Source organism: uncultured Aquimarina sp., assembly GCF_947500065.1.
Taxonomy (GTDB): Bacteria; Bacteroidota; Bacteroidia; order Flavobacteriales; family Flavobacteriaceae; genus Aquimarina.
In genome coordinates this window covers 57,672-115,342 of the sequence record NZ_CANMQT010000010.1, presented here as the reverse complement: position 1 = coordinate 115,342, position 57,671 = coordinate 57,672, and the positions used below count along the sequence as shown (strand labels likewise).

Here is a 57,671-nt window from a genome sequence, read left to right as displayed (position 1 = left end):
CAGGTTTCATTTTTGAAATGATCTTCTACGATTTCTTTTAAAGACGAGGAGACTAGTATATTACTTTCTTGAAAATTGCTCGAATATGTGAAATAAGTTTTCGTCTTATCCTTTACAGTATTTAATAAATTAGATTGACTAGTAAGAATCGTATTAGAGTTTAAAAAGGCGTATTCAGTAATTCCTGATCTTACTACAATATCTCCTAAACTACCAAGGTTTTCAGAATGTTTAATTCTTTTAGGATGATATCTACGCAGTGCCATAACAATAGAACCAGGTTTTACGGGTTTTCGCATTTCTTTCTCTACTTGAGGTAATAAGTCAGTAGCAAGAGAACTAAAATTAATGATATCTCTTGATAATGCATCTTCTAAAAAGGGCTGATGCCGTAGTATATTATGAACACAATCCGTTATAGTTTTCATTTTGTTAGATATTTAACATTTTGTGTAAATATATACTTTTTTTATGAAAATATTTATTCTTTATTCACTATTGTCTAATTATGCATTGTTAAAAAGAAAATGCAATGAAGATTTTAAAGTTTGGAGGAACGTCTGTCGGGTCGGTAGAAAATTTACATAAAGTAAAAGATATCCTTATTAGTGATAATGGCCAAAAGATTGTGGTATGTTCTGCAATGTCGGGAGTGACGGATCAATTAGTAAAACTGGTTGCATATATAAAGCTAAAGGATGCGGAAGCAATTACTAGAAATTTACATAAATTAGAAAGCAAACATTTAGACGTTATTGATGTATTAATTGATGATATAGCGCTAAGAAATGATCTTAAAGATGGCGTATCATCTATGATCACGGAGATGCTGGAATTGTCGAATCAAGAGTATTCCGAAGCTTTAAACGCTACGGTACTCACTTTTGGGGAAACACTACTAACGTATATTTTTTCCGGTTTTTTGAATGCTACAAACGTTTCGAACAAGCTTCTTAGTGCAAAAGATTTCATGTATGTAGATAATACAGATAACCCTAATATTGCTAAGGTTTCTAAAAAACTCACTAAAATTATAAATACTAATCCTGCCAATATATATATTACTCAAGGATTTGTTTGTAAGGATCATTTAAATCAAATTAGTACACTTAAAAGAGGAGGAAGTGATTATACTGCTACTATAATTGGAGCAGCATTAAACGCACACGAGATTCAGATATGGACAGATATTAACGGATTGCATAATAACGATCCCAGATATGTTGAGGGAACAAATCCTATATCACATCTTACATATAATGAAGCTGCGGAGTTAGCTTATTTTGGAGCAAAAATATTACATCCTCAAACAGTTTCGCCAGTTGTAAACAAAGATATTCCTGTATTATTAAAAAACACCTTTGATCCAGAAGCTCCAGGTACAGTAATCTCTAATAAGACTTATAGAAAAGGTTTGAAAGCGATTTCGGCAAAAGATGGTATAACTGCTATCAAAATTAAATCAAATAGGATGTTGATGGCTCACGGATATCTGAGAAGAATTTTTGAGGTATTCGATAACTATCATACATCCATAGATATGATTACTACTTCTGAGATCGCCATTTCTTTGACAATTGATGACACAACGTATATTGATGAAATTGTAAAAGAGATAGAAGGATATGCAGAAGTAACAGTAGAGCAAAATCATACTATTATATGTGTTGTAGGAGAATCCGTAATTAATGATAAAAACTCCCATAAGCTTTTTGAAATTTTAAATTATATCCCGGTCAGAATGATTTCTTACGGAGGAAGTAATAATAATATTTCTATTCTTGTAGAAACAAAAGACAAAATACCAACCCTTAGGTTTTTAAATGAGAAATTGTTCCTTACTCATCAGGAACCAGTTCTTTAAATTGTTTGTTATGTAATGATGAGTCTTTAGTGGAGAGGAAATTAGCACAATTCTAACTGATTCTCAAAGACAGTAACAACTCCACTTTTTATTAAAATTATTGTTTTACTAAATCCCAACAATTAACCAGGTTGGGATTTTTTTTTGAAGTAATATAGGGTATGAAGATAATTAACTGTTTTATATATATAAATTAGAAACACAAACAACGTCATGCTCAAGAGAATTATAGAAAAATATCGTCTGGAAATTGTTTTATTTGTTTTTTATTCGGTAGTAGCCATTACATTTGTTAAATTCTTTTTACTCCCATAAAGGGTGTTAATTTTTGTTTCATAGGTTTTTGTTTTAAAATTGCGCGAACATTTTTTACACCCACTACTAACATATTTTTAATTAAAAATTTCTTTCCATTGAATCGGGTTCTTTCTAATCCATATTGCATATTCAACAATATCAACCTATTCTGTTTTCTTACTCATTTATACTATTAAAACGATAAATAGTAGACCTAATGATACGTGTAGTATAGTTAAGTTTTAAAATTTATTTAAAAAAAACAAACTATTTAGAGGTAACATATATTAATAAGCAAACATATACTAATGACAATAGCATTGCGTATACGAGAAATAATGCTATCGCTTTAATCAAAATAGAGAATATGCTTATTAAAGTCTTCGGAAGTGCCGTTTTTGGTGTTGAGGCTACAACAATCACAGTAGAAGTAAATATAGATAAAGGAATAGGATACCATTTAGTCGGATTACCGGATAATGCAATCAAAGAGAGTAGTTTTCGAATTGCAGCTGCATTGCAGAATAATGGTTATAAACTTCCAGGTAAGAAAATCACTATTAATATGGCTCCTGCAGATCTTAGAAAAGAAGGGTCTGCTTATGACCTAACATTAGCATTGGGTATTCTGGCTGCCAGTTCACAGATAAAAGGAGAAAATATTTCGGATTATCTAATTATGGGAGAACTTTCTCTCGATGGAAGTCTTCAACCAATAAGAGGAGCTTTGCCAATTGCTATCAAAGCAAGAGAAGAAGGGTTTAAAGGTTTTATATTACCCAATCAAAATGCTAAAGAAGCGGCAATCGTGGATAACCTTCAAGTTTATGGTGTAGAAAATATAAAAGAGGTGATTGATTTTTTTGATGGAAAAGGCTCATTGGAACAAACGATTGTCGATACGCGTGAAGAGTTTTTTAAAGAGCTAGACAATCCCGAGTTTGATTTTGCAGATGTAAAAGGACAGGAAAGTATAAAAAGATGTATGGAGATTGCTGCTGCTGGTGGACATAATATCATTTTAGTAGGACCTCCAGGAAGTGGTAAAACGATGCTTAGTAAACGGTTACCCAGTATTTTACCTCCGATGTCTCTGCAAGAAGCTCTGGAAACTACCAAAATTCATAGTGTGGTTGGTAGAATCAAAGATAATGTAGGGCTTATGGCGCAACGCCCATTTCGCAGTCCTCATCATACGATATCCAATGTAGCATTAGTGGGTGGAGGTAGTTATCCACAACCAGGTGAAATCTCATTATCTCATAACGGAGTTTTGTTTCTGGACGAACTCCCAGAATTTAAGCGAGAAGTACTAGAGGTAATGCGTCAACCATTAGAGGATCGAGAAGTAACTATATCCAGAGCAAAATTTACGGTGACTTATCCATCTAGTTTTATGTTAGTAGCAAGCATGAATCCTAGTCCCGGTGGATATTTTAATGACCCTGATGCGCCAGTAACTTCTTCTCCCGCAGAAATGCAGCGATATCTGAGTAAGATTTCGGGACCATTATTGGATCGAATCGACATTCACATAGAAGTAACTCCAGTACCTTTTGATAAATTAAGTGAAGAAAGAACAGGAGAAACTAGTGTGGAAATAAGAAAGCGCGTAATTAAAGCAAGAGATATCCAGACTAAACGTTTTCTGGAACTAAAAAACATTCATTATAATGCTCAGATGGGTGTAAAACAATTACGTGTGTATTGCGAATTAGACAGTACCTCTAAAGACTTACTAAAAACAGCTATGGAACGTTTAAATCTTTCCGCCAGAGCGTATGACAGAATTCTAAAGGTTTCACGAACCATTGCAGATCTTGAAGGCGTTACTGCTATTCATGGAGATCATATTTCGGAGGCTATTCAATATCGTAGTTTAGATAGAGATGGTTGGTTGGGGTAGCTTTTTAACAATAGTTTTTCTTAATTTTCTTATAAAATAGAGGTAAATTGTTTTTCCCCGACTCACCTTTACTATAGTAATTTTAAATAATCCTATTTTAACTGAAAATTCCCTCAATTATATGAAGTTTTTCTGTAACAAAATGAAATAATAATTGTCTTAATAAGAAAGGGTAATTGCTAAAATCTATGAATAACCGCTAATATCAATGTTTAATCAATATATACGTTTTGTCATGTTTTTTTATAAACCAATTCAAACTCGATATTTTATTAAGTTATTTTTTTTTATACTTTTTTTTAAATCGATGGCACAGAAAAAAGATTCGTCTTTTCTGCAAGAAAATATCATTCCTGAAAGAGTAAAATCTTTTATAATAGAATCTGATTCTATTCAGGAAATAAATAAATTGATTTCTAAAACATTATCAGAAGATAAAGATTCTGCATTAGCCATAGCTTATAGTAAGCTATTTCTCGAACGAGGACAGGTTGAAAAAGATTATAATATTCAATATCTGTCTAGCTATCAAATAGCATATATCGAGTATATCCGATCTAATTATGTAGCAACTATAAAGAATGCATTGATATCTACAGAAGTTGCAGAAAAAATGAAGGATACCAGTAGAATTATAGATAGTAATGTGCTATTAGGTAGCGCATATTATTTGATTGGAGCTTATGATAATGCACTGAAACCATATCTCAGAGGAAAAGAACTTTCTAAAGCAATTGGAAGTTTTTCTTATGAAATTATATGTCTTACGAACATCGCCAATTCTAGAATGAAACTAAAGAGATATAAAGATGCACTGGCTAGTTTTGATTTGATTATAGAAACATTACAGAATGAACAAGATGATAATTTTATACAGTATCAAGAAACTTATTTGAGTTCCTTATTGGGAAAAGGAAAATGTCTAACAGAATTGAATGATCTGAATCAAGCAATAGAAACCTATAATCTAGGCGTTGAATTATCAGAAAAAAATAATTTGTTAGAATATAAAAGCTATTTCTATATCAATTATGGTGATATATATTATAAAAAACAAGAATATCATAAGGCATTAGGCTTTCTTAAAGAAGGCAAAGATATTCTTAATAACATAACTGGAGGACAACAAACCAATCTCCATATTGCAAATTATTATATCGCTAGATGTTATTTTCAATTAGAGGAATATGAAGAAGCTATTTCCATGCTGAATGAAAATTTTGACCTTATCGGTGATCGCAAAGAAACTGATAAAATTGAAGATATGTATCAATTAGCCATAGCAATCTCAAAAGCAACAAATGATAAAGAACAGCAAATACTTTATTACGATAAATTACAGAAAACAATTCAATATAAAAGTGATAAACAACTAAAAGCTAAGGATATTTTGTACGAAGATGATTTAAAAGATTATCAACTAGAGAATGCAAAACTTGAAACCGAAAAAACAAAAACTGCCGCGAGTAAAAAGATAATTCTTATCATTTCTATTTTATTGCTGGTTATATTATTATCTGTGCTTATTGGATATAGAAGAAAAATAAAAATGAGAGAGCAAAAGTTTCTTTCTATAATAGAAGATATACAACGAAAAGAATCTATTGCTAAACCTAAAGTACCGGTTGCTAATTTGGAAATTGAAGATAAAAAAGCAAGAAAAATTTTGAATCAACTTCAGGAAATAGAAGCTACACATTTTTATTTGTCTGAAGATTGCAATTTATACTCTACAGCAAAACTTCTAGGTACTAATACCTCGTATTTGTCCAAAGCTTTAAACGAAACAAGGAAACAATCATTTAACCAGTATATCAATGAACTAAGAGTAAATTATGCATTGTTGAAACTTAGAGATGATTCTGTTTTTAGATCGTATACGATTAGAGCTGTTGCCAAAGAACTAGGGTACAAAAGTCACACTACATTTATAAAAGTATTTAAAAGTAAAACAGGAGTAAATCCAGCATATTATATTAACAAATTAGAGGTGGCGTAGAGGGTTAGCCGTTTAAATTTATAAATATGAACAATTACATTTATTAAAAAAGCTGAAATAGTAATACTTTGTTTAGGATTATAAACCTAAAATTATTGCTCAATGAAAACACATAGATCTTTTCTCTTATTGCTTATAATATTTACGAGTGTAGCATATGCTCAGGATGAATCATTTGTAACAGGAAATAAAATTAATATGGTTATTTCTGTAACAGATGTTCCTAGGGATGATGCTACTCATTCGACTCAGAAATTAGAAATGATTGTACCGGATTCGTTGAAATTAAATAAAAAAGATATAAAACTCAGAGTAGTTTTAGATTATAAATCTGTCATTGATACTGTAAGATATTTTAGGCTGTCTAAAACGGTTGTACCAGGCGCGCCTTTAGGAGCGTCATTACCGGTAATTATACCACCTATAAAAAAACCTAATGACCCATCTGAGCCATCTGATTCATTTAGTAGCTCTAATGGTTATCCTTATCTTTTTAATAACCCTCTCCATTTTCATTTAAAAAAACACAAATTATACCTTAGTTTAATAGAATATGATACTGAAGAAGATTATCTGAAAGATGAATTTGGTTTGGAAGGAGTAGTTCGCGATGAGAAAGTAATTAATATTAGTTTAATAAATCGTGAATCTAAAGAACTCATAATAGACAATCTTACAAAAAACTCTTTTCTGCTGTATCCAAATCCTTTTGATAATCAGGTAACCATTGATATAAGTAATAAAAAAACTAGTGAGCAGATAAAAGTGGATGTCTTTAGTATCAATGGTATTAAAGTAATTAGTTATAATTTAGGAAACGCACATAAAAACAATCAACAACAATATATTTTGGATACATCTCACTTAAAAAAAGGAGTATATTATTGTTATGTAACTGAAGGGAGTACATCATATTATAAAACTATTCTTAAAGAGTAGTATACATCTTTTTTTAGTTTACAGAAGCCTCCTGAAGATGTATCTTCAGGAGGCTTCTTTTTGGATCATATTTAAGAGAGTATTGTATTCCACTAAACTTAAAATGATATTAAAAGAAACACTATCCAAGTCACTTTCATTCTATAACTTTTATTAGTCAAACTGATCATATAAATATCAAATTAATACAGGTTTTAGAATATGATGAAATCTTTTTCATGTTTTTAAGTATTTGAAAATCAAACATTAACATAAATTATGTTAATAGTTGGTAATGATTGAGTACTCTGGATTCAATCATTGTACAAATTTATAAATCTGAAAATCAAGTCTTTGTTTTAGCCAAAAACTGCTCCTAATTTTGGGTAAACACTTTTACCAAATAAGTATCATACGTCATCCTAAGAAATACATAAAAAACAGACACAAAACGTGGGTGTCTCTAAATGTCACACGGATATAATTTTTAAAAATTTATAGAGATGTTAAAACACATTTTAAACCTAAAAGGGGTTCAGCAATTAAACAAAACTGAAAAGATTTTTATCAAAGGAGGAGTACAGATTGATTGTACATCAGATGCTGATTGTTCATTCAGAAACAGAGTATGCGGTAGCAATGGTTATTGCATTACTCCTCAATGTACATCAAATGCTCAGTGTGGTGCTGGCTATGTATGCACGAATTACAGTTGCATTAGCTGTTAAATCACAGTATGTGTTACAGATTTAAAGGAGTCACCTGAAAATCCTAAATAGAGTAAGGGTAATTTATAATTTATTTAATATGAAAAATTTAAAAAAATGGAACATCGAAGGAGTACAAATATTAACAAGAGAACAAACAAGAGTTATTAATGGGGGACTTGAAGAGCTAGTATGTGATTGGGTAGGAAGTGAGTATATCTGTTTTGATGTTATTGATGTAGATGGTTAACAGACTATAATAATTACAAAAATCACTTTAAAATTCAAGAATAATTTAAATCATTCAAATCATGAAAACTTTAATTTTTAAACTACGATATGTATTAGCATGCTCCATCTTAATGGGGTTATTAATCACAACATCTTGTGAGAAAGAAGAAAACCTTACTGAGTCAATAGAATCGGTTGATAATGTAGATAATCTAGAAGAAAAACGTTTTTCTACACCAGACGATCCTGATTTCAGACCACCAAATATTCCTCGACCACCGCAATTTGATGCTGTATGCGTAGTAAGGTTGGCCTATTTGTCATACTTAAGAAGATGCCCAGAAAACCAAAGTGTTGTAAATGGTTGGGTAAGTGTACTTCTTACTAGAGGGTTTGATGATTTAGCAGAAGGGTTTATCACATCACACGAAGCTAATGTAAAATGGAATTCACAATATCACAGCTTTTTATCGAGAAATCATCTTACAAGTTATCAAATTGACAAGAAGGTTTATATAGCATATAGAGGACTCTTATTGCGCGAACCGGATGTAAATGGAGGAATTGGCTGGACTCATAATCTCCGTCAGTTTGGTCTTAAATTTGTTGTCAACGGCATTGCCAACTCTCAAGAGTTTGCAAATAGATTAGCAAATATATCAACAGAATGTACGAATGCGGCTAATCAATGTCAGTTTTAGTATGATTGCATAATTTGATTGTTATTTGGACTGAATTCCTCCTTTTTGATGGAATTCAGTCTTCTTTCTTGAAAGAAGTAGTTTTAGATAAACTATAGTATCTCTTATTCCAAAAAGCATTTTTATAGTCTTCTTTTCTGGAAGCCGTTTCCCTATTTTTTATAATAAGATGTGTTTTATCTATTTCTTTACTTCTATACCCAAGCAGATGGAAGAATTGCTTTGTAAAAAACCTAGCTACTTTTAGATTCACAATTAAGGAATCTTTTTTATCAGATATCCAATGAATTCCGGGAAGTGTAGGTAAAATATGATCAAACCTTATTTTTCGTAAGATAGTGGATAGATACATAAAGAAATATGGAGTCTTTTTAATAATAAAAAAACCATCATCACCTTTATCTTGATAAAGAGGCATAAAAACTCTCCCTTTGCTTTTTGCTATAACACTTTTACCATCACTAATAGCTAAGCTTTGCCCTTTGTTGATTTTCTGAAAATTAATAAAACCAGTTTTCATACTAAACCGTTCTCCTTTTCTAATTTTATGAAGGTAGAAGATTTCGTAGGTCTTGTGAGACTTCTTTAGCGTGCTATTCAGAAATTCATAATGTTTGTCAAAATCCACATCATTTTTATGAATACACCCTGCAAATACCATCGATAGATAAGTAAAGGAAATATGATTTTTTACAGAATTTGGATCATCATGCTGACCCGCTTCAAATCCAAAAGAAACATATCCGTGTTCATTAATATAACTCAATAATGGACCATCTAAATATTCTTCAATACCCAGAATCATACGTATCGGATATTGCATAGTAAATCTTCTGTTTAGCATACTATCATTAACCGTAAGGAATGGTATTGTTTGGCTAGAAGTAGTATGCAAGTCAAAGAAATAGAAAGGCCCTTTTTCTACATCAAGGATGTTTTTTAGCGTATTATATATATCTAGTTGTTGGATACTATCTTCATTATCGGGATGAGGTTTATTAGTGTATAAATCTTTTATATTATCATTAGTCCACAGTCGATTTAGATCTTCTTTTTTGTATCGAACACCATTTTTAAGAGCCCATAAATTCCCACTGATTCCATACATGTTTCCAGACATCGGTATTTTTAGAACTTCTAAGTTTTCAAAAACCTTTTTTAAAGCAAATACACCTGCAGGTTCGTTGCCATGAATACCTCCGAAAAAAATTAATGTAGGACCAGGTTGATTGCCTTTGTGATAACCAATAAGACGTTCGATATCAATAGACTGATCTAATGCTTTACTATATATTTTGACCATTATCAAATTCGATTACATCTTTAATCGTTATAATACCCACCAAATCTTTTCCTTGAACAATAGGAAGACATCCTATTTCATTCTTTTTCATAATTTTAATTGCTTCCTGAATAGTAGTTTTTGGAAGTATGGTAATTACTTCTTTGGTCATAATGTCTGCTACAATTTGATCTAGATTTTTTTGAGACGATTTTTGATAGTTTTTAGCGTGTGTCCAAGTAAGAAGGCCGCATAATTTTCCAGAATTATCTTCAACAGGTACGTGATGGATATCTTTCCATTTCATTACACTGGTAGCAAGACTAGCGATATCATTTTGATTTACAGTAAATAAGCGGGTGGACATAATGTGTTTTACGAGATGAGGGGAAGGATTACATGCTTTTGATTTGTTTTCTATTTCTTTCCATTGATGTACAGGAGAACCATTTTGTTGATTTTGATACATTACTTTTGTTAATACTCTTAATGCATCATCTTGTTTAAGGCTTTTACGGAGTTTGCGATAATTTTTAATTTGCCATTCTGATCCAGAAGTGCCTTTAGTTCTATATTCAATAATACCCAGTAGTTTTTCTATGTCCAGTTTGTCAATCTTCATTTTCTCTAAACCAGTATACGCAATAGGTAATAATTCTTTAAGAACTAAATCTTGTACTGAGATTTGTTTTCCCATCCAATGTAAAATAGAATCTTTACCCATTCTGGCTGTTTTAATGAAATTAGCTTTTGCATCTTTAAACTCCATACAATTGGATATTTGGTCAAACTCAGAAGGCCTACCAACCATTAAACCTACCCAAAATGCGAAGTTGGCCATTTCATCTTTAACCGTTGGGCCTGAAGGGATATAACGATTTTCGATACGTATATGAGCCTTTCCATTACCCACACCATAACAAGGTCTATTCCAACGATAAATGGTTCCGTTGTGTAATGAAAGCGCTGGTAACTTTGGGATATTTCCTGTACGCAGTTCTTCTAATGAATTTTTCTCAATATTTTTTGCTAAAAGTATTTTGTGATTAGCAATATCATTTTTGTAAACATCTATGATAGACCCATAAGCCCAATGATCACCGAAAGAAACTCTTGCTGTCTGATCTTTTAAGGCATATGATGAACCGCGAGTATCCAAGCTTTGACGAAATAAGGCAATCCGTGTCTCACTCCAGAGTTCTCGTCCAAGTAAGAGGGGAGAATTGGTGCAAATCCCAAGAATAGGAGCAGAAATAGCCTGAGCCCAATTATAGCTTGATATAAAATCTTTAGGAGGAATTTGAAGGTGTAATTGGAAACTGGTGTTACAAGCTTCAAAAAGCACAGAATCATGATCTGTCGTTAGTTCATCAACTCCTCTTAAATGGAGTCTGAAATCGGCATCTCGTAATTCTCTTAGTTTTTTATTTAACTCCCAATATCTTTGACTAGGTGTCATATAATCAAAGCTTAACTGGTTTTTACTAATCGTGGGTAAAATACCAGCCAATAGCACCTTAGTATTTAATTTTTCAGCGTGTAATGATGCTTTTTTAAGTAAAGTTGATAATTGATTTTCAACCCGATCGAAACAATTATTTTTTAATTCTATAGGATCAAGGTTTATTTCTAAATTATATTTAGCGAGCTCTGTTGTGAAATGAGGGTCATTGATTGATTTTAAAATATCTTCAGCGTTAGTTGCCGGACGCCAAGCATCAGTAATTAGGCAAAATTCTTGCTCTGAACCAATACGTACAATATCGTCTTCGATTAGGTTTTGTTCGAGCATTAATTCTAACGCTTTAATATCATCGAGGAGGTTTTTAATGAAGGTAGCCCGCCTATCTCTATGATTTATTGTATCAACTGAATGTTCGCCCATTTCCTGCGTTTATAAGCATTTGTATATAAAATAGCTTCGTTTACATGCTTCGAAGTTGAATAAACCATAGCAAATAAAAAATGATTTATATCAGTAAACTCTATTCAATAACCATTATAACAATCTTAAATTTTATGATGAATTCGTAAAAAACTAGAAATTGAAAGCTCTTAATTATCAGTTATACAGTCTTTTTAACTTTTTTTTAATAATATAACAAGATAAATACTCATTTCCTTAAAGTACTTTTAGCATCTTAATCAAAAAGTTAAATCATGAAAACCCAGATATCTAGGATGCTTATTGTAGCAATGTCCTTTTTATTTGTTTCTGTAATTTCTTGTAACAAAGAGGGAACGGAAGCAGAAGTACAAACAGAAAGCGAAGAAGTTGGTAAATTATCTATCGATTTCGAAAAGTATGAATTAGAAAACGGCCTTCAGGTGGTTTTACACCAAGATAAATCCGATCCTATTGTTTCTGTAGCGATTCAGTATGGAGTTGGGTCTAACCGTGAAAAAACCGGAAGAACAGGATTTGCTCATTTATTTGAGCATATGTTGTTTCAGGAATCAGAAAATGTTCCACAAGATCAATTCTTCAAAATAATTCAAGATGTTGGAGGAACTCTTAATGGAGGAACTTGGCAGGATGGAACAATCTACTATGAAGTAGTTCCTAAAAATGCAATGGAAACAGTTATGTGGTTAGAATCTGATAGAATGGGATTCTTAATCAATACCGTTACAGAAGGTGCATTTAAGAATCAACAAGAAGTGGTTCAGAATGAAAAAAGACAGCGAGTAGATAATAATCCTTATGGACATACGAGTTGGGTTATCGACAAAAATATTTTCCCTGAAGGACACCCATATAACTGGCAGGTGATAGGTGAATTAGTTGACCTTCAAAATGCAACAGTAGAAGATGTGAAGGAGTTTTATGATAAGTATTATGGACCAAATAATGCAACCTTAGTGCTTGCAGGAGATTTCGAAACTGCAGATGCTAAAGCAATGATCGAAAAGTATTTTGGTGAGATCAAGAAAAGACAAACAGTAGAAAAGCTTAAAGTTCAGAATGTAACCTTAGCAGAAACTAAAAGATTCATGCACGAGGATAACTTTGCTACGACAGCACAGCTTAATATGGTTTGGCCTACAGTAGAGCAATATACTAAGGATGCTTATGCGCTTGACTTTTTAGGAGAGCTATTAGCAGAAGGAAAGAAAGCGCCGTTATACAAAGTATTAGTAAAAGATAAAGAGTTAACATCCGATACGAATGCTTGGAATCGCTCTATGGAAATTGCAGGTAAATTTAGAGTTAATGTTACAGCTAATGAAGGAAAAAGCCTTGCTGATATCGAAGCTGGAGTTTTTGAAGCATTTAAGAAGTTCGAAGAAGAAGGAATCACTGATACGGATATCGAACGTATTAAAGCCGGTCTTGAAACACAATTCTATAATGGAATCAGTAGTGTATTAGGAAAATCGTTTCAATTAGCGCAGTATAATGTATTTGCTGGTGATCCTGGATTCATTACAGAAGATATAGAAAATATAAAAGCTGTTACTAAAGAAGATGTAATTAGAGTATACAATACATACATCAAGGATAAGCCATATGTAATTACTAGTTTTGTCCCTAAAGGTAAAACTGATTTGGCAGCTAATGATTCTGAAAAAGCAGCTGTTGTAGAAGAAGAAATTAAGGAAAATGTAGCAACTGAGGTAGCAGAAACGAAAGAAGAGATTGAGAAAACACCATCGGCTTTTGATCGATCTGTATCTCCAAAAGAAGGAGAGTCTCCTAAGTTAAATGTACCTTCTTCTTGGAATACGACACTTGCTAACGGAATGAAAGTATATGGTATTGAGCAAAATGAACTTCCATTAGTAAATTTCAGTTTAGTGATTTCTGGAGGACATTTATTGGACTCTTTTGATAAAGTTGGAGTTGCTAATCTTATGACAGATATCATGATGGAAGGTACAGCTAATAAAACTCCAGAGCAATTAGAAGAAGAAATAGAATTGCTAGGAGCTTCTATTAATATGTATACAACAAGAGAAGCGATTGTAATTAGTGGAAATACGCTAGTACGTAACCTAGATAAAACAATAGACCTTGTAGAAGAGATTCTTTTGCAACCTAGATGGGACGAAGAAGAGTTTGCAAGAATCAAAACAAAAACGATTAACGGAATCAAAAGATCTGCTGCAAATCCTAATGTAGTTGCTAGAAATGTATATAATAAAGTACTTTATGGTGATAAGCATATGTTTGCATATCCAACAAGTGGAACTGTAGCATCTGTAGAGTCTATAACGATAGATGATTTAAAACAATTTTACACGAATAATTTCTCGCCTTCGGTAAGTAAATTTCAAATTGTGGGAGATTTAAATCAGAGTAAAGCTCTTGCCTCTCTTAAAAAATTAGAAAGTCAATGGGCAAGTAAAGAAGTAACTATTCCAGAATATGAGATCGTAAATAATAGAGATAAAGCTTCTTTGTATTTTGTTGATATACCAAATGCTAAACAATCTGTTATTAATATTGGATACCTTTCCATGGCACGTACAGATAAGGATTATTTTCCTGCTACTGTAATGAACTATAAATTAGGAGGATCTTTTTCTGGAAATGTAAACCTAATTCTGAGAGAAGAAAAAGGATATACGTATGGCGCTAGATCAGGGTTTAATGGTAGTAAGATTCCAGGTACTTTTACAGCTTCCTCTAGTGTACGTACAAATACAACTTTTGAATCTGTGAAAATCTTTAAAGACGAGATTGAAAAGTATAAAGGAGGTATTTCTGAAGAAGATCTTGAGTTTACTAAAAATGCGTTGATCAAATCCAATGCACGTAGGTTTGAGACTCAAGGAGCATTGTTAGGAATGTTACAAGAAATGGGAAGATATGATCTTACACCAGATTATATTGCTAAAGAAGAGGCAATTATCCAAGGAATGACTCTTGAACAACATAAAGCATTAGCAAACAAATATCTTGATGAGTCTAAAATGGCTTATTTAGTTATTGGTGATGCAGCTACTCAATTCGAACAGTTTAAAAAAGCTGGATTTGATGAAGTATTAATGTTAGATAAAGATGCTAAAGAAGTAAAGTTATCTGATGTAAAAATGTAAACATTACATCATATTAATATTTAAAAAAGAAGGGATAAAATTTAATTTTATCCCTTCTTTTAGTTTTAAATGCTATTATGTTTGATTTTTATTTTTTGAACTAGTTTGCACACATACTTTTTAAACTCCATATTCCGTATACCATATCCATCTAGTCCAATTAATTCGACATCTCTGGTGTTCTCTATCTTTAACTGAATATAAAACAAAGAATACCCATCTCGTTTAAACCAGATTTCATTTTCCTTTCGTAAGATTTCATAAGAACTACATTCTTCAGAAAAAGGAGATTCTTTAATTAAGGAATAGTTTTCATAATTGATACATTCATAATGTTTTTCAATTTTTGCCCAATATGATTGATAGTACAACAATATAATTGCGATGCCTATTATTAGTAAAACAATTGCTACCATGATTTTGTGAAATTTTAAGGAGATTCTAATAATTCCCTATTGATTGATTTACTGAAAAGAAGTTTAAATCCGTTGATTTATGATCTAAAACTAGTTCGCTTTTTTCTATATCATTTTCAAAAGTTACAATTCTTTCTAAAGCCCCTAATTCATTATAAACTTTCCATTGACCTTGTCTTTTTCCTTTTATAAATTCACCTTCAATATTGATTTTTCCATCAGGATGAAAAGCTTTCCAAATTCCAGATTCCTTACCATTCTTATAATGTTCAATAAATAGTAAGGCTCCATTACTGTAGTAGATTTTCCACAAACCGTGGGTTTTATCATTCAGGAAATTCCCTTCTTTTTTCAGTTGACCGTTTGCATAAAAAAACTTCCAAGATCCATTCAATTTGTTATTGGCTGTCTCTCTAACTTCTTTAATTGAGCCATTGGGATAGTAAAAGACCTTCTGATTACTTTTAGGTGTTCTAGTATTTATAGACGAACTATCCTTAGTTTTATCGGTTAGAAGAGCCAATTCCTGTGAGTTAACCTTAGAAAAGAAAATGAAACTAACTAAGAATAATAATTTGAAGAGTATGTTTTTCATGATAAAAGTGTTTTGCGGTTTTGATCCATACAAAGATTTATAATAAAATACATTCTTATTACACCTCTTATAGTGAAAATGTCCTCACTGTTTTCAGGGAAGAAGGTTTATGAAAAGCCTGTTTACTGGTGTTTAGACCTGTTATCTACACCAAAGTACAATAAAACAGTAATTTTTTAGGGACATTTAACCCTTTCTCGAGAAGTTATTTTCCTGTACAGATTCCGTGTTTTAGCTATATTAATTTATATACCTAAAACATAATTTTATATCATCTTAATCAAGCATACAATTCCCTTTTTATCGATTAAGAATAACTACCCCATTTATCATTAGAGTGCCCTATTTCTTTGATTTTTAAAATATGAATCATCTTTTAACTTCAATTCTTGATGTAAAAGAAACTGATTTATAAAAACAGTTAATTCTATAATTAAAAGAATATGATATTCGAAATACTACAAATCATTACGGAAGAGGTCAACAATTTCTTCAATATAGAGATCGAAGAAAAACCAGTTTCGTTAGATAACATAGCCTTTATAGAATCAGAAACTAATGACAATACAAACACCAGTAATAATGTAGTGCTATCATTACTGCATACAGAAGAGGAAGCTACATTGAAAAATATACCCAACCACCAAATAGAAGGAACTAAAGTTGTCTATAAAAACAACAAGGTTCATCTTAATCTGTATATAATGTTCTCTGCTAATAGAACTGATTATACAGAATCCCTAAAAAGTTTGTCAAAAATCATCGAGTTCTTTCAGTCAAAAAGAATTTTTACGCAAAGCAATACCATTTTTGATAGAGAAGTAGATGGAATGGATAAGATTAAGGATTTCAGATTTACTGTAGAACTCTTTAGCCCATCTTTTGAAGAGATGAATTTTATCTGGGGAACACTCGGAGGTAAACAATATCCTTCGGTAATATATAAAGCAAGTGTTCTAGAAATTGAAAGAGATGTTACACAATCCGAAGGAAGTTTAATTACCGAAATAAATGGGAATTTAAATCATAAATAAATGGCATTTAGAACTTTATATAAAACAATGTTTACGATAGATCTGCTTCATTCTTATTTTCTGAATGATGGAGTATCACCTTATATATCCATGAATGATGATGATAAAAAAGAGCAACTTAAAAAACACAATTTTTTAGATTACATCAACGTGATTCCTTCTTATGCTACTCAAGTAAAGTTGAAAAACCATAAGTTAATTTTAAGAAAAGGGCTAGATGGTTTCAGAGTATTAGCCAGTGTGATTGAAGAGAATAATAAATTTAAGACACACAGACTTTTAGAAAATGACCTAAAACTTACCTTTTTAGTATATGTAAAAGATTACTTATTTGATAATTATACTGAACTAACAAAAACGGATAATAGACTTTACTATTTCTCTAATATCAAACCAGCCACAGAGGTGGATCCTTACTCTTATGTTCCTTTGAGTTCATCAAATGATCTAATTACGGATGATTTTTCGTTGACGGAAGAAAGTACGCGACAATTATGGTATGATACGGAACAAGATAACATCCGGACAGAAATAAAGAAGCGACTGGATTTAATTGCAGAGCTCGATGAAGATGACCTCATTACTGATGAAGGAAAGAAAATTCTGGATCAATCCATTCAAAAAGAACAAAGCAAAGGATTATTAGGAATTATTGAATTACAAATGATTGGTGACAATACTATGGATGTCATCGAGATTGATAATACGGATCTCAATGATATTAAAAGTTTTTTATTAGATCCAATTCCAGCGTATAAACTTCATTTCGAAAACAGAAAGACTATCTGGAAGTATATAAAAAAATCCGATGAGAATGAGTTAGAAACTTCTTCGGTAAAACCCTTAACCAGAAACGGTTTTATAGAAATAGATCCAGATACCGATTTTTCTGGTCCATTACCTACCGATATAGATAAATACATTTTTCCGAACCCTACGGCAAACATCATAAAACAAATTACTGACGAAAACACAAATATAACAACAACATATTCTGAAATTTTTATTTAAAAACGATTAAAATTATGGCAACTACGTACAAAACACCAGGGGTCTATATCGAGGAGATTGTAAAATTTCCTCCTTCGGTAGCCCAAGTAGAAACTGCGATTCCGGCTTTTATCGGATATACCGAAAAAGCAACCAATAAGATTAAGGGGGATTTGAAAGATATTCCAACCCGAATAACATCTATGTTGGATTATGAAACATTTTTTGGTTTCGCAAAACCAGAAACAACAATCAATGTCACTATTAACGATGAGTTAGTAAATGGAGTGAAGGAAAGTTCAATAGTGGTGGATCAACCCACTAGCAAACAACCTTTTTTAATGTACTATTCCATGCAAATGTATTTTGCAAATGGAGGAGGGCCATGTTATATAGTTTCTGTAGGACGTTATGGCGAAGATAAATATCTGGATACAGATGATTCTCAAGTAACAGGAATCAACAATGAACAAGCATTAAAAGCTGGTCTGGACGAATTGAGAAAGGTTGATGAGCCTACACTAATTCTCTTTCCAGATATAACGCGTGTATCATCTATAACTACAACCGCTTTTTATGGTTTATATAATGATGCATTAACTCAGTGTAATGAATTGCAGGACAGGTTTACTATTATAGATCCTTTAAATTATGATGGAACAAGTCCAACAGACACTAATGTTAATGATTTAAGAGATGCAATTAGCTCAGATAAGGATTATATAAAATACGGAGCAGCATACTACCCATTCTTAGAAACCATTTTGGATTATAAGATTGATGAAGATCAGATTACGATTAAACATTTTAATGAAAATGATCCGCAGGCTCAAGTAGTGATTACAGAGAATCTGACAAGTATTGATATTGCTTCGGCAGTAGAAGATATTGTAAATGAAACGGGCAGTTTTGGGACTACTTTCGAAGGTAGCTTAGTAGAAGTACTAGATTTTCTCTATGATGCTACTGATGGGTTTAATTTAGGCGCAGCAGATGATGCAGATAAAGATTATTCTGCTCCAAGACCTTTGACATTACATAGTAGGTTAAAGACATTATTAACCAATTTAGAAAGCTTAATTCAGCTTAAAAATGATACCGATCTCGAAGCAAATGCTGCAATATCTGCATTATCCGATGAGGTACCAGCACTTGATGCCGATATAGCAGCTATTGAGTCAGCACTTACGAATTTTGACAATCTTTTTGAAAATGATGATACCATTGAACCAGTCCATAAAGCGTTAAAGAAATTAACGGATAATCTTAAAAAGAATATTGACGAAGCCAATGAAACCAAAATTCAAAATCTAATTGATAGTAATACATCAAATGTACTGGATGAAATAGAAAAGTTGATTACAGTTGCAGATGTATCAGCACCAGCAGATACAGATACTACCTTATTTGATGCTGTAGTTACCAATTGGGAGGCCTTAAGAGACACTGTTATTGATAATACTCCAGATGATGGTATCGTAGAGGATATTACTCAGGATACTAATAATGGGGAGTTACATGGCAGAACCTTAGCATCTATAGAGCAATTAGATAATGCAACATACAATACAATTCTAACAGCAATTGGTAATCTTCCTATGGAATTACCTCCTAGTAGTGCAATTGCTGGAGTGTATGCTCGGGTAGATTCTGATCGAGGAGTTTGGAAAGCACCTGCCAATGTTAGCCTTAACTATGTGATAAAGCCAACAGTAAAAGTTACCAATGTACAGCAAGATGGATTGAATGTGGATACTGTAGCAGGGAAATCTATTAATGCAATCAGAACCTTTACAGGAAAAGGAACATTGGTTTGGGGAGCAAGAACTCTAGCTGGAAATGATAAAGAATGGAGATATGTTCCAGTGAGACGATTCTTTAATATGGCAGAGGAGTCCATCAAAAAAGCAACAGAGCAGTTTGTTTTTGAGCCAAATGATATGAATACTTGGGTTCGTGTAAAAGCAATGATCAATAACTTCTTAACACTGCAATGGAGAGCAGGAGCGTTGGCAGGACCAACACCGGATAAAGCTTTTTATGTAAACGTTGGGCTTGGAGAAACTATGACTGCAAATGATATCCTTGATGGAAATATGATTATCGAGATAGGTATGGCAGTAGTACGTCCAGCAGAATTTATCATACTTAAGTTCTCTCACAAAATGCAAGAAGCATAATAACTCATTTAAACTATAAATAATAACATCACTCTTTTGCTGAATAATTATTTGCTAGAAGAATACTTCTCTCCTTTTTAGGGGAGATGCCTGAAAGGCAGAAGGGTTTAAAACATAGAAATCATGGCAGAATATCCATTACCAAAGTTCCATTTTAAGGTTACAATCGGAGGTGATACCGAATTAAATTGTACCGAAGTTTCAGGTTTAGATTTTGAAACCGAAGTGATCGAATATAGAGGAGGAGCAGACAATGATTATTTTAAGAAGAAACAACCAGGAATGACCAAGTTTGCTAATATTTCCATCAAGAGAGGAACTTTTGCATCTACCAAGGGTCAATTCTACGATATGTGGAAGAAAAATGTGTTTTTCCAGGAAGGCGAAGAACAATATAGAAGTGATCTTACGATCAGTTTACTAGATGAAAAACACGAACCGATTGTTACTTGGGAAGCATCTGATGCCTGGTTGCTAAAAATTCAGTCAACAGACCTTAAGGCAGACGGTAACGAGATCGCAATAGAATCAGCGGAATTTGTAATTAACAGTCTTAAACTAGCTTCGTAATGGCTACCTATTATCCACCCGTAGGATTCCACTTTAGTGTAGAATTTACAGGATTATCAACCGGTGAAAAAGATCATCAGTTTCAATCCGTATCAGGATTGACAGTTGATATAGAAACTGAGGAAATTACCGAGGGTGGAGAAAATAGATTCAAACATAAAATCCCAGTAAGAACTAAATATCCAAACCTAGTTCTTAAAAGAGGATTGCTTGTAGATTCTAAGGTAGTAGATTGGTGTAAAAAAGCCGTTGAGAACTTTGATTTCGAACCGATTAATCTCATTGTGAAATTGTTAAATGAAAAGCATGAGCCGCTCTTATCCTGGAATATCGTTCATGCCTATCCGATAAAATGGTCAATCGCAGATTTTAACGCAGAAGAGAGTAAGGTGGTCATTGAAACCATTGAACTGGTGTATAACTATTATAATACGATAACGTAAGAATGGGAGCCATAGAGATAAAAGAATTGCACATTAAAATTAATGTAGATAACAATAAAAAGGCATCCGAGAGTACCGCAGGAAAGAAAGCTGCAGGAGCTAATAAAGATGCCATTATCGCGGAATGTGTAGAGCAAATTATGGAAATCATAGCTAAACAAACTGAAAGGTAATCATGAGTACTGGAGAATTAACAAAACTAAAAGTAGTAGCCTATAGTGATCCTCAATTTAACAACGAGGTAGCAGATGGAGAGTTTATAACTTTACTAAATCCTGAGAAGTATACTTTTAATTATAAGATTGAGCAAAATGAAGACCAAGCTTCTGGTACCAGTGATTTATCGCCTAGGTTTAACAAAAAACTTCCGGAAAATCTTGTATTAGAATTTCTTTTTGATCGCTCTGGAGTATTAGTTCATTATGGTGGTGATCCTAATAGTACAGAAGACAATAAAGTATTAAAGGATGAAGGAGAAGGGATCATTGACGATATCGAAAAGTTTAAAAAAGTAATACTTGATTATAACGGAGAAGAACATGAGCCTAATTATGTGATGATCTCTTGGGGAGCATTACTTTTCAAGGGGAAACTCACCGAAATGAGTATCGAGTTTAAACTTTTTAAACCAGACGGGACACCTATTAGAGCTGTTGCAAAGGGAACATTCCAAGGGTTTGTAGAAGACGATTTGCGAGTAGCAAGAGAAAACAATCAATCTCCAGATTTAACACATTTACGAATCGTAAAAGAAGGAGACACATTGCCATTGATGTCACATCATATATACGGAGACTCTAAATATTACCTCGAAGTAGCGAAAGTAAATCAACTTACATCATTTAGAAAACTAGAAGTAGGAAAAGAAATTTTCTTTCCACCCATTGAAAAAATCTCATAATCATGGCAGAAGGTAGCGTAATACAGACTTCAAAAAGTGCAGACTTAGTTACTAATAAAGTATTGATAGGTGGTCAAGAATTGTCCAAGAAATATCAAGTAAAAACAATAACTGTAGAAAAAGAAGTCAATAGAATTTCTACCGCTAAGATTATTCTTATTGATGGAGAGCCTGCAAAACAGGATTTTCAATTAAGTAATGAGGAACTTCTTATTCCAGGAGCAGAGATCGAAATTACAGCTGGATATCATTCCGATGAAGAATCTATTTTCAAGGGGATTGTAATTAAACATAATATTAAAATCAAAGCGAACGGTTCTTACCTGATTCTGGAGTGCAAAGATGAAACCGTAAAACTTACCATCGGTAGAAAAAGTAAGTATTTCTATGAAAATAAGGATAGTGGTATTATCGAAGAGATCATTGATGCTTATGGAATTGATAAAGATGTAGAAGCTACAAATTACGAGCATAAAGAACTCGTACAATATAATATTTCGGATTGGGATTTTATTGTGAGTAGAGCTCAGGCTAATGGTAAACTGTGTTTTGTAGATGAAGGAAAACTTACTATCAAAAAACCGGATTTTAGTACAGAACCAGTAGAGACAGTAACTTTTGGAACTACAATTTTGGATTTGGATGCAGAAATAGATGCGAGACATCAAATTGATAAAGTTACTTCTTATAGTTGGAACTATGCAGATCAGGAGATTGTAGAAGCAGAAGGAGCAGATCCAGGAGTAAGTCTAAACGGAAATCTGGCACCATCAGATTTGTCGTCGGTGATAGCATTGGAAAACCTTGAACTAAGACATGGAGGAACACTTTCTACCGCAGAATTGCAGGATTGGAGTGATGCTAAATGGATGTTTCAACAGCTATCCAAAATAAGAGGAAGAGTAAAGTTTCAGGGGATACCAGCAGTAAAACCAGGAGTTATCTTAAATCTTCAGGGAGTTGGAGATCGGTTTAATGGAAAGATATATATAACCGGAGTTAGTCATCAGATATCTGAAGGAAATTGGACGGTAGATGCACAATTTGGTATAAACCCTAAATGGTTTTCCGAAACATATGAAATCAATGCTATGCCAGCATCAGGATTATTATCAGCTATCTGTGGACTTCAAGTTGGCGTTGTAAGCCAGTTAGAAGAAGATCCTGATGGAGAAGATCGAATTCTGGTACAAATACCTATTGTTAATAGTGAAGAGCAAGGGATATGGTGTCGTGTAGCTTCTTTGGATGCTGGAGAAAATAGAGGAGCTTTTTTTAGACCCGAAATAGAAGATGAAGTAATTGTTGGGTTTATCAATGATGATCCGAATGATCCAGTAGTTCTGGGAATGCTTCATAGTAGTGCAAAACCAGCGCCTATTACAGCAGCAGATGATAATCACGAGAAAGGTTTTATTACCAGAAGCGAAATGAAATTACTCTTTGATGATGATAAAAAATCAATAACAATTGAGACACCAGCAGGAAAAAAGGTGGTATTGGATGAAGATGCAGGATCTATTGTGATTGAAGATGATAACTCTAATATTATCACCATTGACGATTCGGGAATAGCTATCGAAAGTGCTAGTGACATCAATATGACAGCTTCTGGGGATGTAAATATAGAAGGAACTAATGTGAACATTACTGCTAGTGCACAATTTAAAGCAGAAGGATCTGCTGGAGTCGAAATGTCTTCAAGTGCAACAGCAACGCTTAAAGGTTCTTTAGTACAGATAAATTAGAAATGAAGTATTAAATACTGAGTATAAATAAAGTAGAAAGAAGAGTCAAAAACGAATTCCAGTTTCTCTCCCTCTGGGAGAGATGTCTGACGAAGGAAGACAGAGAGGGAGATTATTATGGAGTGTAACACATAAAACGAAACTAAAATATCAATAAACGAACAATTCTAGCTTCTCTCCCTTTGGGAGAGATGTCCGCCTTAGGCGGACAGAGAGGGAAGTGCAGTTTAAAAGATTATTGAAAACAACTATAAAAGAACAATATGCCACCAGCAGCAAGAATAACAGATATGCATGTATGTCCTATGGTAACAGGAGTTGTGCCTCACGTTGGAGGGCCAATACTTCCAGCAGGAGAACCAACGGTACTTATAGGAGGATTACCGGCAGCAAGAGTAGGTGATATGGCTACTTGTGTGGGACCACCAGATACTATAATTGTGGGTTCAGGAACTGTAATGATTGGTGGTATGCCTGCGGCCAGATTAGGAGATAGTACAGCTCATGGAGGAACCATAGTTTTAGGTTTGCCAACAGTAATGATAGGTTGAAAATCTCCGATAGAATTAAAAAATGTGAAAGATAAAAATACTAACAAAAGTATAATAAAGAATAGCAATGGACACAAATATATCTTTTTTAGGAACAGGTTGGGGCTTTCCTCCAGAGTTTAGTAAAAAGGGAAAAGGAAGGGTAGAAATGCTATCAGATGAAGCAGATATCAAAAGCAGCTTAGAAATTTTATTGTCCACACGCTTAGGTGAACGGATTATGGTACCTAATTATGGGTGCAACTTGGACGAATTATTATTTAAGCCTTTAAACCTGACATTGAAAACTTTTGTCAAAGAATTAATTAAAAATGCGATCCTGTATTACGAACCGAGAATCGATCTAGAGAAGATAGATATGGATCAAACGAATGAATTGGATGGAGAATTGTTGATCATTCTTGATTATAGAATTAGGGCAACTAATTCTAGGAGTAATCTGGTATTCCCTTTCTATAAAGAAGAAGGAACGAATATTTAAAAAATATAAAAAGAAATATTAATGAGTAGCAATTGCGAACATAACGATTTATTGTTAATGCGAAACGGTACATCCCAAAGCCAACGATTTATAGAAACTTTGGATCCCGCAAGTGTTAAGTTACATGATCTTACTACAGAGGATTGGATGCGATTTGCTATACAATTCTCAAGAAAAGTCAATTATTTTGATACAGAAACCAATACAGTTTCAGGAGATTGGAATGATTTTTTTATCAATGAAGATGAAATTAAGGCTTTTGTAGATAAACTAAAAAACCTTGAAGAACCTAAAGAAGATAACAATCTTCAAAAAAATATAGAACCACACCTTACACTTTTTGCAGCTTTTTTAAAACTGACTTCCTTTTCACAAGAAAGATTAAATGCACTTTCTAAAAAGCACCTTGACTTTTATTATAAACAAGTATTAAAACTAGATAATAAAGCTCCAGTTGAAGATAAGGTGCATATACTGTTTGAATTAGCAAAAAAAGCAACCGAAGTAAAAATTGATGAAAGTACTGCATTAGATGGAGGAAAAGACAGTAACGGGCAAAAACGTATTTATAAAACTCAGGATGAAATAGTAGTTAACAAAGCAACTGTAGCTTCTCTAAGAAGTGTTTTTAATGAGCAGGAAATAAAAAAAGAAGGAGATACGGAAATTATAGAACCTATAGGAATAAGAAACTCCTTTGTAGCAAATTCATTTGACGGTTTGGGAGAGGGCTTTCCTGATGATGAGATTAGATGGTGGCCTTTTGGGTATCCGAAAGATACACCTGGAGCAACTCAGGATACAGGAGCATATCCGAATCTTCCGTTTGCAAAAACGGGATTTGGGATTTCTTCTTCGGTTTTACTACTTAAAGAAGGAAATAGAACCATTACGTTTACAATAAAGCTAAGCAGTTTTGATGCTTCAAAATTAGACGTGACCGATCTCCCTGATTCGATTGCAGTATTATTTAGTGGAGAAAAAGAATGGATAGAAGGAGAAATTATTATTGAAGGTACTAACGCTTCCTCTATAACATCTGAGGAGTTAGTATTAGTAATAAAAATAAACGAAGGCGCAGATCCGATTGTAAATTATGACGAAGAAGTACTCTTAGAACCTTACAATACCATCGATCCTGTAGTCAGGTTTGTGGTAAAAAATAAAGATATAAATGCTGATAATCTTCAAAATAAAGGAGGAATATTTCAAGAACTTTTTTCTAAAACAACTGTAAGCGATATCATTATCAATGTGTCAGTAGATTCTATACAGGATATTGTGATAGAAAGCGATTTGGGAGCATTGGATCCTTCAAAACCATTTTACCCTTTTGGTCCGCAACCAGTAAAAGGAGGTAATTTTTTTATTGGAGTTCCTGAAGCACTAGATAAAAACTGGACAAAAGTTTCTGTCGACTTTACCTGGAAAGATAAACCCGATAATTTCGCAGAGAAATATCAAGCATATAAACGCGAGTTCAGAGATATATTAAGTAAGTCAATATATACATTAACTGTAGATGTAAATGGTGATGTTCAAGGAGAAACAGACTTAACCTCAATTGTAGAAGGAGAAGATTACTTTAAGGCAGCAGTGCAAATTTTGGAAGATGGAGAATGGAAACCCAAAGTAACAGGTCATGAGTTGTTCAGCGGGGGAACTATTGAGATAACAAAAGATCTTGATACGGACACGAGTTCAAAGGATGAGGTAGATGTATTCTTTTCGCAAAAAAAACTTTCCCAAAAAGAGGGTACAATCATTTTTAGAAAGGATGGTAAAAAAATACAAACCAAACCAGTTCCAAAAGAAAAATTTAGTGCGGCAGCAAAAAAAGGATTTATAAAACTAATTCTAAATGAATCTTTCTTGCATGAAATGTTTCCTAGGATCTTTTCTGTAGCATTATCCATTACAGATATATTTAATGCGTCAGACCCACCACTGATACCTAACAACCCCTATTCTCCACAGGTAGAAACTATACAAGTAGGATATGATGCTCAGGCAAGTATTACTGCAAACAATGCAAAACTTTTTCATGAACATCCTTTCGGTATTTCAGAAGAAAGTAAGGAGTTAAAGGAAAGTTCTGTTTTAGGATCTGCAGATGATACCACCATCAGATTGCTCCCGGTATATAAAAACGGATCATTGTACATTGCCTTGGAAAATGCAGAAAATTTGCAAAACGTTTCATTACTGGTTCAGACACTAGAAGGAAGCGAAAATCCTGAAACTACAAATGATTTTGCGGAAGGAGAAAAACTAAAATGGTCCATATTATGTAATAATGAATGGTTATCCCTTAATGATGATTATATTATTACTAATAATACAGATAACTTCTTAAAATCAGGAATTGTAAAATTTTCAATTCCAAAACAAGCAACTAAAGATAATACCAAACTCCCCTCTGGATTTCATTGGTTGAAAGTAGATAATCCAAGGGATTTTGATACCGTAAGTCAATTGATAGATATCAAAGCGCAAGCGGTATTGGCCCAGTTCGAAAATAATAATGAAGATTTGAGTCATTTGCAATATGGTATTCCAGCCGGAACTATATCTAAACTTGTAGAACGTTTGGCAAATGTAAAAGGAGCTGCTCAAGAATATGGATCTTTTGAAGGGAAACCAAAAGAAACCGATCCGGAGTTCTATAGAAGAATTAGTGAACGATTACGACATAAACAACGAGCAATCACCATTTGGGATTATGAGCAACTGGTATTACAGGAGTTCCCTGATATCTATAAAGTAAACTGTTTAAATCATACTTCATTAACCTCCTTTTTATCTCCAGGAAATGTGACTTTGGTGGTAATTCCTAATACGATTAATCAAAACGTATATGATCCATATAAGCCAAGGATTAGCAAAACCAAAAGGAATGATATTCAAAATTTTATAAATCAATTGAATACACTTCACGTCACTACCCAGGTAATAAATCCTGTATATGAAGAAGTAAAGGTCATACTAAAAGCGAAGTTTTATGAAGGAAAAGATGAGAACTTTTATAAGACACAATTAAAGAAAGATATAGCCAAATTATTAGCTCCTTGGGCTTTTGAAGAAACCACATCAATAGATTTTGGAACCACCTTACATGAGAGTTCAGTCATAGACTATATCGAAAAACTAGAATATGTAGACTATGTCACAGATTTTGAGCTAAAGCAGGAAGATGGTGTACAAGAAAATGGAGAAAAGAAATTTAAAAAAGTAAAGAAAGTAGTGCCTTCAAGTGCAAAAGTCATACTTACCTCAGTGAAGTTTACAAGTCATTCTATTGGGGAAGTTACTCCTGAGCAAGAATGTAAGACAGTAGTATCTGTATAATAACAATAAACAAATGAACGAGACGATTTCCATACCAAAAAATGTAAGCACCAGAGACGATCTGGACTTCGAATATCTGAGACAGATCGGTATTGAATATATCGAAAAAATAGGTAGTAAACTATGGACTGACTATAACGTTCATGATCCTGGCGTAACTATTTTAGAGATGTTGTCTTATGCGATTACGGATCTTTCTCAACGCATCGAAATGCCGATAGAAAATCTATTAGCATCCAAAGAAAATAATTTTGCTAAGATGCACGAGCAATTTCTTTCGGCAATACATATTTTACCCACTAAACCAATAACAGCATTAGACTACAGAAACCTGTTTATTCATGTACAAGGTGTGAAAAATGTCTGGATTAAAGCTCATGAACAATACATACATATTAATTGTGATGTACACCCAGCAGAGCTTTCTTATAATGTTTTTAATGAAGATCAGCTTATACCTGCTCCTTTCAAATTACAAGGGCTTAATGATATCATCTTGGACCTGGAAGACGAAGTTGAAGATCCAAACGCTATCATTAATAAAGTAAAAGATATTTATCATCAAAACAGAAATCTTTGTGAAGATCTGGTAAACGTAACGTTGGTGCAAGAAGATCCAATAGCGATCTGCGCATACATTGACCTTAAACCAGGAGCGGATGAAGAATATGTTTTGGCATTGATCTACCAGGCTATAGACTTTTACTTTTCTCCAACAGTTAACTTTTATTCACTTCAGCAGATGTTCGATAAAGGATATACTACAGATGAGATTTTTGAGGGACCAATCCCTTTTAAAAATGGTTGTGTAGATTTTGAAGATGTAAAAGGTGGGTTTATAGATAAAGAAGAACTCATAGAAGCAGATCTTAGAAAACAAGTAAGACTTTCAGACATTATTCAATTGATTATGAATATTGAAGGTGTTCATGTGATCAAGGATATTTCTATAGGAAACTGTGATGGAACACTTGGTTTGGAAGGTTCCTGGAATATATGTATTAGAGATTGGCATAAACCCATTCGTTGCGATAAAAGTACGTTCAATTTCACGAAAGGTTTATTACCAATAGGGGTTAATCAAAGCAAATTAGAAGAATATCAGGAGCAACTAAAAGCTGAAGAAAAGGCAAAACAACAAAGTGTTGATATCGAAGATGTAGAAATGCCTTTGGGATCCTATCAAGCACCAGGAAGTTACACAACTATTCAGAATGATTTTCCAGACACTTATGGTATTTCAAGCATTGGACTTCCTGGTAATGCTACAGCTGCCCGTAAAGCTAAGGCAGAACAATTAAAAGGATATTTACTATTCTTTGATCAGATATTAGCAAATTATCTGAAGCAGTTATCCAAAGTAAAAGATCTGTTATCGGTTGATGAGGACCTAAGAAAGCTGTATTTAGATAATACGATACTTACAGAAGATGAAGAGTTAAAGGCGAAACAAACTTTTTATACTCAGAGAGTAGCCGATATTACTGACATTAAAAAGATAATAACGGATGCTCCAACTTATGAGCAAGATCTTATAGAAACCATGAACAATGTCAAAGGGCAAGATACTGGAGATGAGGTTTTCTATAAAAGAAGAAACGAATTTTTAGATCATTTAATAGGTCGGTTTGCAGAGCGGTTTTCGGATTATGTATTTATTATGAAAATCCTATATGGAGATAATGAGAGTGCCAATGATGAAATTCTAAGAGCTAAACTTAGTTTCTTACAGGATTATAAACAAATCAGCTGTGAGAGAGGATTGGGCTTTAATTACTGTAACCCCAAAACTACGGATACCGATAATGGTATCTGGGATACATTTAATATTTCTGGGTTTCAGAAAAGAGTGTCTCGGCTTTTGGGAGTGCTTGATTATAAAAGACGAGATCTGGTGACAGAGTTTTTAGAAGTGTATGAAGAAGAAGATGATGATGATATTATAGAGTATCGATGGAGAATAAAAAATGAAACAAAGGTATTATTATCATCCAGTAAACACTACCATAATCTATCTGACGCTTTCGAGGAATTATTTCTTTCATATCATTTAGCAAAGAACCCTGATAACTATGATCTCAAACTTACAGTAGATGGCACTAAAACTTACTTTAATCTTATCAATCCAAGAGTTACTGATCTAGATAGCGAAGATCGAATTATTGCTAGGAGGATTGCTTTTACAGATACAGAAGCAGCATCAATAGAGGCAAGAGATACATTGATTGAATTGATAAAAGAGATCAGTGCGGATGAAGGGATGTATGTGATAGAACATATTTTGTTACGTCCAGACACCAATAATCTTAATCAATTTGATGAAGATCCACCAGAAGTATTATTACCAGATGCAGGTCCTGAGGATTTTATGCCTACCTGTTTGGATTCGGATTGTAAAACATGTAGCCCTGTAGATCCTTATTCATATAGAGTGACAATTATATTACCAGGTTGGACAGAAAGGTTTGGTAACAAAGATTTCAGGACGTTCGCAGAACAGTTAATTCGCGAAGAACTTCCAGCTCATGTCCTGGCTAAGATTTGTTGGATAGGCTACCCTAAAGGACTGGTTTCTGATGATGATAATGAAATGCTCAATCTACAAGAAAAATACAAAACCTTTTTAGAACTATTGCATTGCGACCAGGTTATTGACAGCAAATCAGCTATAGAAAATTACAGAAGCACCGTCAATGAATTAGTGAGCTGTATGAATAATGTGCATACCATTTATCACACAGGAAGATTACATGATTGTGATAATGATGATACCGAAGAAACAGGAAACAAAATAATATTAGGAAGAACGAATATTGGCAACCTTTAAAAAAGAAGAAACGTCATGGCAACAATAAAATTAGAAGAAATTACAACACAATATCGATCGTTTGTTCCCGATCAGGTGTTGACAGCGGAACAACTCAATACAATTATTGATTATTTCGAAGATCAGAATAGATTAACACGGGTATGTCTTAGCGGCGTAGGGATTGTATGTGGTCTTGATATTACATACACAGAGAATACTTCGATTAATGTATCAGAAGGATGCGGAGTAACAACGGATGGAGATCTTGTTAAATATGAAGGGAAAACCTATACCCATTTTAAACTCTTTGAAGATAGAGATGCGGAATACCTAAAATTTCAAGATAACGGAAATATTCTGGAACTGTTTACAACAGAAGAATCAGAAGAGGTAGCGGCAGCAGGATTAAATACGTTAGAAAGTATTGCCGATAAAGTTGTAGTACTATACCTAGAAAATTACGCCAAAGAAGAAACGCCATGTACTTCTATAGATTGTGATACTCAAGGTAAGGAACAGGTTGCCAAGATTAGAATATTATTACTCAATAAAGCAGATGTCGAAGCCATGAATGCCACCGATACTGTTTTTACAAAACATAATAATATTGAGGATTATTTAGAATTGCCTAAAGTGTCGGTGAAAAGAGTAATACTCAATCAAAACAACACGGTAAAGTATGTGAATCTTATCGCTAGTTATTTTCGCTCAATAAACGAAGCACCTTCTGCCTCATTTAGTTTAATAACAGGAGTTACAAGTTTATTTACAGATTTTAATAGGTTATTACAACTAGACCAGGCAGCTTCAAAGTTGACAACAATAACGGGTGGTTTCAAAAAAATCTTTAATTTTTCGATTAATAGAATTCCTTTAGATATTCAATATCGATATGACGTATTAAAAGATGTAGAAGATACATATGAAGAAATAAAAGGACTGTTATATGACCTTAGAATGGTGTGTTGTCCTTCAGAAACATCATTCCCTAAGCATTTACTACTAGGAGAATTGGTAACAGATAAAGAATATTTGATTTGCCGACATGCGTTCTATCCTTCCATAATTATTCCTCATAACGATGAACGATTAAAAGAAATCAGAAATTTGATGGATCGAATATATCATATGGTAAGAGAATATGTGGTCAATTTTGAAGAGTTAATAAAGATAACGCCTTCAAAGGATTGTATATTCGATTTAAGTGATAGATCAATACCATACTACTTTGAAACAACAAAAAATCTGATTAAATCTTGGGATCATGATAAATCTATTAAATATCAGTATGATCAGAATTTAGGGTATCAGTCTAAAAATCTATCCACTAATGATGCTATACAAAATCCACTGGATTATTGCCTGAATAAGTTTGATTTTTATCGTATAGAAGGGCATTTAGGAAAGGATTACCGAGAGGCTCTCACAGCAATTAACAAGATAAAGGTAGACAAAGGTTTAGCTTTTGATGTTAAGGTATTGAGTATTGATGAGACACTAGAGGATATTGATATCACAGAATATAACTGTCATTTTGATGACCTGAATACGATTCTTTTAGCTTTTCTAAAAGAGCAAAAATGTTTATACCAGGATGTGGCACAATTCTTTTCGGGATTTAGTATCAAGGAACCTGGTAGAAATAAATACTATACTGTTGATGATTCCGGGAGAAGTGTAAGAAGCGAATTCATAGAAAAGGCACAGCCAAAAAAAGAATTCAAAATAGCTAGTGATCTTACTTTTTTAGAAGAAAGAGCAAGATTCGAAGGTACTACAGATTTCGAATTTGCCATTTCACAACCAATATTGTATCAACCTATCGATGTGGTAGAAGAGAATCTCTACATAGATGAAGATGTAATCGGAATAGTGATTAAGGAAGCAATTAAAGAAAATCCAGATAGAGAAGCGGATACCTTGATAAGAGTTATAGAAGATAAAATCAGAGATAACGAAGCCATCAATGAACTGGATGAAGATACAAGGGTGGTAACAATACGATTACCTTATGAATTATTAACCTATGCTAGAGCAACGACAAGGTTAATACCGACTACGATTTCAGAATTAAATTCTTCGAGGTTGGATAGATTCTCAGCTTCGGTAAAAGAACTTTGCGAATTAGTAGATGATTATCAGAAAAGAATCAATACCATATTATATAGAAATCAACAAGGAAGTTATGTTAGAAGAGGGTTTGAATCAAGGATAGAATTATTATTAAACCAACTAACTGTTAATTGTTGTGCAGCAGAAAAAATTCAGGTATTACTCGATGATATCGAAAAGCGTAAACAAGAAATTTTAGCGCAAAAAACCTTAGCCAAATTTGTAGAAAAACACCCAGGATTAGAACACAAAGCAGGTGTAAAACCTGGTGGTACCTTTATTATGGTGTATAAAGGAAAACCAGGAAAGATTGATAGTATTAGACCTCAAGTAAGCGAAGTCGAAAGAGAGATAGTTGCTTTTAGAGAACGAATGGATGTATTAAGGGGAGAAAAAGCTATAAGCGAAAAAATAGAAGAACAATTAAAAGGCCTATTTAGAAGAGAAGAAGGATTATTGGTAGCAAGTGAGGTAAACTTACCACAAGGAACCGTATTGGCGGATTTTGCATTGCCATATGTATGCTGTTCTGATTGTGCTCCGGTTAATTTTATTATTCCAGCACAAAAAGTATCTCTTAGATTACCAGTTGCTTTTGTCTGTCTGGATGATACAACACAACCTATACTTTTTGAAGTGATTCCTGAAGACGGAGTAGTAAAAGCAAATGTCGAAGATCCATTGATTGGAGGAGTTCGATTGAATGAAGACAATAAATATGTTTTTGATCCGCAGGAAGTAAGTCGAGCGTTGTATGGAACAGAAATTTCATTTACAGTAAATGATCAATTTACGGATGCGAAAATAACGGTGTATGAAAAACCTGTTTTTGATTTTGAAATAGATGGAATTGTTTATGATTTTGAAGAAGGAACTGCACAGGTAACTTTTAGTGTTACAGGAGAAATCCTACCAGATGGAGTAAGTTTCGAATGGAATTTTGGTGATGGTACTCCTAATAACGTAACCACCCAAGATGCAATTATACACACATATCGACTAGCTTCGATCGATGGAAATATAGTTAAGGTTTCCCTTACCGCTTCAAATGGTCCATGTGAACCTGCAATAACAAAAGAAATAGAATTTGAAGAACAGGAAGTATCCTTATCATTTGGTATTTCGAGCAATCTTTGTTTAGATAGAGAAGTATTAACAGTAAGTTTCATCGTTACTCCTGAAAGCGCTATAGTAACTACCGAAGTTGAAGGAATTACAGTAATAGAGAATAATAGGGTAGAGATTGATCCGGCTAGTTTTACTAGTTATGATGAATCTATTAGTTTTAACGTTAATGGAGAACCATATCCTATAGACGAAACATCATTAAGAATTTGGAAAAAACCACAATTTGGAATAACATTCTTACCAGATCCAATAGAAATTCCAGAAGGGACAGATTCGGTTGAGGTTACATTTACACTCGAAAATCTTAATGATTTCAATGAAGATTTATTTGATTATCGTTGGATTTTTAATGGAGATGAAAATGATGATAACCTTTCTGGCTTAAGTGTTACGGAGACTTTTACGGGCTTAACTGACACAAGTCCATTGATAAATGTAGAATTACGGGTATCCGGAGATGGAGATCCTTGCGGACCTGATAGTACACGATTAGAAATTCCAATAACTATAATCCCATCTATAGAAATACGCTTACCAAATGATGATTTCTGTATAAATGACAGTGGGAGACATGTGTTTATTATAACACCAGAAGGTGCAGATCCTGTCATCGCTGGTAATGGTGTAGTGAGAAGAAATAATAGATTCGAATTTACTCCTTCAGATAGTAATCTAGGTAATGTTTCATTTACTGTGGATGGAGTACCTTCAGATTATAATGTAACTGTTCATAGAATAGCAGAAACTGTGATATTCTACACTGGTAATCGTACTGATTTTATTGTTGGAGCACAAAGTAGTCCAGATGAAAATTGGTTTTTTGAATGGAAAGATATTCAACTTTTTGATGATACGGGAAAAGAGATAGATCCTTCAGTTATACAAATTGCGGATAATACAGTTAGATGGGCAGGAGAGAATCTCAATTTTAATCGAGGAACAGTTAATCTGGTTGTTAATAGAATTATTGACGAAGGGCTATCTTGTGGTAACACGTTTTCAGAAGAGATTATACTCGAAGAAATTACTTGCGAAACCCGTCAGTTTGGTCTTGTGAACTACGTTCACGAAGCATTAAGAAATCTTGTCAATAACGATGGAGCACTTAATACAGATAATGAGGTTCTTAAAAAATTAATAACACTTGTGCTTGAAGAATATAGATTCTTCTCTGATATAAAGAATAGAGACTTCTATGAGCGACCCTTAGAAGCTACGTTTGCAAGATTTGATAGCTTCTTTGATAATAATGAAGGTGATTGGACTACAGATAACATCGCAACGGATGAAGACAAACAGTTATTCCAAGCCCTATTACAATATGAATTTTTATTAATTACATATGTAACCAGCTGTGCGGATACAAATGTGGAAAGATACTCTCAAAGAATATTGGAGATTTTTGAAAAATTAGGAATCAATACGCAAACTATTACTAACAGATTTGTTGTAGGATCATTTACCAACGCTGCCGGAGAAACAGTGAGTGTAAATAGAGAAGTTACTGTAGCAGATATTTCGCGTAATATCTCCGTTGATAACCGAATTGATTTCAAAGGATTTATAAATACTATAAATAGAATAGATGACCAATAAAAAACATATCATAAATAAAGTGTTTTTTGAGGTAAATACGCCGGATACAAAAACGGCGTATTACCTCAAGGATAATCTTGATGTGTTTTTAAAACAAAGTCTACTTCCTACAATCCAAACATACTTTGATAGCATAGCTTCTGTAGACGATCAGATAATACGATTTGACACCTTAGAATTAAGCATTGATAGTAAAGATGTAAAAGATCAGTTGCAGTTACAATTAGACATTATTAAGTCGTTGCAAAAACAGTTGATTCTTAAAAAAGGATCGAAAATTCCCGAAGAAAAAGACCAAATGTTTTTGAGTACCGATAAGGAAAAAAGTGATGTAGAAACGTTTTTGTACTTTTTGAAATCAGGTCAAAAGCCTTGGTGGAATTTAGAAATTGATATTGAAGATAAGTCGTTTTTAGCGAAAATTATTTCTAGTAAAAACTTTGAAGTAAAACTTCGAGAATGTTTGGTTCATTTAGCTGTACGTCAAAGATTAATATATCAATTTTCTGATGAAGAACTACTAAAAATATTGGACAAAGACACATCAAATCTGCAATTTCCAAAAAGACTTAAAAGAAAAGCGGTAAGAGAGCGCTATTGGGAAACAATAATGAAGTATCTAACTGATGGAAATACAAAGTCTTTGCAAAGAGGTTTAATTGTACTATTTACAGAATTAAATGAGAAAAGTGTCCATGAAACTTTAGTATATGAAATAGAGAAAACATTTGAATCAGAACAGATTCTAAAAAAAGAGATTGATCTAGAAACAAAAGGAAATGAGCAATTATTGAAGCTAAAAAGATCTTTAATAAAAAGTCTTAAGGAAATAGTTTCCAAAGAGTTAAAATCAATTAGAAAAGTAAATGGATCATTAGTAATTTCTGAGCGTACGATCTATGATGAATTAGGTAACGATCAAAAGAAATATATTGATACTAGGATTCTAAATGAAATACTAAAAGAAAGTGTAGGACGAGTATATCAAATTCTGAAAGAAGCTTTTAATGCGTTTAAAGAAGATATAATGCCTTTTACTTCGATACTTATATCGAAAAAACTAGAAGATTTTCAATATGATATTATAAGAAATCCAAATAGAAAAATAGATATAAAACAAAACGAAATATTCACCGAAAAAGAAATAATAGAACAAGAATCCTCTCTCTATATACATAATGCTGGTTTATTATTACTACACCCATATGTAGAGAGATTATTTTCTACACTAAAATTATTAAACGAGGAAAAGAAAATTAAAGAGGAAAAAATAGAATTAGCGATTCATTTATTACATTTTCTTGCTACTAAAAAAGAAAAACAAGTAGAAAGCAACTTAGTTTTTGAAAAGTTCATGTGTGGATATCCAATCGATAAACCCATTCACAAAAATGTAAGATTACCCCAAAACTTTAAAGAAGAAGCAGAGAGTTTGCTTAAAGCAGTATTGAAAAATTGGCAAGCTCTCAAAAATACTTCTACTGATGGTCTAAGAGAAAACTTCATTAAAAGAGAAGGTAAACTTATGTTAGATGAACCATCTAAATATCGAGTTATAGTAGCGCGTAAAACACAAGATATCTTATTAGAGAAATTACCATGGAACCTTAATATAATTAAGCTTCCATGGATTGAAAAACTAATTTTTGTTGAATGGTAAAATGAAAAAACGATGAAAATAACACTCTACATATTAGCGCTATTTATTCTCACTATAATCTTATTATATCAGTTTGATATGGCGATTCTAGAACTGAAACCATTAAAGGATATAGATCTAAGTACATTATTGATTTCGTTTCCTATTTTATTGGCATTAGTGGAACGATTCAATGAACTTTTTGTAATCAAAAAAATTAATCAGGTTCAGGTTGTTCAGGATACTGAAAGCAAAACTCCCAAGAAAAACTTTAGACACACCACCCTAACATCATTTACAATAGGACTGCTTATTGCAATTGTTGGGTTTAGAGTTTTAGAAACATTCATGAATCCACCTTCAGAAACTCAATTATTCCAAAATGTAGCATTCAGAAGTCTGGATTGCATTCTTACAGCTTCTATTATAGCAGGAGGAACAGATGGATGGCACCAACTGGTTAGCTTAATCAGTGATATTACAAAAGCAAAACGTAAAGAAATTAAGGAGGATACGGCATGAGATTACAGAGAAAGAAAAAACCGAGAACTCAAACCCATGGAGAAAATGCTTTTATCCAACCAAAATTAAAAGTTGGGCAACCGGGAGATAAATATGAGGTTGAAGCAGATACAATGGCGGATAAAGTAGTGAATAAAACTTCATCTTCTTCTGAAGCTGCTATTCAGAAAAAAGGAGTTTCAGAAGAAGAAGTGCAACAAAAACCACTAGCGTCTTCAATTACTCCTTTGATACAAACCAGTATGTTTAAAGATAAAAACGAAGGAGCTGTTCAGAAGATGGAAGAGGAAGAGCCTGTTCAAGCGATGGAGGAGGAAGAACCAGTTCAGAAGATGGAGGAGGAAGAACCTGTTCAGAAAATGGAAGAAGAGGAACCTGTTCAGAAGATGGAGGAGGAAGAACCTGTTCAGAAAATGGAAGAAGAGGAACCTGTTCAGAAGATGGAAGAAGAAGAGCCTGTTCAAGCGATGGAGGAAGAGGAACCTGTTCAGAAGATGGAAGAAGAAGAACCTGTGCAGAAGCAGGAGGAAGAGGAAGTACAAACTAAATCTAACAATCCAAATCCAAACCCCTCAGCTTCTATTGAAACTAAACTTAAAAACAGAAAAGGTAAAGGAAATAACATACCTAGCACTACAAAAACTGACATGGAGACAGGTTTTGGAGCCGATTTTAGTAATGTAAATATTCATACGGATAGTGCAGCAGAACAAATGACAAATGAATTGGGAGCACAAGCCTTTACCCATGGAAATGATATATATTTTAATAAAGGAAAATTTAATCCAGATTCCGGAGAAGGGAAACACCTGTTAGCTCACGAACTTACACATACCATCCAACAAAAAGGTATGGTTCCTAATAAATTACAATTCACTATTGGAGATGGTAACGATCTAACATCAGCACGATTTTCAGGAAATAATGTGTTAGAAGCCTGTTTGGACAATGAACAAACCTTAAGAAAAGGAAATACAGGAGCAGCGGTATCTCTTATGCAACAAGGACTGGTAGATGCGGGTTTTCCACTCCCAAGATTTGGGGTTGATGGAATTTTTGGTAATGAAACAAGAACTGCTCTACAGAATTTTCAAAGAGCATCATCATTGGGTGCTGATGGAATTTTAGGACCAAGTTCGATGTCTGCGTTGGATAGTTTGTTCACTAAAGGAGTTCCTTCATTACCTCCGGTTACACCTGTAACACCAACTCCAACAACGCCTCCTGTAGTAACTACGGAGACCATTAAATCAGCACCTGACGGAACCGCAGATACTAGAACTACAGTAGGAGTTGGAGAACGAGTAAGATTTACCGCTACTACTGCTGGTACCTGGACAGTTTCTGAGGGTCATATAATAGGAATTAATAATGGAGCATCTATAGTATGGGAAGCTCCTGCGGTAGCGGCTTCTCCTACAATTACAATAACAACTCCTGGAGGAACTAAGGTAACGCCTTTTACAGTTGTACCACCTAATTCCTTGAACATGGTTGTGTCCAATCATCACCCTATTCCCGCTGGAACAGCTGGAGCTTGTATGATTCTTAATTTTTCCGTGAATCCATTAAATGTAAATTTAGGGAGAACACAGTGGTTAGAAGTTCCAGGACCAGCCACTAATGTTTCTGGTTATTTTAATCAGTTTAATGCAGCAACTATTTTTCATAACCCAACTGAGGATTTTTTACCGTTTAATGATAATAATGCAGGATTAAGAGATCATGCAGCCTGGCACGAGGTGCCACCCCCGTTTTCATTCGGAAGTTTTGAATGGGTAATCCCTAATCAATATAAGATAGATGGCGAATCAGATGCGCAAGGAAGAGTATTTACGAATATAGTACAAACCTTCTTTATGTTCCCAGGAGGAACAATGATGATAACCAAAGCAGGTACTGCTTCGGTATTACGGACAATAAATAATCTAGTAATATAAGATGGATGACGAACACTTTACCGTAGAATTAGTGACAAGTCCAGAGACGATAAGTTTACAAGATTTATCAACTTTTAAAATTGGATTGTTGATAATTAATAAAACGAATAAACCTATTCATTTTGATGTTTCAAAAACCAAATTATTTGTTGATGATAGGAGAAGTTTTTCCTGGGATTTAGCAGTACAAAATGGAGCTATAATTAACCTTAAAGTAAACTCAAAAAAAACAGAAATTGTGGATTGGCCTCTAGGAAAGGCTTTGTTTTCGGAAGAAGGAACCTATGTACTACGATTAGAGTGGAAAGAAAGTATTCAAAATAAAACTATTGTCATTTTATAAAATTGAAAGCGTACAAGGCATAAAATATTAAATAATGAAAACAATACTAAACGATTTACATCTATACGAACTAGTACTTTTGTTTTTAGGGATATTCTTATTCTTGATCTTAAGTGCAGGCTTACTGTATTATATCATTAAAAAAGAGGAAATAAAGAAGTTGCTTTTGTTTTTTCCGATACCAATTTTGATGATAGGGTATCCTAGTGTTAAAGAGGTTACTATTTCAAGTGATAAAATTGCATTTTCAAAATATCAGGAAGAATACATTCTAAACCCAAATGATACGGTTACAAAACAAAAACTGGAAGAACTCACAGTAAAATTAGAAGAAAGAGCACATACACCAGAAGATATCATACAGATCAGTAAAGCAAAATTATTGTTGGGTAATACTACAGAAGCAATTGAGTATGCAGATAAAGCCATAGAAATTGAAAAAGAGAGATCAGCATCAGTTGATGAAACATCTACAGAGGATTCAGAAGATGGTGATAATACTTCTGCTCAATCCCCCAAAGTTACAAATCAAGCAATTCAGTTAAAACAGCTAGCACAAATTCAGAATATAGAGAGCCAGAGTATGGATACAGCTGCTTTAAAAGCTAGGATAAAAAATGTCAAAGTAGATGATGAATTGATAAGCACTAAGAACATAGTCAAACGAAAAACTCTAGAGAAGATACAAAAACAATAATCGACACTAAATGTAATAGAAAGTAATGTTTAGAACAGCTACTGCAAATACAACCAATACTACATCAAACAACTCATTACTTTTTCTAAATGGTAAAGGAGACAGTTCCTTTATTCAACCTAAATTAAATATAGGTAAACCTGGGGATAAATACGAAGTAGAAGCGGATCGTGTGGCGGATACAATCGTATCAAAAGGAAAAGAACAGCCAAGTGCTTTTTTTGATGCAACTTCTGGTGTTCAAACACAGAAAGAAGATGTTCAGAAGTCAGAGGAAAAAGAAAACATAATTCAGGAGAAACCACTTGTAGAAAATATCACACCATTAATTCAGAAACAATCTGAAGAAATACCGATACAGGAAAAAGAAGAACAAGAAGAAGTTCAAAAACAGTCTGAAGAGGAAATTCAAAAGCAAGAAATACCTGAAGAGACTCAAATTCAAGAAAAAACGGTTGAAGAAAATAATACGCCTTTAGTTCAGCAGCAAACCGAAGAAGACCCGATACAAGAAAAAGAAGAACAGGAAGAAATACAGCAAAAACCTGAAGAAGAAATACAACAAAAGGTTGAAGATGAAGTCCAGAAACAGGAAATAATACCCGAACCTCCTGCTCCGGAAGTTATAGAAAGTAATAGTACAGTTCCGGATGTTCAAAATGTAGAAGAAGAAGTTCAGGAAAAAGAAGAAGAGGAAGAAGAAGAACAGCTCCAAGAAAAAAAGTTTGTACAAAAAGTAGAAGAACCTGATGGAAATACAGCATCAGAAACTTCTTCGATAGAATCACAACTAAATAGTACTAGCGGAGGATCATCATTGCCAAAAGATACCCAATCCCAAATGGAATCTGGTTTTGGAACCGATTTTAGCAATGTACGTATACATACAGACTCTAGCGCGGTGCAGATGAATAAAGATTTAGGAGCACAAGCCTTCACCCATGGAAACGATATTTATTTTAATGAAGGAAAATACGATACTTCTTCTGATTCAGGGAATCATCTATTAGCGCACGAATTAACACACACTGTCCAGCAAGGAGCTTCTATACAGCCAAAAATGATCCAGAAGGCTGATGATGATTCGGCATATGACAAAGATAATTTTACTATTAGTTTTAAAGGAATGAATATTAATATCAATATTCCTCCTAGTGGAGATACAATTCGTATTGATAAACTACCGATGGGAGCTTATAAGACAGCATTGCACAATAAGAAAAGACCGTTTACTAGACCAAAAGGATATAAAAGGGATGCTTCTGAAGAAAACAATAATCAACGAGAATTATGGATGAATGCATTGTCTAATACTTCCGCAATTACTGATTTTGTGTCTAAGAAAATACAGACAGAATATAGAGAACTTCCTAAGAATAATAAAATATATGTATTTAAAGTACCTGGAGGAAAAGGAAAAAATAATAGGAGAATAATAGGTGCGCCGAATCAAATTCATAGAGAATTTACATTACCATCCTGGAGAATAAATGGTTCAAGTAGATGGTTTCAGGTAGATCATATGCAAGAATTACAGTTAGGAGGAGAAAATAATATTAATAATTTCAACTTACTTAATGAAGATTCTAATAGAAGTTATGGATATAGTATTAATAGACATTTAACATCTATTGCCAAGAGAATATCAGATCACGAAAAAGATAACCCAGAAGGAATACGATCCACCTTATCTAATGCAGATAAAGTAAAACAAAATTGGGCGTTACAATTTTTAAATGCAGTTGATGATCCTCAATCAAAAGCAAGTAGTAATCCTAGTCACTGGAATTATAGTCAGATACTTGGTGGAGAACATCTCAAAATTGGTAAAAAGATTGAGTTAGAAACGATAAATAGTTTAGGAGATGCATCAAAAGTATTTGTATTCCCCTTTGAAAATGGAGGAGTAGGAAAAAGATTTAAAAATAACGAGTCAGTAATTAAAAGTGAAAAAATGTGGTTGAATCCATGGTTAATCACATCCAAGACTTTCAATACTGAGGAAGGAACTGAAAATAGTGGGGTATTAGGTTCATTTAATTTTGAGTTAAAGGAAAATGAAGTGGCTGATGCAACAGATGCAACGCCAATTCAGGTTAATAGATACAGAGGTGCTAGGTATGCAGGCTTCTTAGACGTAAATAGATTTTTCCTTTCCCAATATAATTGGCAAGGATTTGGAATTAAAAAATTTAGCCCCGTTACTTTTGAGCGAGCAATTATGGATCCGCAAAGAGGATTAGTAATTCGAGGTAAAGTTAACCCTACTTTATCCTTAATAGAAGGCACAACTTTGGATTTAGAAGTAGCTTCGGGCGATATTAGCGTTAGTAAAATTTTTGATACTGGAAGTTTTAGCTTCCCATCACCTTTTGAGATAAATGATTCATCATTAGAGTTATCCTTATCTATTAAGAAAGGATTAAAAGTTAAAGGAAAAGTAGATTTTGGTATTAATCAAGTTGGGGAAGGTAGTATTAGCGCTGTAGCTTCTAAGGCAGGAGGTTTGGAACTTACTGGAACGTTTAATTTTGATTCTAAACTCTTTGATCCTGCTGAAATTAAAGTAGCATATAAAGATAATATCTGGACAATTGGTGGAGAAATTGGTATTCCCGAAGGAAAAGTTCCTGGAGTAGAAAAAGCAACGCTTACTGTTAGTTATAGTGAAAATAACTTTGCAGCAGAAGGAGAAGCTGATTTAGATGTTCCAGGAGTAGATAGTAGTAGGTTAGGAGTGAAATATGGAGAAAATGGATTCTCTGTAGAAGGCGAATTTGCTTTGAATTCTGATTTACCAGGAATAAAGAGTGGAAATGTAAAAGCTAAAATTGCCAAAAAAGAAGGGGCTGAAGATTATGATATTTTCGTGTCCGGTAAAGCCAAACCAGATATTCCTGGGATTGATTCTGAAATTGATATTACCTATGATAATGGTGCTTTATTAATACAGGGAAAAACAAAGGTTAAACTAGAAAAAAGTAAAGCCGATGGTGAAGTTACTATAGGAATAACAAATCAGGTAATAGGAGCGGATAATAAACCTACAGGAGAAATATCAGAGTCTTGGAGCGTTTTTGGAAGTGGTGATGTTTCATTCGTATTAACCAAAGGAATTGTAGCAAAAGCAAAAGTAGTACTTCAACCTAATGGAGATATTTTAGTTTCTGGAGGAGTTGAACTTGACCGCTCTGATAAGAAACCAAAAGAAAAGACATTTGACAAGAATTTGTTTAAGATTGGTCCTCCAGACATCATTTTGTTTGCTTTACCAATTGGAGTTTCTTTGACTCTAGGAATAGAAGGTAGAGCAGATATATATGCTTCTTTTATACCTCCATATTTTAAAGAGCTTCAACTTAGTTTTGACAATTTTAATCTTACCAAACCTGAAGAGAATACCGAAATAGCTGGTAAGATTATAGTAGCAATGTCTGGTAAAGGAGGCGTGAAATTGAGTTTAACACTAAGTGCTACATTAAGTGCATTAATAGCCAAGGTTACAGGGTCATTAATCGGTAGTATAGGACTAGAGGTTAATGCTGAGGCTTTGGCAGAATTAGGAGCTAAATGGTCTAATGAAAATGGTTTAGAAATAGAAAAAGGAGAAATATCTCTGGAAGCAGATGCTCAGTTTTTAGCAGAGTTAAAAGGAAAAATAAGAGTATATCTGGATCTATGGTTAGCGGAAATAGATATATGGGAAGAAGAACTCGAAATAGCCAAAGTAAAATTTGGAGACTCACTAAAAGTAGGATTTAAACTTCCTCTTTCTACAGAAAATGGCGAATTAAAAGCAGGTGAAATCAACAAAGACTCATTTACATATCCTGATGTCAGTAGTGACAGTGAGCAACAGAAAATAGTCGAGCAAGGAGCAAAGCAAGATGAAAAAGTAAAAGAACCACCACCTCCCTCCAAAGAAGAAGCAGTAGCTGCAGTGAGAAAATTGGATGCAGGACCTGTAGATTTTTTCAATGCACTTACTATGGACGCTGATCAGGCAAGAGTACTTGTTACTTTTAATTGGATTACTAGAGACACCTATATCCTTTGGCTAAAACTTAATCACCCCAAGATAGATTGGAGTCAACCGACTGCTGTTGGAAGAAAAAAAGATGAAGCAGATTTTGAAAGCTTTAAAGGTGAAATTAAAGGAATGCCACAAGGTTTTTTCCGAATAGCGAGAGTTGCTAACTTCAAAGAAGATCACTATTTGTTTACAAAATCAAAGAAAAATGAAATAAACCAATTAATGACACCTGAAGAAGAACTTGTTTAATATAGATATACATGCGATTACACTAGAAATGATTTTGGCAAAAAAATAAGTAAAATGTTTAAAGCGGCAACCGCAAATACTACCAATGCTAAGTCTAGCAATTCCTCTCTTTTTCAAAAGGAGAAAGGAGATGGTGCCTTTATACAGCCTAAGTTAAATATAGGTAAACCAGGAGATAAGTATGAAGTAGAGGCAGATAAGGTTGCTGATACCGTAGTTGCTAAAGGAAATGATCAAAACAATTCTTTTTTTAGTCCAGCACCACTTGTACAAAAACAGTCGGAAGAAGAGGTTCAAAAACAAGAAGTAACGGAAAAAGAGGTTCAGCAAAAACCCTTAGTAGAACATATAAGTCCACTGGTGCAACGACAACCTGAAGAGGAAGCAGTACAACAAAAAGAAGAGCAGGAAGAAATTCAAAAACAACCAGAAGAAGAAGTTCAGAAGAAGGAAACGATTGAGAAAACAACAATTCAAGAAAAATCAGAAAGTTCTTCTGTAGTTTCCGAAATACAAAAACAGGAAGAAGAAGTTCAAGAAAAAGAGGAGGAAGAGGAAGAAGTACAATCAATTCAAACCAAAATCAATACTGCTGTCAGTTCGAGCGGAGTCGAGAACTCATCTATAGAATCTCGTTTAAATAGTTCTAAAGGAGGAGGATCGCCATTATCAAAAGACACCAAATCTGAAATGGAATCAGGATTTGGTACTGATTTTAGTAACGTTAGAGTACATACAGATTCCAATGCCCAACAAATGAGCCAGGATATGGGAGCTCAGGCATTCACACACGGAAATGATATTTATTTTAATGAAGGAAAATTCGATTCATCTTCCAATTCTGGGAAACATTTATTGGCGCATGAATTAACGCATACAGTACAACAAGGAGCGTCTACGGTTAGAAAAAAGTCGGTAGAAGTTACATCAGCTCCCAAGATGATTCAAGGATCATTCTTAGATTGGATACCGGATTGGATCCTTGATAATGCACGCAATATACCGGGTTATTTATTGTTTACGGTGATTATACAATACGATCCTTTGCGAGGACAACGAGTAGAGCCGACACCAACAAATCTGCTTCGAGGTCTTATAGGATTAGTTCCTTTTGGAGTAGCAATATTTGATAAGCTTCAGGAATATGGAGTCTTACAAAGAGTATTCGATTGGGTGACCGGAAGATTAAGCGAATTGAATCTCACAACGCAAGGATTATTAAATCTGGTCGAAGAAACTTGGGAGAATAACTCTGTAACCTCATTCATTGGAGCTCTAAGAGAAGAATTTAGTAATCTTATTGATAGAATTACAACATTTGCAAGTTCACTGGTTGATCAAATTATTGACTGGATAAAAGAAGCGCTGATTGATGTGGCAGAACCTATTTTAGAAGAAAATAGAGCTTGGTCATTAATTAAAAAGATCATACACTACGATCCACTTAGAGATGAAGAAGTAACAGCTACTACGGTAGAAATTCTGGAGGATTTCTTAATGCTTATTGGTAAAGAAACCGAGTTGGAGCAAATGCGGGAGCGCGGAACCTTACAAGAAACTGCCGATTGGCTAGATACTCAGGTAGGAACCTTTATGTCCTTGTTAGGAGAACTAAGAGGTCTAATAAATGCAGCTTGGGAGGCAATTCGTCCTGCTAACCTAACGGAGATAGCGGCAAATTTAACGGCATTATCAGGTCGTGTAACTGGTTTCTTAGAAAGAGTATGGGCATTTGCATTGACTGTGGCTATCGAAGTACTGAAAATTATTAAGAAAGCATTACTCGGCTGGCTTTCTTCCGTCGCAAACGAAACCAGAGGATTCTCTCTTGTAAAAGTGATTATCGGCAAAGATCCTTTTACGGATGAAAATGTACCGAGAACTGTCCCTAATCTTATCCGAGGTTTTATGAGCCTTATGGATGGAGGAGAAGCACAATATGCCCAAATGGTTGAGACTGGAGCGATCGCAAGGATAGTAGGAGAAATTGAAGCTGCAGTAGAAACACTGAATATGACTCCGCAATCTATTGTGCAGTTGTTTGTGGATCTCTGGAATTCTTTTTCTATCGATGATCTTCTCAATCCTATAGATGCGTTCATTAGAATTATAGAAAGATTTGGTGAACCTATTGGTAGATTAATTGCTTTTGTAGCAGAAATAGTTCGAATAGTGATTGTCGCGATTTTGGAAATCATGAATTTCCCTTTCGAGTTAATCGGAAATATTATTACTCGATCGCTTCAAGCTATGGAAGACATCAAACGAGATCCAATAGGCTTCCTGAAAAACATACTAAGAGCTATCAAAGAAGGTTTTGTGAAATTCTTTGATAATATAGTAACTCATTTGATCAATGGAGTGATGGGTTGGTTGATGCGAGAATTGAGAGATGCAGGTATTCCTGAACTGACAGACTTCTCTTTACAAGGAGTGATTAGTTGGGTTTTAGAAGTATTAGGGCTTTCTATGGAAAGGATCTGGGAAAAACTTGCGGAACATCCACGTATAGGACCAGAAAGAGTTGCTAGAATACGAGGTGCTATTAATACATTAGAAGGTATCTGGACATTTATCAAAGATGTACAGGAACGAGGTATCGCAGCGATCTGGGACAAAATTCAGGAACAACTTAGTAACCTATGGAATGTTGTAATAGATGCGGTGAAAAACTTCGTAATGACCCGTATCATTACACAAATTACAGCCAGATTATTGAGTATGTTGGATCCAACAGGTATTATGGCGGTAGTTAATGGTGCGATGGCTTTCTTCAGTGCGGTTCAGAGTTTTATACAGTATCTGCGCGAGATGCTAGAAGTTATCAACTCATTTGTGAATGGTGTAGCCGATATAGCACAAGGAAATGTAGCAACAGCAGCAGATTATCTCGAACGAACTATGGGACAATCCATGCCAGTAGTCATTGGATTCCTTGCTAATCAAGTGGGATTAGGAGGAATAGGAGCTAGAATAGCAGAGATTATTGGTTCGGTAAGAGCATTGATTGATGAAGCGCTAACATGGTTGGTGAACAAAGCTGTAGATACAGGTATGGCTTTACTTGATCGAGTGATGGCAGCAGGAGCTAGTGCTAGAGATGCAGTTTTAGGATGGTTAGGACTGAGAAAAAGATTTACTACCGAAGGAGAAACACATAATATCTTTTTAAGAGGCTCTGCCAGAAATGTCCAACTATGGGTAGCGAGTGATGAAATGCCTTTTACAACCTTACTTTCTAATAAGCAAACAGAAATTAATGAAATGAATAGTGGAGCTTCGAAAACAAGAAAACAGGAAGCTTATAATAATGCATCAAGTATCTACAATAATGATATAGTTAGAATTACTAATTTATTATCTACAGATAATTTAGCGGAGGAAAGAAAGAATGAATTAGAAACTGAATTAAATTCAAAATTTGATGAAATTGTTCCCTATTTAGTTATTTTAGGAGTTGGAGGAGCTAGAGGAAGATTACCGAATACAGCCGTGACAATTGGTGGAAGCGGAGGAAGGGCTAGTTTTTCTGAGGCAGACCCATTAACAAAGAATGGAAGCAGAAAACCTCCAAGAGTCACCGCTCAACCAGATGGATGGGCAAACCATATAAAGACTATAGCAAATTATAGTGACATTTATGTAAGATTACATCTTTTACATTTTGATCTAGGAGGTCCAGGAGGAGATACAGGTAATGTAACACCTGGAAGAAAAACCGAAAACACAAATATGTATAATCAAGCAGAAAGTAATGCTGTAGATTTAGTTCATAATCAAAATAGAGTTTTATGGTATCGTGCTGAAGTTACCGGATATAGATCTGATGCCGGGTTTACGGATTTTGCTCAAGCAATAAGAGTAACTTATGGATTTAAGGAAAAGAACGATGCAGGGGAATGGGAAAGAGTAGGAGATGTACTTTATGATAATGTATTTCCAGTTAGTAAACCAGACCCAATGGGATCTAATAATCCAATACCTTCGATTAATAATGCACCCTTTGGTCATTGGGATTCAGAATTAAAAAATATACCAGGTGCACCAACAAGAGCTCTTTATAGAGAATGGGTAACTAATAGAGGAGTTAGTAATTATAGAACATGGACGGAATTTATTAATTCTACAGCTTTTATAAATGCCGATGCAAGATATAATGGTTCATTAGAAAGTTGGTTTAGAGCTGCTGTGGGAGCAGGTAAATTAAGAGCATTTTAGAGGTTGTATTATGAGTAATTATTTAAAAAAGATAAAAGGATTGATAGCCGAACTGAGTAGTTTATCCTCTATTTCAGATGTTGTTTTTGAAAAAGGAATAGGTATTTCCTCCGAGGATTTTATGGATTATTCTAAAGAATACGAATTAGCAATACCGGATGAGGTTAAAGGTTTTTATTCTGAATTTGATGGTTTTAAATTGATATGGAATTATAGGACTAATGAATTAAATGCAGCAAATACGTTGATAGAAGAAAATGTAGAAATTCTTTCTTTTTATAATATGTTCAAAGGATATGATGGGAGGTCTTGGGAAAACGAAATATGGGATGAACAAACACCGATGAATGATCTTTCATTATATAAGAGGTTGAAAATTTTGGATTATTTTGAAAAAGATAATGTTCATTGCGTGTGTATTGAAATTTCTAAAGAAAATGTTTTAACTACTAAATTATGGTTATTTCGTCAAGGATATAAACCTATCCCAATGACTATAGATGTCACACAATATATTGATAAATTATGTTTTACGAAAGGTTTTTGGGGTTGGCAATACTACTTCACAAATGTAGATTTTAGCTCGTCAGAATTTGAAGGAATAAAACTAGATATTCAAAATTCAATGGCTTTTTATTCAAAGTTTTTTCCGGAGATTCTGATACTAGAATCAAAAAAATAAACTTAGACTTAAAAGTAATTTTTTCATATAGATATAGGTTGAGGTCATAAAACTATTTCTGTTGTTAGTATAACACTTCTGAATATGTGTTTTCTATTCATTAATAGCGCAGTTTGTAGGAAAAAACCCCTAAAAAGATGAGTCTTTTACCTCATGAAAAACTAGTTAAATAAGGTTAACTTTATGTTTTTAAATAAGATAGGGTTATGAAAAAAACAGCATATCAGAAGGAACTCGTTATTAAAGCTACTCAGAAAAGAAGAGGAACTGAAAACAACAAAAAGGATGTAATGAAAATTCAATCCTGGTTAACACTGTTTTCTATCAGGAATCCAAGTAGTGGCACAGCAACGGGAATTGATGGAGATTTCGGCCCTGCTACAGAAAGATCCGTAAAGAACTTCCAGAGTTTTAATAACCTAACAAAAACTGGTATTGTTGATCAAGAATTATTTAATACACTCTCTTTTGGTTTGAAAGAAGCTTTTGAAAAACCTTTAATAAGTAATAATTTAAGAGATTTGATGGTTGAAGTATCAGAAAATCATTTACAGCAACACCCTTTTGAACTTGAAATACAGGGACAATCCAATAGTGGTCCTTGGGTAAGAAGTTATATGGATGGTCATGATGGATCTCCTTGGTTTTGGTGTATGGGTTTTGCACAAGCTATACTAGATCAAGCCGCAAGCGCGTTGGGGAAAAATTTCAAAAAACTGATGCCGCTTACCTATAGTTGCGATACAGTAGGCAACACAGGCTTGGAGAAGGAATTGTTATCCAGATTTAGTAAAATAAGAAAAGATCCTTCTGTCATAAAACAAGGAGATATATTTCTAATTCAAAAATCACGTTTAGATTGGACGCATACTGGTGTGATAACAGCAATAGAGGGAGATGTTATCGAAACTATAGAAGGGAATACCAATCACCAAGGTTCTAGAAATGGGGTAGCGGTTATGAAAAGAACCAGAAGTTTTAGAAGATCTAAAATAGATGTGTTTTCTATTGAACCATTAGTATAAAAAGATGAAAAAAGCATTAGCTCAGAATACAATTCATTTCGATAGTAAATTATCATTTTTAAGAGAAGTGATTGAGTATCGTTTAAAAGATAATTACACTAGTGAAATACCTGTTTTTCCAAAATTTGATACTATTGTATCGGATAACTCGTTATTTTCAACATTTGTCAGAAAAAAACAGTTATCATTAGAAGAAGTAATCACTTTATTACTAGCTATTGTTCCTCATATTTCACCTAATTTTTTTACAACGATCATCTCTGATTTTTTACCTAATGGAGGAGAATTACCAGAATTTGGAGGAGTTAAAGGCAAAAATCATAGAGGAATTATACCAACCGGAGAAACAGTACAGTTTATTATAGGAGGAAATAATATTCAGAAAAGAATTCAGTTGACCGAAATGTTTTATGAGGATCATCTTTTTAGGAGAGAAGGTGTATTGTATTTAGATATGATACCGACAGGGGAACCTAGAATGAGCGGACGTTTGACGATGGATGAAGAATACATAGAATTATTTACTACGGGTAAAATATTGAAACCTACCATGAGTAAGGATTTCCCAGCAGAACGAATAGATACCGAATTGGACTGGGATGATCTGGTACTTCAGAGTAAAACATTACAGCAGATAAAGGAGATCGAAACCTGGTTGAACTATAATGATATTGTATTGAATGACTGGAATATGAAATCTAGAATCAAACCTGGATATCGTATTCTTTTTTCAGGTCCTCCAGGAACCGGAAAAACACTTACTGCTACCTTGTTAGGAAAATTCACAGGTAAAGATGTATATCGCATTGATTTATCTATGATTGTATCAAAATATATAGGTGAAACCGAAAAAAACTTATCCAAACTATTTGACAAAGCAAAAAACAAATCTTGGATTTTGTTTTTTGATGAAGCAGATGCTATTTTTGGAAAACGTACTAATGTGAGGGACGCTCATGATAAGTATGCCAATCAAGAAGTATCATATCTGTTACAACGTATTGAAGCACATCCAGGACTGGTTATTTTAGCTTCAAATTTCAAAAATAATATTGATACAGCATTTACCCGTAGGTTTCAATCCATTATAGAATTCGAAAACCCATCGTATAAAGAAAGGCTATCACTTTGGAAGAAAAACTTACCTGATAAAATAGCATTGGACAAGAGTGTTTCTTTGGAGGAAGTCTCAAAAAAGTATGCGCTAACCGGAGCGAATATTATTAATATAGTACAATATATTTGTCTTAAAACGATAGCATCTAAACATGAATCAATTCTTCTTGAAACTATGTTAGAAGGTATTAAAAAAGAATACCTTAAAGAGGGTAAAATGGTTACCATATAATCCGAATTTAAGAGGTTATAAACTATTTACCTATGTTATTAACAATCATATAGATTAACACTGGGAAATCAATATTTTTAAAAAGGAATCATCTTTCTAGATGAAAAAGTTTAAAAGTATTGACACATGAATCGATTAACTGTTTTGTTTTTTTTGATGATTATTGCAGCTTGTAATACTTCAGAAAACAACACTAGTAAGGTAGTAGAAACATCTTTAGTCAAAGAGGATGCTCCTAAAGTTGTTATAGAAAAGCCTTTAAAATTAACAAAAGAACAGGCAAATACTTTGGCAGAATTGCCTTTAGCCTGTATCCATACGGAGTATCCAAATAAATTAGGACAAACTATAGGAGGTAAAGAAGATTTGGGAGAACCTAAAGTCTTACATCCTGCATTTTATGGATGTTTTGATTGGCACTCTGCGGTTCATGGACATTGGTCATTGGTAAAGCTAGTAAAATCCTTTCCAGAAATAGAAAAAGCAGCTGAAATAAAAACGAAACTTGCTGAAAGTATTTCTAAAGAAAATATAGAAGCGGAAATAGCATATTTCAATAGAAAACACAGTACATCATACGAACGAACCTATGGTTGGGCATGGTTGCTAAAACTTGCAGAAGAAATACACACTTGGGAGGATCCAATCGCAAGAGATCTGGAGCAAAACTTACAACCATTGACTGATTTGATAGTGCAGCGATATATAGATTTTTTGCCAAAGCTGAACTATCCGATTCGAGTAGGTGAGCATACCAATACCGCATTTGGATTATCCTTTGCTTTGGATTATGCAAATAGCCTAAAAGATGAAAGACTTAAAAATATCATTTCCTCTAGAGCAAAAGATTTTTATAGTAAAGATTCAGATTGCCCAATAGGTTGGGAACCTAGTGGATATGACTTCTTGTCTCCTTGTTTTGAAGAAGTGGATTTAATGCGAAAAGTATTAGATAAAGCATCTTTTGATACGTGGATTAGTGATTTTATGCCACAACTTAAAAAGCATGATTTTAAGATAGAAGTAGGAGAGGTTTCTGATCGTAGCGATGGAAAGTTAGTGCATTTGGATGGTCTTAATTTTAGCAGAGCATGGGTGTTGTATGGTTTAGCCAGTCAATATCCAGAGTATGAACATCTCATCAATACTGCAAATCAACATATAAAATATTCATTACCTAATCTTGTAGGGGACAGTTATGAAGGAGGACATTGGTTAGGATCTTTTGCAATTTATGCACTTGATGATCAATCTAAATAGTTTAATCAACCTGAACTCTAGAGATTCTTACATAACTAATAACTAAAAACATAAACGTGTGAAAAAATGGTTTTCTAACATAGGTCCAGGAACATTAGTAACAGCGGCCTTTATTGGTCCTGGAACTGTTACTGTCTGTACTTTGGCAGGAGTTCAATTTGGATATTCTCTATTATGGGCATTAGTGCTATCTATAATAGCATGTATTGTATTACAAGAGATGTCAGCACGTTTAGGAATTGTTACTCAAAAAGGTTTGAGTGAAGTTTTAAAGTCACAATTCGATAACAAAATAGTAAGATGGATACTGATTGGAGTTATTCTTTCGGCTATTTTTATAGGAAATGCTGCATACGAAGCGGGTAATATTAGTGGAGGTGTACTAGGGTTGTCTACCATTTTAGGATCGCCAATAGTGAAGATAGGTGCTATCTCCATTAACTATATGAGTATCACTATTGGGATAATAGCCTTTATACTATTGTACATAGGTAATTATAAAGTGTTAGAACGTAGTTTAGTAGTACTCGTATTGTTTATGAGTATTGCATTTATTATAACTGCAATTGTTACGAAACCAGATCTTTCTTTGTTATTTAAAGGTTTTGTGCCTGATCTCTCTGCAGATAAAATACTTACAATTGTTGGGTTGATAGGAACGACTGTTGTTCCATATAATTTATTTCTTCATGCATCAATAGTGAGTGAAAAATGGAAATCTACAGATGACCTACCTATTGCCAGAAAAGATACTATTGTGGCAATAGTGTTAGGAGGATTAGTCTCGATGGCAATTATAATAGCAGGTGCAGCTATTCAACAAACAGAAGTGAATAATGCTGCAGATTTGGCAAAAGGACTAGAACCTGTTTTTGGATCCTTAGCAAAATATGTGTTATCCTTAGGGTTATTTGCAGCCGGAATTACTTCTGCAATCACTGCACCTTTGGCTGCAGCTTATGTAGTAAAAGGATGTATGGGATGGCAAGATGGATTGAAAAGTAAATCCTTTAGAGGAGTATGGATGTTTATACTTTTTCTAGGTGTTTTGTTTTCTTCTTTGGGAATAAAATCTATCGTAATTATCCGGTTTGCCCAAGTAGCAAATGGGCTTCTTTTACCTATCATAGCAATCTTCCTTTTATGGGTAATGAATCAGAAGAATATTTTGGGGAATTTTACTAATAATTTAAAACAAAATGTACTCGGTTTTTTAATTGTGTTTATTACTTGTTTTTTAGGATTTAGAGGTGTTTGGAAAGTTATGATAAATATGTAGGAAAAATCCTTGTTAAAAGTAAGAATTTTGAAAAGAATAGTATTGAATTCTGATGTTGGAGAAGAGGCTGGTTTTGATGAGCAGATCATGCCGTTTATATCATGGTGTAATATTGCATGCGGAGTTCATGCAGGCAACGATCAAGTGATCCAAAAAACAATTGATTTGGCATTACAACATCAAGTGAAAATTGGAGCGCATCCTTCATATCCCGATCGTGAAAATTTCGGAAGAGTGGTGATGAATATTTCATATGAAGATCTTGTCGAAACCTTAACTGAACAAATTCAAAAAGTAAAATATTATACAGAAGAAATGGGAGGAAAGTTACACCATGTAAAGCCTCATGGAGCATTGTATAACGAAGCTATGAAAAATGAAGAGGTTGCGAATGCAATTATTAATTCTGTTAAAAATATCGATAAAAGTTTAATTATTATAACTCCTAAAGATTCATTAATTCCTTATATTTGCAAGGAAAATATTGAGGTGAAGTATGAGGTTTTTGCTGATCGAAATTACAATGAAGATTTAACGTTGGTTTCTCGTTCTGAGAATAACGCAGTCTTGATGGATCCGAAAATAATTTTGGATCATGTGTTGAACATGATTTCTGAGGGGAAAGTAAGAACAATAAAAGGCGAGGAGGTGTCAATTTATTTTGACACGATTTGTGTGCATGGAGATAATCCAAAATCTGTTGAGATTTTAGAGTATCTATATAAGGAGTTTTTGAAACGAAATTTTGTATTGAAATGAAGAAATCTAACATCAAATTTCAATATAAGCGCTACGGAGAGAATGCAATTTTGATTCAAGGTCCGTCAGAAGTTGACGAAATTTTGCTAGAAAACCTGCTTTTTTATAAAAAATCAATCGAAAAATTTTATGATGAACTAATTGTTGAGGTAATTTCATCATATAACTCGCTATTAATTTATTATGTGTCCACTATAGAGAATGTCTATGATGAGATTTTAACACTTAAATCCTTGTTTTCTGGTCAGTTTGAAGATAAGGTCCGAAAAAAACGTTTGTGGAAAGTGCCAGTATGTTACTCAAACTCGCTCGCTCCAGAGCTCTCTTCTTTTGCTGTGAATAAATCTATGAATATTGATGAGGTAATTTCATTACACACTACTCCATTATATACTGTTTATTTTATAGGTTTTTTGCCAGGTTTTTTATACTTAGGTGGATTAGATGAAAAATTAGTTACTCCTAGAAAATCTACTCCTAGTCAAAAACTTGAACAAGGGTCTGTTGCTATTGGTGGAAATCAGACAGGAGTTTATCCATGTGATAGTCCTGGTGGTTGGCATGTAATAGGTAAGACTCCGTTGCGATTTTTTGATGTGAATTCTGATAACTGTTGTTTTGCTTCTCCAGGAGATAAGATTCAGTTTATATCGATTAGTGAAAATCAATATAACGATATGAGTTTATTGTCGAATAGCGATATTGTTGTGCCAGAAAGTGATGTTATATGATATCATCGGTTAAAATATTTGCTTCAGGTTTGTATACTACGATTCAAGATGGTGGACGTTTTGGTTATTCTAAATATGGAGTTCCAAAAAGTGGAGCGATGGATTTGAAGTCTTTTTTTTTAGCAAATGCAATTTTAAATAATGATGAAAATTGTGCGGTTATAGAATGGACTATGATTCCACCAGTTTTAAAATTTGAAGGTGATACAATTGTTTCCGTTACCGGAGCTGTTTGCGTTCCGTTTTTGAATGATGCTAAACAAAAAATGAACTGTCAGTTACGGGTTAGAAAAGGAGATGTTTTAAAGCTGAAAAATGTTACTGATGGGGTATTTGGATTTGTAGGAATAAAATCTGGATTTCAATCTGAAATGCTTTTAGGAAGTAGATCTCAATATAACATGATAACAACTTCATTTGTTCTTCGTAAAAATGATACTATTTCGTATAATAATTGTGTCGATTTTTCGGCAACTAATTCTTCAGTTCACGTGCCAGTTTTTTGGAATAAATCGAATAGGATTTGTGTTTTCGAAGGACCAGAATTTGATTTGTTATCTGATAGTCAAAAGGAGTTATTGTTAACTACTGATTTTGCAATTTCGAATACTAGAAACAGAATGGCGATTCCATTAGATGGACAATTAGAAAATGAGCTTTCTTCCATGATGTCATCTCCTGTTTTGCCAGGTACAGTTCAATTAACTCCATCGGGGCTATTGATTATTTTGATGAGAGATTGTCAAACGACTGGAGGGTATCCTAGAATTTTGCAATTATCAAAAGATGCTATTAATGTCATTGCGCAAAAAAGGGTAGGTGAACGGATTAGATTTGAACGTGAATTTTTATAAATGTGATGTGTTGTAAAAGGGATAATGTTCTAGATTTGTTTTTAAACTAAAACATGTTTTTTATTTGTTCCTTTATTATGATGTTTGTATTTAATGAGCATTCTTTTTATTTATAAAGGTTGTTTTTGTCTTTGTTTATGATGTATGCTTTTGTTTATATTTGATAGTTAACAGTACTTATCTGTTTGTTATAGAGTTAATAAGAATTTAGTAAGGGGCAAAACCACCTGTTTCAGCAGGGG

At 33.7% G+C, this 57,671-nt stretch carries 41 protein-coding genes (1 of these 41 only partly in view); 36 read left to right on the top strand and 5 right to left on the bottom strand.

Features of this window, described 5'->3' with window-relative positions; all coding sequences use genetic code 11:
• Positions 1–428 carry the 5' portion of a hypothetical protein gene (locus Q0975_RS22830; protein ID WP_299441198.1) on the bottom strand. It extends 217 nt beyond the left edge of the window, so only the first 428 of its 645 coding nucleotides appear in the window; the start codon lies at positions 426–428; its stop codon lies off the left edge, out of view.
• A 104-nt stretch (positions 429–532) separates the two neighbouring features.
• Here Q0975_RS22830 and Q0975_RS22825 point away from each other — a divergent pair, with 104 nt between their 5' ends.
• The 7 genes from Q0975_RS22825 (at position 533) to Q0975_RS22795 (ending at position 8,623) form a co-directional block, all read left to right on the top strand.
• A complete protein-coding gene (locus Q0975_RS22825; protein WP_299441195.1) occupies positions 533–1,864 on the top strand; it encodes an aspartate kinase in 1,332 nt (443 codons plus the stop codon).
• A gap of 664 nt (positions 1,865–2,528) precedes the next feature.
• A complete protein-coding gene (locus tag Q0975_RS22820; RefSeq protein WP_299441192.1) occupies positions 2,529–4,067 on the top strand; it encodes a YifB family Mg chelatase-like AAA ATPase in 1,539 nt (512 codons plus the stop codon).
• A gap of 307 nt (positions 4,068–4,374) precedes the next feature.
• A complete protein-coding gene (locus Q0975_RS22815; RefSeq protein ID WP_299441189.1) occupies positions 4,375–6,066 on the top strand; it encodes a helix-turn-helix domain-containing protein in 1,692 nt (563 codons plus the stop codon).
• Positions 6,067–6,168: 102 nt separating this feature from the next.
• Positions 6,169–7,005, top strand: a complete 837-nt coding sequence (locus Q0975_RS22810) for a T9SS type A sorting domain-containing protein (RefSeq protein ID WP_299441186.1) — start codon at positions 6,169–6,171, stop codon at positions 7,003–7,005.
• Positions 7,006–7,487: 482 nt separating this feature from the next.
• Positions 7,488–7,712, top strand: coding sequence for a hypothetical protein (locus tag Q0975_RS22805; protein ID WP_299441183.1), 225 nt, complete (start codon positions 7,488–7,490; stop codon positions 7,710–7,712).
• 79 nt (positions 7,713–7,791) lie between these two features.
• Positions 7,792–7,941: a hypothetical protein gene (locus Q0975_RS22800; protein WP_299441180.1), complete on the top strand. Its 150-nt coding sequence runs from the start codon at positions 7,792–7,794 to the stop codon at positions 7,939–7,941.
• 61 nt (positions 7,942–8,002) lie between these two features.
• Entirely contained in the window at positions 8,003–8,623 is a 621-nt protein-coding gene (locus Q0975_RS22795; protein WP_299441177.1) for a hypothetical protein, read from the top strand.
• A 55-nt stretch (positions 8,624–8,678) separates the two neighbouring features.
• On the opposite strand, the gene Q0975_RS22790 is transcribed toward Q0975_RS22795, so the two are convergent.
• Positions 8,679–9,926: a succinylglutamate desuccinylase/aspartoacylase family protein gene (locus Q0975_RS22790; protein ID WP_299441174.1), complete on the bottom strand. Its 1,248-nt coding sequence runs from the start codon at positions 9,924–9,926 to the stop codon at positions 8,679–8,681.
• Entirely contained in the window at positions 9,910–11,790 is a 1,881-nt protein-coding gene (locus Q0975_RS22785) for a CBS domain-containing protein (RefSeq protein ID WP_299441171.1), read from the bottom strand. Before Q0975_RS22785 ends, Q0975_RS22790 begins: the two co-directional genes overlap by 17 nt.
• A 275-nt stretch (positions 11,791–12,065) precedes the next feature.
• Between Q0975_RS22785 and Q0975_RS22780 the strand changes: the two genes are divergently transcribed.
• Positions 12,066–14,948 carry a pitrilysin family protein gene (locus Q0975_RS22780; protein ID WP_299441168.1) on the top strand — a complete coding sequence of 961 codons (2,883 nt, stop codon included), beginning with the start codon at positions 12,066–12,068 and terminating at the stop codon, positions 14,946–14,948.
• Between the two features lie 65 nt (positions 14,949–15,013).
• On the opposite strand, the gene Q0975_RS22775 is transcribed toward Q0975_RS22780, so the two are convergent.
• Together Q0975_RS22775 and Q0975_RS22770 are read right to left on the bottom strand one after the other, a co-directional pair.
• Entirely contained in the window at positions 15,014–15,364 is a 351-nt protein-coding gene (locus Q0975_RS22775) for a hypothetical protein (RefSeq protein WP_299441165.1), read from the bottom strand.
• 25 nt (positions 15,365–15,389) lie between these two features.
• Positions 15,390–15,959 (bottom strand): toxin-antitoxin system YwqK family antitoxin, encoded by a 570-nt coding sequence (locus tag Q0975_RS22770; RefSeq protein ID WP_299441162.1) that lies wholly within the window; start codon positions 15,957–15,959, stop codon positions 15,390–15,392.
• A gap of 443 nt (positions 15,960–16,402) precedes the next feature.
• On the opposite strand from Q0975_RS22770, the gene Q0975_RS22765 reads away from it, so the two are divergent.
• The 28 genes from Q0975_RS22765 to Q0975_RS22630 all read left to right on the top strand — a co-directional run bounded on the left by Q0975_RS22765 (position 16,403) and on the right by Q0975_RS22630 (position 57,429).
• The gene (locus Q0975_RS22765; RefSeq protein WP_299441159.1) at positions 16,403–16,993 is read left to right on the top strand and encodes a DUF4255 domain-containing protein; all 591 of its coding nucleotides are present in this window, start codon (positions 16,403–16,405) and stop codon (positions 16,991–16,993) included.
• Positions 16,994–18,004, top strand: a complete 1,011-nt coding sequence (locus Q0975_RS22760; protein WP_299441157.1) for a hypothetical protein — start codon at positions 16,994–16,996, stop codon at positions 18,002–18,004.
• Positions 18,005–18,018: 14 nt separating this feature from the next.
• The gene (locus Q0975_RS22755) at positions 18,019–20,163 is read left to right on the top strand and encodes a phage tail sheath C-terminal domain-containing protein (RefSeq protein ID WP_299441154.1); all 2,145 of its coding nucleotides are present in this window, start codon (positions 18,019–18,021) and stop codon (positions 20,161–20,163) included.
• 123 nt (positions 20,164–20,286) lie between these two features.
• A complete protein-coding gene (locus tag Q0975_RS22750) occupies positions 20,287–20,733 on the top strand; it encodes a phage tail protein (RefSeq protein ID WP_108802508.1) in 447 nt (148 codons plus the stop codon).
• Complete coding sequence (locus tag Q0975_RS22745; protein WP_299441151.1) at positions 20,733–21,176, top strand: phage tail protein; 444 nt, start codon at positions 20,733–20,735, stop codon at positions 21,174–21,176. Before Q0975_RS22750 ends, Q0975_RS22745 begins: the two co-directional genes overlap by 1 nt.
• Positions 21,177–21,178: 2 nt before the next feature.
• Positions 21,179–21,349: a DUF5908 family protein gene (locus Q0975_RS22740; RefSeq protein ID WP_299441148.1), complete on the top strand. Its 171-nt coding sequence runs from the start codon at positions 21,179–21,181 to the stop codon at positions 21,347–21,349.
• A gap of 2 nt (positions 21,350–21,351) precedes the next feature.
• Positions 21,352–22,077 carry a LysM peptidoglycan-binding domain-containing protein gene (locus tag Q0975_RS22735; RefSeq protein WP_299441146.1) on the top strand — a complete coding sequence of 242 codons (726 nt, stop codon included), beginning with the start codon at positions 21,352–21,354 and terminating at the stop codon, positions 22,075–22,077.
• A gap of 2 nt (positions 22,078–22,079) precedes the next feature.
• Entirely contained in the window at positions 22,080–23,825 is a 1,746-nt protein-coding gene (gene vgrG / locus Q0975_RS22730) for a type VI secretion system tip protein VgrG (protein ID WP_299441143.1), read from the top strand.
• A 263-nt stretch (positions 23,826–24,088) separates the two neighbouring features.
• Positions 24,089–24,376, top strand: a complete 288-nt coding sequence (locus Q0975_RS22725) for a PAAR domain-containing protein (RefSeq protein ID WP_299441140.1) — start codon at positions 24,089–24,091, stop codon at positions 24,374–24,376.
• Between the two features lie 67 nt (positions 24,377–24,443).
• Positions 24,444–24,857, top strand: a complete 414-nt coding sequence (locus tag Q0975_RS22720; RefSeq protein ID WP_299441137.1) for a GPW/gp25 family protein — start codon at positions 24,444–24,446, stop codon at positions 24,855–24,857.
• A gap of 21 nt (positions 24,858–24,878) precedes the next feature.
• Positions 24,879–28,205, top strand: a complete 3,327-nt coding sequence (locus Q0975_RS22715; RefSeq protein WP_299441134.1) for a baseplate J/gp47 family protein — start codon at positions 24,879–24,881, stop codon at positions 28,203–28,205.
• Positions 28,206–28,218: 13 nt separating this feature from the next.
• Positions 28,219–31,032, top strand: coding sequence for a hypothetical protein (locus Q0975_RS22710; protein ID WP_299441131.1), 2,814 nt, complete (start codon positions 28,219–28,221; stop codon positions 31,030–31,032).
• A gap of 15 nt (positions 31,033–31,047) precedes the next feature.
• Complete coding sequence (locus tag Q0975_RS22705; RefSeq protein WP_299441129.1) at positions 31,048–35,850, top strand: hypothetical protein; 4,803 nt, start codon at positions 31,048–31,050, stop codon at positions 35,848–35,850.
• Positions 35,840–37,510 carry a contractile injection system tape measure protein gene (locus Q0975_RS22700; protein WP_299441126.1) on the top strand — a complete coding sequence of 557 codons (1,671 nt, stop codon included), beginning with the start codon at positions 35,840–35,842 and terminating at the stop codon, positions 37,508–37,510. The genes Q0975_RS22705 and Q0975_RS22700 overlap by 11 nt, the downstream gene beginning before the upstream one ends.
• A gap of 12 nt (positions 37,511–37,522) precedes the next feature.
• Positions 37,523–38,011, top strand: a complete 489-nt coding sequence (locus tag Q0975_RS22695; RefSeq protein ID WP_299441123.1) for a hypothetical protein — start codon at positions 37,523–37,525, stop codon at positions 38,009–38,011.
• Entirely contained in the window at positions 38,008–39,951 is a 1,944-nt protein-coding gene (locus Q0975_RS22690) for a DUF4157 domain-containing protein (protein WP_299441120.1), read from the top strand. Before Q0975_RS22695 ends, Q0975_RS22690 begins: the two co-directional genes overlap by 4 nt.
• A 1-nt stretch (position 39,952) precedes the next feature.
• Positions 39,953–40,294 carry a hypothetical protein gene (locus tag Q0975_RS22685; RefSeq protein WP_299441117.1) on the top strand — a complete coding sequence of 114 codons (342 nt, stop codon included), beginning with the start codon at positions 39,953–39,955 and terminating at the stop codon, positions 40,292–40,294.
• Positions 40,295–40,328: 34 nt separating this feature from the next.
• Entirely contained in the window at positions 40,329–40,991 is a 663-nt protein-coding gene (locus tag Q0975_RS22680; RefSeq protein ID WP_299441115.1) for a hypothetical protein, read from the top strand.
• A gap of 25 nt (positions 40,992–41,016) precedes the next feature.
• Positions 41,017–45,273, top strand: coding sequence for a DUF4157 domain-containing protein (locus tag Q0975_RS22675; RefSeq protein WP_299441112.1), 4,257 nt, complete (start codon positions 41,017–41,019; stop codon positions 45,271–45,273).
• Positions 45,274–45,327: 54 nt separating this feature from the next.
• A complete protein-coding gene (locus Q0975_RS22670) occupies positions 45,328–49,491 on the top strand; it encodes a DUF4157 domain-containing protein (protein WP_299441109.1) in 4,164 nt (1,387 codons plus the stop codon).
• 10 nt (positions 49,492–49,501) lie between these two features.
• On the top strand, positions 49,502–50,173 hold the full coding sequence (locus tag Q0975_RS22665) for a hypothetical protein (protein ID WP_299441106.1): 672 nt from the start codon (positions 49,502–49,504) through the stop codon (positions 50,171–50,173).
• A gap of 206 nt (positions 50,174–50,379) precedes the next feature.
• Positions 50,380–51,198, top strand: coding sequence for a peptidoglycan-binding domain-containing protein (locus Q0975_RS22660; protein ID WP_299441103.1), 819 nt, complete (start codon positions 50,380–50,382; stop codon positions 51,196–51,198).
• A gap of 4 nt (positions 51,199–51,202) precedes the next feature.
• The gene (locus Q0975_RS22655; RefSeq protein ID WP_299441100.1) at positions 51,203–52,546 is read left to right on the top strand and encodes an ATP-binding protein; all 1,344 of its coding nucleotides are present in this window, start codon (positions 51,203–51,205) and stop codon (positions 52,544–52,546) included.
• Positions 52,547–52,672: 126 nt separating this feature from the next.
• On the top strand, positions 52,673–53,806 hold the full coding sequence (locus Q0975_RS22650; protein ID WP_299441097.1) for a DUF2891 domain-containing protein: 1,134 nt from the start codon (positions 52,673–52,675) through the stop codon (positions 53,804–53,806).
• 58 nt (positions 53,807–53,864) lie between these two features.
• Positions 53,865–55,085: an Nramp family divalent metal transporter gene (locus Q0975_RS22645; protein WP_299441093.1), complete on the top strand. Its 1,221-nt coding sequence runs from the start codon at positions 53,865–53,867 to the stop codon at positions 55,083–55,085.
• A gap of 27 nt (positions 55,086–55,112) precedes the next feature.
• The gene (pxpA, locus tag Q0975_RS22640; RefSeq protein ID WP_299441090.1) at positions 55,113–55,844 is read left to right on the top strand and encodes a 5-oxoprolinase subunit PxpA; all 732 of its coding nucleotides are present in this window, start codon (positions 55,113–55,115) and stop codon (positions 55,842–55,844) included.
• The gene (gene pxpB / locus Q0975_RS22635; protein ID WP_299441087.1) at positions 55,841–56,575 is read left to right on the top strand and encodes a 5-oxoprolinase subunit PxpB; all 735 of its coding nucleotides are present in this window, start codon (positions 55,841–55,843) and stop codon (positions 56,573–56,575) included. Before pxpA ends, pxpB begins: the two co-directional genes overlap by 4 nt.
• Complete coding sequence (locus Q0975_RS22630; RefSeq protein WP_299441084.1) at positions 56,572–57,429, top strand: biotin-dependent carboxyltransferase family protein; 858 nt, start codon at positions 56,572–56,574, stop codon at positions 57,427–57,429. The genes pxpB and Q0975_RS22630 overlap by 4 nt, the downstream gene beginning before the upstream one ends.
• Positions 57,430–57,671: the final 242 nt, after the last annotated feature.

Bases quoted from the DNA above. Each gene is read 5' to 3' on its own strand.
- Q0975_RS22720 (WP_299441137.1), top strand. From the start codon at position 24,444: ATGGACACAAATATATCTTTTTTAGGAACAGGTTGGGGCTTTCCTCCA.
- Q0975_RS22745 (WP_299441151.1), top strand. From the start codon at position 20,733: ATGGCTACCTATTATCCACCCGTAGGATTCCACTTTAGTGTAGAATTT.
- Q0975_RS22755 (WP_299441154.1), top strand. From the start codon at position 18,019: ATGGCAACTACGTACAAAACACCAGGGGTCTATATCGAGGAGATTGTA.
- Q0975_RS22780 (WP_299441168.1), top strand. From the start codon at position 12,066: ATGAAAACCCAGATATCTAGGATGCTTATTGTAGCAATGTCCTTTTTA.
- Q0975_RS22655 (WP_299441100.1), top strand. From the start codon at position 51,203: ATGAAAAAAGCATTAGCTCAGAATACAATTCATTTCGATAGTAAATTA.
- Q0975_RS22675 (WP_299441112.1), top strand. From the start codon at position 41,017: ATGTTTAGAACAGCTACTGCAAATACAACCAATACTACATCAAACAAC.
- Q0975_RS22740 (WP_299441148.1), top strand. From the start codon at position 21,179: ATGGGAGCCATAGAGATAAAAGAATTGCACATTAAAATTAATGTAGAT.
- Q0975_RS22795 (WP_299441177.1), top strand. From the start codon at position 8,003: ATGAAAACTTTAATTTTTAAACTACGATATGTATTAGCATGCTCCATC.
- Q0975_RS22810 (WP_299441186.1), top strand. From the start codon at position 6,169: ATGAAAACACATAGATCTTTTCTCTTATTGCTTATAATATTTACGAGT.
- Q0975_RS22805 (WP_299441183.1), top strand. From the start codon at position 7,488: ATGTTAAAACACATTTTAAACCTAAAAGGGGTTCAGCAATTAAACAAA.
- Q0975_RS22775 (WP_299441165.1), bottom strand. From the start codon at position 15,364: ATGGTAGCAATTGTTTTACTAATAATAGGCATCGCAATTATATTGTTG.
- Q0975_RS22685 (WP_299441117.1), top strand. From the start codon at position 39,953: ATGGATGACGAACACTTTACCGTAGAATTAGTGACAAGTCCAGAGACG.
- Q0975_RS22690 (WP_299441120.1), top strand. From the start codon at position 38,008: ATGAGATTACAGAGAAAGAAAAAACCGAGAACTCAAACCCATGGAGAA.
- Q0975_RS22705 (WP_299441129.1), top strand. From the start codon at position 31,048: ATGGCAACAATAAAATTAGAAGAAATTACAACACAATATCGATCGTTT.
- Q0975_RS22715 (WP_299441134.1), top strand. From the start codon at position 24,879: ATGAGTAGCAATTGCGAACATAACGATTTATTGTTAATGCGAAACGGT.
- Q0975_RS22790 (WP_299441174.1), bottom strand. From the start codon at position 9,926: ATGGTCAAAATATATAGTAAAGCATTAGATCAGTCTATTGATATCGAA.
- Q0975_RS22660 (WP_299441103.1), top strand. From the start codon at position 50,380: ATGAAAAAAACAGCATATCAGAAGGAACTCGTTATTAAAGCTACTCAG.
- Q0975_RS22785 (WP_299441171.1), bottom strand. From the start codon at position 11,790: ATGGGCGAACATTCAGTTGATACAATAAATCATAGAGATAGGCGGGCT.
- Q0975_RS22825 (WP_299441195.1), top strand. From the start codon at position 533: ATGAAGATTTTAAAGTTTGGAGGAACGTCTGTCGGGTCGGTAGAAAAT.
- Q0975_RS22820 (WP_299441192.1), top strand. From the start codon at position 2,529: ATGCTTATTAAAGTCTTCGGAAGTGCCGTTTTTGGTGTTGAGGCTACA.
- Q0975_RS22815 (WP_299441189.1), top strand. From the start codon at position 4,375: ATGGCACAGAAAAAAGATTCGTCTTTTCTGCAAGAAAATATCATTCCT.
- Q0975_RS22765 (WP_299441159.1), top strand. From the start codon at position 16,403: ATGATATTCGAAATACTACAAATCATTACGGAAGAGGTCAACAATTTC.
- Q0975_RS22670 (WP_299441109.1), top strand. From the start codon at position 45,328: ATGTTTAAAGCGGCAACCGCAAATACTACCAATGCTAAGTCTAGCAAT.
- pxpB (WP_299441087.1), top strand. From the start codon at position 55,841: ATGAAGAAATCTAACATCAAATTTCAATATAAGCGCTACGGAGAGAAT.
- Q0975_RS22680 (WP_299441115.1), top strand. From the start codon at position 40,329: ATGAAAACAATACTAAACGATTTACATCTATACGAACTAGTACTTTTG.
- Q0975_RS22760 (WP_299441157.1), top strand. From the start codon at position 16,994: ATGGCATTTAGAACTTTATATAAAACAATGTTTACGATAGATCTGCTT.
- Q0975_RS22735 (WP_299441146.1), top strand. From the start codon at position 21,352: ATGAGTACTGGAGAATTAACAAAACTAAAAGTAGTAGCCTATAGTGAT.
- Q0975_RS22710 (WP_299441131.1), top strand. From the start codon at position 28,219: ATGAACGAGACGATTTCCATACCAAAAAATGTAAGCACCAGAGACGAT.
- Q0975_RS22665 (WP_299441106.1), top strand. From the start codon at position 49,502: ATGAGTAATTATTTAAAAAAGATAAAAGGATTGATAGCCGAACTGAGT.
- Q0975_RS22650 (WP_299441097.1), top strand. From the start codon at position 52,673: ATGAATCGATTAACTGTTTTGTTTTTTTTGATGATTATTGCAGCTTGT.
- Q0975_RS22750 (WP_108802508.1), top strand. From the start codon at position 20,287: ATGGCAGAATATCCATTACCAAAGTTCCATTTTAAGGTTACAATCGGA.
- Q0975_RS22630 (WP_299441084.1), top strand. From the start codon at position 56,572: ATGATATCATCGGTTAAAATATTTGCTTCAGGTTTGTATACTACGATT.
- Q0975_RS22695 (WP_299441123.1), top strand. From the start codon at position 37,523: ATGAAAATAACACTCTACATATTAGCGCTATTTATTCTCACTATAATC.
- Q0975_RS22800 (WP_299441180.1), top strand. From the start codon at position 7,792: ATGAAAAATTTAAAAAAATGGAACATCGAAGGAGTACAAATATTAACA.
- vgrG (WP_299441143.1), top strand. From the start codon at position 22,080: ATGGCAGAAGGTAGCGTAATACAGACTTCAAAAAGTGCAGACTTAGTT.
- Q0975_RS22770 (WP_299441162.1), bottom strand. From the start codon at position 15,959: ATGAAAAACATACTCTTCAAATTATTATTCTTAGTTAGTTTCATTTTC.
- Q0975_RS22700 (WP_299441126.1), top strand. From the start codon at position 35,840: ATGACCAATAAAAAACATATCATAAATAAAGTGTTTTTTGAGGTAAAT.
- Q0975_RS22725 (WP_299441140.1), top strand. From the start codon at position 24,089: ATGCCACCAGCAGCAAGAATAACAGATATGCATGTATGTCCTATGGTA.